The organism is Brevundimonas sp. Root1423, from assembly GCF_001426805.1.
The window spans coordinates 165,024-222,069 of record NZ_LMFL01000001.1 but is presented as its reverse complement, the minus strand read 5'-3'; the positions used below and the strand labels follow the sequence as shown (position 1 = coordinate 222,069).

General features: G+C 68.2%; 47 protein-coding genes, 1 tRNA gene and 6 pseudogenes (2 of these 54 only partly in view). 21 read left to right on the top strand and 33 right to left on the bottom strand.

Annotation, left to right across the window (positions count from 1 at the left end):
- The 7 genes and pseudogenes from ASD25_RS01115 to ASD25_RS01085 form a co-directional block, all read right to left on the bottom strand.
- On the bottom strand, nt 1-126 hold the 5' end (the start) of the coding sequence (locus ASD25_RS01115) for an SUF system Fe-S cluster assembly protein (RefSeq protein WP_056614193.1). It extends 270 nt beyond the left edge of the window; only the first 126 of its 396 coding nucleotides appear in the window; it begins with the start codon at nt 124-126; its stop codon lies beyond the left edge, outside the window.
- Nucleotides 123-1,314: pseudogene (locus ASD25_RS01110) on the bottom strand (aminotransferase class V-fold PLP-dependent enzyme). The gene ASD25_RS01115 and the pseudogene ASD25_RS01110 overlap by 4 nt, the downstream one beginning before the upstream one ends.
- On the bottom strand, nt 1,293-2,321 hold the full coding sequence (sufD, locus tag ASD25_RS01105; RefSeq protein WP_056614190.1) for a Fe-S cluster assembly protein SufD: 1,029 nt from the start codon (nt 2,319-2,321) through the stop codon (nt 1,293-1,295). Before sufD ends, ASD25_RS01110 begins: the two are co-directional and overlap by 22 nt.
- Nucleotides 2,318-3,067 (bottom strand): Fe-S cluster assembly ATPase SufC, encoded by a 750-nt coding sequence (gene sufC, locus ASD25_RS01100; RefSeq protein WP_056614188.1) that lies wholly within the window; start codon nt 3,065-3,067, stop codon nt 2,318-2,320. The genes sufD and sufC overlap by 4 nt, the downstream gene beginning before the upstream one ends.
- 13 nt (nt 3,068-3,080) lie before the next feature.
- Nucleotides 3,081-4,435 (bottom strand): annotated as a pseudogene (gene sufB, locus ASD25_RS01095) (Fe-S cluster assembly protein SufB).
- Nucleotides 4,435-5,574 carry a cysteine desulfurase family protein gene (locus tag ASD25_RS01090; protein WP_056614186.1) on the bottom strand — a complete coding sequence of 380 codons (1,140 nt, stop codon included), beginning with the start codon at nt 5,572-5,574 and terminating at the stop codon, nt 4,435-4,437. The pseudogene sufB and the gene ASD25_RS01090 overlap by 1 nt, the downstream one beginning before the upstream one ends.
- Nucleotides 5,571-6,044, bottom strand: a complete 474-nt coding sequence (locus ASD25_RS01085) for an Rrf2 family transcriptional regulator (protein ID WP_056614183.1) — start codon at nt 6,042-6,044, stop codon at nt 5,571-5,573. Before ASD25_RS01085 ends, ASD25_RS01090 begins: the two co-directional genes overlap by 4 nt.
- A gap of 158 nt (nt 6,045-6,202) precedes the next feature.
- Between ASD25_RS01085 and ASD25_RS01080 the strand changes: the two genes are divergently transcribed.
- Nucleotides 6,203-6,835: an alpha/beta hydrolase gene (locus ASD25_RS01080; RefSeq protein ID WP_056614181.1), complete on the top strand. Its 633-nt coding sequence runs from the start codon at nt 6,203-6,205 to the stop codon at nt 6,833-6,835.
- A gap of 34 nt (nt 6,836-6,869) precedes the next feature.
- Here ASD25_RS01080 and ASD25_RS01075 read toward each other — a convergent pair whose 3' ends face one another.
- Nucleotides 6,870-8,072 carry an exo-beta-N-acetylmuramidase NamZ domain-containing protein gene (locus tag ASD25_RS01075; RefSeq protein ID WP_056614178.1) on the bottom strand — a complete coding sequence of 401 codons (1,203 nt, stop codon included), beginning with the start codon at nt 8,070-8,072 and terminating at the stop codon, nt 6,870-6,872.
- Complete coding sequence (locus ASD25_RS01070) at nt 8,069-8,614, bottom strand: DOMON-like domain-containing protein (protein ID WP_056614175.1); 546 nt, start codon at nt 8,612-8,614, stop codon at nt 8,069-8,071. The genes ASD25_RS01075 and ASD25_RS01070 overlap by 4 nt, the downstream gene beginning before the upstream one ends.
- Before the next feature lie 158 nt (nt 8,615-8,772).
- Between ASD25_RS01070 and tyrS the strand changes: the two are divergent.
- From tyrS to ASD25_RS01050, 4 genes and pseudogenes are all read left to right on the top strand, one after another.
- Nucleotides 8,773-9,950 (top strand): annotated as a pseudogene (tyrS, locus tag ASD25_RS01065) (tyrosine--tRNA ligase).
- A gap of 9 nt (nt 9,951-9,959) precedes the next feature.
- A complete protein-coding gene (locus ASD25_RS01060) occupies nt 9,960-10,427 on the top strand; it encodes a peroxiredoxin (RefSeq protein WP_056614171.1) in 468 nt (155 codons plus the stop codon).
- A 199-nt stretch (nt 10,428-10,626) separates the two neighbouring features.
- A complete protein-coding gene (locus tag ASD25_RS01055) occupies nt 10,627-11,778 on the top strand; it encodes a M23 family metallopeptidase (protein WP_056614168.1) in 1,152 nt (383 codons plus the stop codon).
- Nucleotides 11,762-12,298 (top strand): polymer-forming cytoskeletal protein, encoded by a 537-nt coding sequence (locus ASD25_RS01050; protein ID WP_056614165.1) that lies wholly within the window; start codon nt 11,762-11,764, stop codon nt 12,296-12,298. The genes ASD25_RS01055 and ASD25_RS01050 overlap by 17 nt, the downstream gene beginning before the upstream one ends.
- A gap of 77 nt (nt 12,299-12,375) precedes the next feature.
- Here the strand turns inward: ASD25_RS01050 and ASD25_RS31155 are convergent, their stop codons facing one another.
- The 7 genes from ASD25_RS31155 to ASD25_RS01015 form a co-directional block, all read right to left on the bottom strand.
- The gene (locus ASD25_RS31155; RefSeq protein ID WP_200943493.1) at nt 12,376-13,092 is read right to left on the bottom strand and encodes an alpha/beta hydrolase; all 717 of its coding nucleotides are present in this window, start codon (nt 13,090-13,092) and stop codon (nt 12,376-12,378) included.
- Between the two features lie 438 nt (nt 13,093-13,530).
- Nucleotides 13,531-14,653 (bottom strand): peptide chain release factor 2 gene (gene prfB / locus ASD25_RS01040; protein ID WP_156389152.1). Its coding sequence is split into 2 segments (ribosomal slippage): nt 13,531-14,583 and nt 14,585-14,653, totalling 1,122 coding nucleotides; the frame shifts between segments, so codons are not numbered across the junction.
- A gap of 77 nt (nt 14,654-14,730) precedes the next feature.
- Nucleotides 14,731-17,121: a penicillin-binding protein 1A gene (locus tag ASD25_RS01035; RefSeq protein WP_056614162.1), complete on the bottom strand. Its 2,391-nt coding sequence runs from the start codon at nt 17,119-17,121 to the stop codon at nt 14,731-14,733.
- A 167-nt stretch (nt 17,122-17,288) separates the two neighbouring features.
- Entirely contained in the window at nt 17,289-18,239 is a 951-nt protein-coding gene (locus tag ASD25_RS01030; protein ID WP_056614161.1) for a DUF5996 family protein, read from the bottom strand.
- Nucleotides 18,236-18,952: an exonuclease domain-containing protein gene (locus tag ASD25_RS01025; protein WP_056614158.1), complete on the bottom strand. Its 717-nt coding sequence runs from the start codon at nt 18,950-18,952 to the stop codon at nt 18,236-18,238. Before ASD25_RS01025 ends, ASD25_RS01030 begins: the two co-directional genes overlap by 4 nt.
- A gap of 57 nt (nt 18,953-19,009) precedes the next feature.
- Nucleotides 19,010-21,253 (bottom strand): TonB-dependent receptor domain-containing protein, encoded by a 2,244-nt coding sequence (locus tag ASD25_RS01020; protein WP_056614155.1) that lies wholly within the window; start codon nt 21,251-21,253, stop codon nt 19,010-19,012.
- A 960-nt stretch (nt 21,254-22,213) separates the two neighbouring features.
- On the bottom strand, nt 22,214-23,437 hold the full coding sequence (locus ASD25_RS01015; protein WP_082572112.1) for an N-acetylmuramoyl-L-alanine amidase: 1,224 nt from the start codon (nt 23,435-23,437) through the stop codon (nt 22,214-22,216).
- A 435-nt stretch (nt 23,438-23,872) separates the two neighbouring features.
- On the opposite strand from ASD25_RS01015, the gene ASD25_RS31515 reads away from it, so the two are divergent.
- Nucleotides 23,873-25,459, top strand: a complete 1,587-nt coding sequence (locus tag ASD25_RS31515; protein WP_235562535.1) for a ribonuclease E/G — start codon at nt 23,873-23,875, stop codon at nt 25,457-25,459.
- Here the strand turns inward: ASD25_RS31515 and ASD25_RS31510 are convergent.
- The gene (locus ASD25_RS31510) at nt 25,371-25,994 is read right to left on the bottom strand and encodes a hypothetical protein (protein ID WP_235562533.1); all 624 of its coding nucleotides are present in this window, start codon (nt 25,992-25,994) and stop codon (nt 25,371-25,373) included. The genes ASD25_RS31515 and ASD25_RS31510 overlap by 89 nt on opposite strands.
- A gap of 66 nt (nt 25,995-26,060) precedes the next feature.
- Here ASD25_RS31510 and ASD25_RS31505 point away from each other — a divergent pair, with 66 nt between their 5' ends.
- The 3 genes from ASD25_RS31505 to ASD25_RS01000 all read left to right on the top strand — a co-directional run bounded on the left by ASD25_RS31505 (nt 26,061) and on the right by ASD25_RS01000 (nt 28,707).
- Nucleotides 26,061-26,429, top strand: coding sequence for a hypothetical protein (locus tag ASD25_RS31505; protein ID WP_235562532.1), 369 nt, complete (start codon nt 26,061-26,063; stop codon nt 26,427-26,429).
- Between the two features lie 66 nt (nt 26,430-26,495).
- Entirely contained in the window at nt 26,496-27,908 is a 1,413-nt protein-coding gene (locus ASD25_RS01005; RefSeq protein WP_082572109.1) for a M48 family metalloprotease, read from the top strand.
- Nucleotides 27,909-27,927: 19 nt separating this feature from the next.
- The gene (locus ASD25_RS01000) at nt 27,928-28,707 is read left to right on the top strand and encodes a thioredoxin domain-containing protein (RefSeq protein ID WP_082572163.1); all 780 of its coding nucleotides are present in this window, start codon (nt 27,928-27,930) and stop codon (nt 28,705-28,707) included.
- On the opposite strand, the gene ASD25_RS00995 is transcribed toward ASD25_RS01000, so the two are convergent.
- The 5 genes from ASD25_RS00995 to gor all read right to left on the bottom strand — a co-directional run bounded on the left by ASD25_RS00995 (nt 28,704) and on the right by gor (nt 33,856).
- Entirely contained in the window at nt 28,704-29,489 is a 786-nt protein-coding gene (locus ASD25_RS00995; protein WP_056614150.1) for a chorismate mutase, read from the bottom strand. The genes ASD25_RS01000 and ASD25_RS00995 overlap by 4 nt on opposite strands.
- A gap of 230 nt (nt 29,490-29,719) precedes the next feature.
- A complete protein-coding gene (locus tag ASD25_RS00990) occupies nt 29,720-30,301 on the bottom strand; it encodes a prephenate dehydratase domain-containing protein (protein WP_056614147.1) in 582 nt (193 codons plus the stop codon).
- Between the two features lies 1 nt (nt 30,302).
- Entirely contained in the window at nt 30,303-31,676 is a 1,374-nt protein-coding gene (locus ASD25_RS00985; RefSeq protein ID WP_056614144.1) for a class II 3-deoxy-7-phosphoheptulonate synthase, read from the bottom strand.
- Between the two features lie 23 nt (nt 31,677-31,699).
- Nucleotides 31,700-32,022, bottom strand: a 323-nt coding sequence (locus ASD25_RS32995; protein ID WP_162252052.1) for a 3-deoxy-7-phosphoheptulonate synthase, incomplete at its 3' end; no start/stop codon positions are given.
- Nucleotides 32,023-32,473: 451 nt separating this feature from the next.
- Nucleotides 32,474-33,856 carry a glutathione-disulfide reductase gene (gene gor / locus ASD25_RS00975; RefSeq protein WP_056614140.1) on the bottom strand — a complete coding sequence of 461 codons (1,383 nt, stop codon included), beginning with the start codon at nt 33,854-33,856 and terminating at the stop codon, nt 32,474-32,476.
- 175 nt (nt 33,857-34,031) lie between these two features.
- Here gor and ASD25_RS00970 point away from each other — a divergent pair, with 175 nt between their 5' ends.
- Nucleotides 34,032-35,018 (top strand): hypothetical protein, encoded by a 987-nt coding sequence (locus tag ASD25_RS00970; RefSeq protein ID WP_056614138.1) that lies wholly within the window; start codon nt 34,032-34,034, stop codon nt 35,016-35,018.
- 18 nt (nt 35,019-35,036) lie between these two features.
- On the opposite strand, the gene rpiA is transcribed toward ASD25_RS00970, so the two are convergent.
- The gene (gene rpiA, locus ASD25_RS00965; RefSeq protein WP_056614136.1) at nt 35,037-35,723 is read right to left on the bottom strand and encodes a ribose-5-phosphate isomerase RpiA; all 687 of its coding nucleotides are present in this window, start codon (nt 35,721-35,723) and stop codon (nt 35,037-35,039) included.
- Nucleotides 35,720-37,072 (bottom strand): bifunctional UDP-N-acetylglucosamine diphosphorylase/glucosamine-1-phosphate N-acetyltransferase GlmU, encoded by a 1,353-nt coding sequence (gene glmU, locus ASD25_RS00960; RefSeq protein ID WP_056614134.1) that lies wholly within the window; start codon nt 37,070-37,072, stop codon nt 35,720-35,722. Before glmU ends, rpiA begins: the two co-directional genes overlap by 4 nt.
- A 66-nt stretch (nt 37,073-37,138) precedes the next feature.
- On the opposite strand from glmU, the gene ASD25_RS00955 reads away from it, so the two are divergent.
- The 3 genes from ASD25_RS00955 (at nt 37,139) to ASD25_RS00945 (ending at nt 39,309) form a co-directional block, all read left to right on the top strand.
- Complete coding sequence (locus ASD25_RS00955) at nt 37,139-37,822, top strand: HAD-IA family hydrolase (RefSeq protein WP_056614132.1); 684 nt, start codon at nt 37,139-37,141, stop codon at nt 37,820-37,822.
- 71 nt (nt 37,823-37,893) lie between these two features.
- Nucleotides 37,894-39,183: a dicarboxylate/amino acid:cation symporter gene (locus tag ASD25_RS00950; protein WP_056614129.1), complete on the top strand. Its 1,290-nt coding sequence runs from the start codon at nt 37,894-37,896 to the stop codon at nt 39,181-39,183.
- A gap of 51 nt (nt 39,184-39,234) precedes the next feature.
- Nucleotides 39,235-39,309, top strand: a tRNA-Val gene (locus ASD25_RS00945).
- A gap of 13 nt (nt 39,310-39,322) precedes the next feature.
- Here the strand turns inward: ASD25_RS00945 and ASD25_RS00940 are convergent.
- Nucleotides 39,323-41,347, bottom strand: a complete 2,025-nt coding sequence (locus ASD25_RS00940; protein ID WP_056614127.1) for a caspase family protein — start codon at nt 41,345-41,347, stop codon at nt 39,323-39,325.
- A 185-nt stretch (nt 41,348-41,532) separates the two neighbouring features.
- Here ASD25_RS00940 and ASD25_RS00935 point away from each other — a divergent pair, with 185 nt between their 5' ends.
- Nucleotides 41,533-43,734 carry a DEAD/DEAH box helicase gene (locus ASD25_RS00935; RefSeq protein WP_056614124.1) on the top strand — a complete coding sequence of 734 codons (2,202 nt, stop codon included), beginning with the start codon at nt 41,533-41,535 and terminating at the stop codon, nt 43,732-43,734.
- 1 nt (nt 43,735) lies between these two features.
- On the opposite strand, the gene ASD25_RS00930 is transcribed toward ASD25_RS00935, so the two are convergent.
- Both ASD25_RS00930 and ASD25_RS00925 read right to left on the bottom strand, forming a co-directional pair.
- Nucleotides 43,736-45,880, bottom strand: coding sequence for a histidine kinase dimerization/phosphoacceptor domain -containing protein (locus ASD25_RS00930; RefSeq protein ID WP_056614121.1), 2,145 nt, complete (start codon nt 45,878-45,880; stop codon nt 43,736-43,738).
- The gene (locus tag ASD25_RS00925) at nt 45,877-46,449 is read right to left on the bottom strand and encodes a biliverdin-producing heme oxygenase (protein WP_156389151.1); all 573 of its coding nucleotides are present in this window, start codon (nt 46,447-46,449) and stop codon (nt 45,877-45,879) included. Before ASD25_RS00925 ends, ASD25_RS00930 begins: the two co-directional genes overlap by 4 nt.
- 129 nt (nt 46,450-46,578) lie before the next feature.
- Here ASD25_RS00925 and ASD25_RS00920 point away from each other — a divergent pair, with 129 nt between their 5' ends.
- Nucleotides 46,579-47,592, top strand: a complete 1,014-nt coding sequence (locus ASD25_RS00920; protein WP_056614115.1) for an ABC transporter ATP-binding protein — start codon at nt 46,579-46,581, stop codon at nt 47,590-47,592.
- Nucleotides 47,593-47,679: 87 nt separating this feature from the next.
- Nucleotides 47,680-48,714, top strand: coding sequence for an alanine racemase (gene alr / locus ASD25_RS00915; protein WP_056614112.1), 1,035 nt, complete (start codon nt 47,680-47,682; stop codon nt 48,712-48,714).
- A gap of 3 nt (nt 48,715-48,717) precedes the next feature.
- Here alr and ASD25_RS00910 read toward each other — a convergent pair whose 3' ends face one another.
- Together ASD25_RS00910 and ASD25_RS00905 are read right to left on the bottom strand one after the other, a co-directional pair.
- Nucleotides 48,718-49,959, bottom strand: coding sequence for an amidohydrolase family protein (locus ASD25_RS00910; protein WP_056614109.1), 1,242 nt, complete (start codon nt 49,957-49,959; stop codon nt 48,718-48,720).
- 86 nt (nt 49,960-50,045) lie between these two features.
- Complete coding sequence (locus tag ASD25_RS00905; protein WP_056614106.1) at nt 50,046-50,681, bottom strand: Yip1 family protein; 636 nt, start codon at nt 50,679-50,681, stop codon at nt 50,046-50,048.
- A 177-nt stretch (nt 50,682-50,858) separates the two neighbouring features.
- On the opposite strand from ASD25_RS00905, the gene radA reads away from it, so the two are divergent.
- The 5 genes from radA to ASD25_RS00880 are packed head-to-tail and all read left to right on the top strand — an operon-like array spanning nt 50,859 to nt 55,560.
- Nucleotides 50,859-52,229, top strand: a complete 1,371-nt coding sequence (radA, locus tag ASD25_RS00900; protein ID WP_056614104.1) for a DNA repair protein RadA — start codon at nt 50,859-50,861, stop codon at nt 52,227-52,229.
- Nucleotides 52,230-52,257: 28 nt separating this feature from the next.
- On the top strand, nt 52,258-52,854 hold the full coding sequence (locus ASD25_RS00895) for a CvpA family protein (RefSeq protein WP_056614102.1): 597 nt from the start codon (nt 52,258-52,260) through the stop codon (nt 52,852-52,854).
- A gap of 27 nt (nt 52,855-52,881) precedes the next feature.
- On the top strand, nt 52,882-54,396 hold the full coding sequence (gene purF / locus ASD25_RS00890) for an amidophosphoribosyltransferase (RefSeq protein WP_056614099.1): 1,515 nt from the start codon (nt 52,882-52,884) through the stop codon (nt 54,394-54,396).
- Between the two features lie 30 nt (nt 54,397-54,426).
- Nucleotides 54,427-54,771 carry a VOC family protein gene (locus ASD25_RS00885; RefSeq protein WP_056614097.1) on the top strand — a complete coding sequence of 115 codons (345 nt, stop codon included), beginning with the start codon at nt 54,427-54,429 and terminating at the stop codon, nt 54,769-54,771.
- A gap of 36 nt (nt 54,772-54,807) precedes the next feature.
- A complete protein-coding gene (locus ASD25_RS00880) occupies nt 54,808-55,560 on the top strand; it encodes an SDR family NAD(P)-dependent oxidoreductase (RefSeq protein WP_056614094.1) in 753 nt (250 codons plus the stop codon).
- Here ASD25_RS00880 and ASD25_RS00875 read toward each other — a convergent pair.
- The 4 genes and pseudogenes from ASD25_RS00875 to ASD25_RS31500 all read right to left on the bottom strand — a co-directional run.
- Nucleotides 55,557-55,973, bottom strand: a complete 417-nt coding sequence (locus tag ASD25_RS00875; RefSeq protein WP_056614092.1) for a hypothetical protein — start codon at nt 55,971-55,973, stop codon at nt 55,557-55,559. The genes ASD25_RS00880 and ASD25_RS00875 overlap by 4 nt on opposite strands.
- Before the next feature lie 65 nt (nt 55,974-56,038).
- A pseudogene (locus tag ASD25_RS00870) lies at nt 56,039-56,719 on the bottom strand (ribosome biogenesis GTPase Der); the annotation flags it as partial.
- A 143-nt stretch (nt 56,720-56,862) separates the two neighbouring features.
- Nucleotides 56,863-56,967 (bottom strand): annotated as a pseudogene (locus tag ASD25_RS31150) (hypothetical protein); the annotation flags it as partial.
- 1 nt (nt 56,968) lies between these two features.
- Nucleotides 56,969-57,046, bottom strand: a pseudogene (locus ASD25_RS31500) (GTPase); its annotated part runs 325 nt beyond the window's last position; the annotation flags it as partial.

Here is a 57,046-nt window from a genome sequence, read left to right as displayed (position 1 = left end):
CAGCGCCTCGATGATGTCGTCCGTCATCCGGTCGATCTCGCCCTGGGCCAGGGCGCTTCGCTGCGGTGCGTCCCAGGCCTCGGCGAAGGCCGCGCTGTCGGAAATCGGGGTCGTCGGGTCGCTCATGCGAAGAACTCACGGGCCTTGATCAGGGCGTCGGCGAAGGCGTCGACGTCCTCTGTCGTATTATATAGGGCGCTCGGCGCAATGCAGGCCGGCGCGCACGGCGACGCCATAGCGGTCCATCACCTGGGCGATGTCATGGGCGTGGGCGCCCTCGACGGTGAAGGTCAGGATGGCCCCCTTCCCCTCAGCCTCGCCGACGACTCGCAGCCAGTTCACTCCCTTCAGCCGATCGCGCGCATGCTCGTAAAGGGCGCGCTCATGCGCTGCCACCGCGCCGTGGTCGAAGCGCGACAGCCAGTCGATGGCCGCGCCCATGCCGATGGCCTCGAGGATCGGCGGCGTCCCCGCCTCGAACCGGTGCGGTGGCTTCGCATAGGTGATCCGGTCCATCGTGACCGACTCGATCATCTCGCCCCCGCCCTGATACGGCGGCAGGGCCTCCAGCGCTTCTGCCGTCCCGTACAGGCAGCCAATGCCTGTCGGGCCGAACAGCTTGTGGCCGGTGAAGGCGTAGAAGTCGCAACGGATGGCCTGCACGTCCGGCGCCGCATGCACCGCGCCCTGACATCCGTCGATCAGCACTTTCGCTCCGACCGCGTGGGCCATCTCCGTGATGACCTGCACCGGATTGATGGTGCCCAGCACGTTCGACATGTGGGTCACCGCGACGACCGTGGTCCTCGGCCCCAGCAGTTCGGCGTAGGCCGCCATGTCCAGCGACCCGTCGTCCAGCACCGGGATCCACTTCAGCACCGCCCCGCGCCGCTCGCGCAACAGATGCCAGGGCACGATGTTGGAGTGGTGCTCCATCTGGCTGACGATGATCTCGTCGCCCGGCTGGATCGACTGGCCAATGCCGGCCGCCACCAGATTGATGGCTTCAGTCCCGCCCTTGGTCCACACGATGTTGGAGGCCGCCTCGGCGTTGACGAACCGCGCCACGCTCTCGCGCGCCGCCTCGAAGGCCTCGGTCGTCTCATTGGCCAGCGTATGCAGCCCGCGATGGACGTTGGCGTAGCTGCCCTCCATCGCCGCCGTCATGGCGTCGATCACAGCCTGCGGCTTCTGCGCCGAGGCGGCCGAGTCCAGATAGATCAGCGGCTTGCCGTTCACCTGTCGCGACAGGATCGGGAACTGCGCCCGTACGGCGTAGGGGTCAAAGGCGGTCACAGGCGAGCCGTCAGCCATTCCCGCACCACCTCTCTTGCGCCCTCGTGTTCGATCCGATCCACGACCTCGATCAGGAAGGCCTCGGTCAGCAGGGCCCGCGCCTCGTCGGCCGGAATGCCCCGCTGCTGCATGTAGAACAGCGCGCTCTCGTCCAGATTCCCGACCGTATTTCCGTGCGCGCACTGCACGTCGTCGGCGTAGATTTCCAGCTCCGGCTTGGCGTCCACCTCGGCCCGTTCCCCCAGGATCAGGGCGTGGTGGCCCATCCGGGCATCGGTGCCGTCCGCCCCGCGCTCGACGATGATCTTGCCCTGGAACACGCCGCGCGCCGTGTCGCGCACGACGCCCTTGGTCAGCTGGCTGGTCAGGCCGTCGGCGGCCACGTGATCGACCACCGTCGTCATGTCCGCCTGCCGCTCGCCCGACAGCACATAGACCCCGTCCAGCCGCACGTCGGCGCCCTGGGCCCGGTGCGTCAGGTGCGTTTCCTGACGCTGCAGCTTGGCGCCAGTCGTCAGGATGGTCTGGCGATAATGTCCGCCCGCCTCGACCTTAACCTGCGCCTGGGTGATCGAGATCGCATCCGCGGGCTCGTCGGTCAGAACCACGCGCGTCACCTCGGCGCCGCGCGCCACGTCCAACTCCAGCCGGTTGTGTGCGACATAGGCCGCGCCTTCGCCCTCATGCGTCTCCAGCAGCAGCAGCTTCGCCCCGGCCCGCACCGAGATGCGCGCCGTCAGGGCGTGACCGGTTCCCTCGGCCCGCGAGATCAGCCGCAGCCGTACGGTCTTTTCGCCCGAGACCATCAGCTGGGTCTCGTTCACGGCCCGGCCGTTGACGAACACCATGGCCTCGCCGCCCAGCGCCTCGAACGGCCCGCCGCCCACCAGCGGAACCGTCGCCGACGGGGAAGGCGCGGGCGCCTCGCGCAGATGACGGCGCAGGTCCGAATATTTCCACGCCTCCACGCGTTTCGAGGGGAAGCTGGAGGCGTCCTTCAGATCGATGCGCGGAAGGGCGCTCACGCCGCCTGCACCATGTATTTGTCGTAGCCCTCGGCCTCGAGCTCGTGCGCCAGCTCGGGCCCGCCCGAGTCCACGATCCGGCCCGCCGCCAGCACATGCACCCGGTCCGGTTTGATGTAGTCCAGCAGCCGCTGATAGTGGGTGATCACCAGCATGGCGCGGTCGGGCGAACGCAGGGCGTTGACCCCCTCAGCCACGATACGCAGGGCGTCGATGTCGAGGCCCGAATCCGTCTCGTCGAGGATCAGCAGGGACGGCTCCAACAGGGCCATCTGCAGGATCTCCATCCGCTTCTTCTCTCCGCCCGAGAAGCCGACGTTCAGGGGACGCTTCAGCATGTCGAAGTCCATCTTCAGCGCCGCCGACGCTGCCTTGACCATCTTCAGGAAGGCGGGCGCAGACACTTCGTCCCCCCCGCGCGCGCGTTTCTGGGCGTTCAGCGCCGTACGCACGAAGGTCAGGGCCGGTACGCCGGGAATCTCGATCGGATACTGGAACGACAGGAAGACGCCTTTCGCCGCCCGCTCGGCCGGCTCCAGGCCCAGCAGGTCCTCGCCCTTCCACGACACGCCACCCTCGGTCGCCTCATAGCCGGGCCGTCCGGCCACGGCGTAGCCCAGCGTCGACTTGCCGGCCCCGTTCGGACCCATGATGGCGTGCACTTCGCCCGCCGGGACATCAAGCGTCAGCCCCTTGAGGATGGGCTTGTCGCCGACGGAGACGTGGAGGTTTTGAATACTAAGCATTGTTTCTTCTTGATTATCCGACCGAGCCTTCAAGGCTGATCGCCACCAGCTTCTGCGCCTCGACGGCGAACTCCATCGGCAGCTTCTGCATCACGTCGCGGACGAAGCCGTTGACCAGCAGGGCCACCGCCTCCTCCTGCGACCTCGTGCTCCAGCTGGGCCGAGCCGTTGCGGGCCTCGATATACGGGACGGTGTGCGAACCGCAGTCCTTGCCGATCAACAGGCTGTCGCACTGGGTGAAGTTGCGCACCCCGGTCGCCTTCGGGTGCACCGACACCAGACCGCGATAGGTCGAGTCCGACTTCCCGGCCGACACCGCCTTGGCGATGATGCGACTCTTCGAGTTCTTGCCCAGATGGATCATCTTGGTGCCGGTGTCGGCCTGCTGATGTCCGTTGGTGATAGCGATGGAATAGAATTCGCCCGAGCTGTCCTCGCCCTTGAGGATGCAGGACGGATATTTCCACGTCACGGCCGAGCCGGTCTCGACCTGGGTCCACGACACCTTCGACCGGTCGCCGCGGCAGTCCGCGCGCTTGGTGACGAAGTTGTAGATGCCGCCCTTGCCCTCGGCGTCGCCGGGGTACCAGTTCTGCACCGTCGAATATTTGATCTCGGCGTCGTCCAGCGCAGCCCTCCAGATACGAGCAGTAAGAACCCTTGTCGGCGATGATCAGCGTCCGCTCGAACTGGCCGGTGTTCGACGCATTGATGCGGAAATAGGTCGACAGCTCCATCGGGCAGCGCACGCCCGGCGGGATGTAGACGAACGACCCGTCCGAAAAGACCGCGCTGTTCAGGGCCGCGAAATAGTTGTCCGAGACCGGCACTACCGACCCCAGATATTTCCGCACCAACTCGGGATGCTCTCTCAGCGCCTCGCTGATGGGCATGAAGATCACCCCGACCTTGGCCAGCTCGGCCTTGAAGGTGGTGACCACCGACACGCTGTCGAACACCGCATCCACGGCGTATCGCGGCGCGCCCTCGACGCCCGCCAGAACTTCCTGCTCCTTCAACGGGATGCCCAGCTTGGCGTAGATGGCCAGCAGCTCGGGATCGACCTCGTCCAGCGACTTCAGCCCCGCCTTCTCCTTCGGTGCGGCGTAGTAGTGCAGGTCCTGATAGTCCACCGGCGTGTACTTCACCGACGCCCAGGTCGGCTCCTCCATCGCCAGCCAGCGCTCATAGGCGGCCAGACGCCATTCCAGCATCCATTCCGGCTCGCCCTTCTTCTCGGAGATGAAGCGCACGATGTCGGCGTTCAGCCCCTTGGGCGCGAACTCGGTGTCGATCTCGGACGTGAAGCCGTGCTCGTATTTCTCGAGGGCCGCGACCGCGTCGATGGTCTGTTGAACGGCGGCCATCAGGCGTCTTCCTTCGCCCGCGCGGCTGTACGCTGACGATGTTTCGCGTAGGCCTCAACCCATGCCGCGGCGAACCGCGTCCAGTCGTCCTCGACCGTGCCCCAGCCGCCCGAGATGCGGATGCCGCCGGTGGCCTTGTCGATCATCCCCGTGGCCAGGATGGCCCGCGACGGCTTGGTCTTGCCCGACGAGCAGGCCGACCCGGCCGAAACCATCAGCCCCATCAGGTCCAGGGTGATCAGCTGCTGCGGGCTCTCCCAGTCCGACACGGCCATAAACAGGGTGTTGGGCAGCCGCTCTGCGCCCTCGCCGATGATGGTGGCGCCGGCCTTTTTCACCACGGCCTCGGCCGCATCGCGCCAGGCAGCGTGCGACATCGCGGTTTGCAGATCCCGCGCGGCGCAGACCGCGCTCACGCCGAAGCCTGCGATCCCCGGCACGTTCTCGGTCCCGGCGCGAAGGCCGCGCTCCTGTCCCGCCCCGTGCAGGATGCGCACGGCCTCGCGGCCCTCGCCCAGCACCAGCGCCCCGACGCCCTGCGGTCCGCCCAGCTTGTGCGCGGACAGGGTCAGGCTGTCGGCCATCAGTTCGCGGATATCGACCGGGATCTTGCCCGCCGACTGGATCGCGTCGACGTGCAGCCAGCCGCCCGCGGAGCGAACCAGCCGCGCCGCCTCGGCGATCGGCTGGATGACGCCGCTCTCGTTGTTCGCATGGTGGATGGCAACCACCGCCTTGCCGGGCTGCCCCAGCAGCTGGCGCAGCTTGTTCAGGTCCACGACCCCGCGCGAGTCGACCGGCAGCATCTTGACCGGCTTGCCCGAGGCGGTCGCCGCCTCGGCCACGCACGGATGTTCGGTCGCGCCCACGATCAGCCGCTCGCAGCCCGCCGCGATGGCGCTGATGATCGCCTGGGCGTTGGACTCGGTCCCGCCGCTGGAGAAGATCACCGACTGCGCATCGGCTCCGACCAGATCGCCGATATGGGCCCGCGCAGTCTCGATCCGCGCCCGCGCCCGGCGTCCGGCCGCATGAACAGCCGACGGATTGCCGTTGTCCGCGAGGGCTTTAGCCACCACGTCCTGCACCTCGGGGCGCACCAGACCCGAGGCATTGTAATCAAGGTACACGGGACTCACGCGGCTACTCCAACCTCGGTCGTTGCGGCGCGGCGGCGCGCGCCGGTGCGGTTCAGCACCACGTCTTCCAGCGACACGCCGGCCAGATAACGATGGATCTCGTCGCCGAGGTCCTCCCACAGATTGTGGGTGATGCAGCGCTCGCCGGCCATCATACAGCCCTTGGGCGACGAATGGCCGATGCAGCGCGTCGCCCGGATCGGCTCGTCGACCGCCAGCACGATCTCGGCGATCACCGTCTCCTGCGCGCCCTTGGCCAGGCGATAGCCGCCGCCGGGGCCGCGCACGCTCTGCACCAGACCGCTCTTGCGCAGCCGCGCGAACAGCTGCTCCAGATAGCTCAGCGAAATCTCCTGACGCGTCGCAATTTCGGCCAGCGACACGGCCCGGACCACGCCGTCGGCGTGTCCGTTCTTGGCCAGATCGGCCATCGCCATCACGGCGTATCGTCCCTTGGTCGACAGACGCATCGAGCACCTTCAAAAATCGCGCGCTTTTCAGGGCTCTTGTGCTAGAACCCGCGCCTTCGCAAAGGCGTCGGCGCGCAAGCTGGACTTAGAAAGTCCTACCGCTGCGGTCAAGTATTACGCAGTTGCGAAATGACAGTTGAACACGGATTTCGCCGCCTATGCCTGAAGTCATCCTGCCCGGCGCCTCTGGTCGTATCGAAGGCCGCTATTCGCCGGGCAAGCGCCCGAACGCGCCGATTGCCCTGATCCTGCACCCGCACCCCAAGGCGGCGGGTCATATGAACAATCCGGTCACCGTGACCCTGTACCAGCTGTTCCAGAAGCGCGGCTTCGCGACGCTGCGCTACAACAGCCGCGGCGTGGGCAAGTCGCAGGGCGAGTTCGACAGCGGCATCGGCGACGCCCTCGACTGGCTGCAGGCCAACAATCCCGGCGCCTCCCAGACCTGGGTCGCCGGCTATCAGTTCGGCGCCTACATCGGCATGCAGCTGCTGATGCGCCGGCCCGAGACGGACGGCTTCATCTCGGTCTCGCCGCCGTCGAACATGTACGACTTCAGCTTCCTGGCCCCCTGCCCCGCTTCGGGCCTGTTCCTGCACGGCACCAACGACACCGTCGTGCCGCCGGTCGAGGTCGAACGCGTCGTCAACAAGCTGCGCACCCAGAAGGGCATCATCATCGACTACGAACTGGAAGAGGGCGCGACCCACTTCTGGCAGGACCACATTGGCGCGGTCGAAACCCGCGTCGGAGCCTACCTGGACAAGCGGCTGGCTGAAAAGCCCGCCTGATCCGATCAGGGGCCCTTCGGGGCCCCTTTTCAATTCAGTACAGCAGATACGGCCGCCGCAGCTCTACCCACGCCGCCTCGTCCGGCCAGGCCAGCGCCTCCAGATCGGCCGGCGTCGAGGCTGGATCGTCGACCCATTCGCGCAGCCCCGGCCCGCCGTTGATTACGTCGATGGCCAGCTTGTCGAAGACGTATTCGTACGGGAAGTCGCGCCACAGGGCGTAACCCGCATACAGCCGCCGGATCGCCTTGAACCCCAGCGCCTGCAGCCGCCACGGCTTGAAGGCGACATGGTCATAGGCCGGGTCGTCGACGTGGATCTGCACCCCGTTGCACAGCTGGTGCACGTGTTTGTGGAAGGTCGGCTCGAACCAGCAGTCGCGCAGCCGGCATCCTTCCAGCCACTCCGGCGCGAACGCCTGCATTTCGGCGATCACCGCCCGCGCGTCGATGTCGGGCGCCCCGAAAAGCTCCAGCGGCCGCGTCGTGCCCCGGCCCTCGGACAGGGTCGTGCCCTCCAGCATTACCGTGCCCGCATAGGCGCGCGCCATCGACAGATTGGCGGCGTTCGGACTGGGGTTGATCCAGCTGCGCTCGCCGATCGGCCAGCCGAAGCCCGGCCCCTGATCGGGCGTCCAGCCCTGCATCTCGATGACGCGATATTCCACGTCCAGCTTGAAGTGGTCGATGAACCAGCGGCCCATCTCGCCAAGCGTCATCCCGTGCCGCATCGGCATCGGCCCCGCCCCCACGAAACTCTCCCAGCCCGGCAGCAGGGTCGTGCCCTCGACCGGCCGCCCGGCGGGATTGGGCCGGTCCAGCACCCATACCGCCTTGCCGTGCTTCGCCGACTCTTCCAGCACGTACAGCAGGGTCGTGACGAAGGTGTAGATGCGACAGCCGAGGTCCTGCATGTCTACCAGCAGGACGTCGAACGTCCCCATCGCCTGCCCGCTTGGCCGGCGCACCTCGCCATACAGGCTGAACACCGGAATGCCGTGCCGCGGATCGGTGAAGTCCGGGCTCTCCATCATATTATCCTGCAGGTCGCCCCGCATGCCGTGCTGCGGCCCGAACGCCGCCGTGACGTTCAGGTCGTCGCACGCCATCAGCGCATCCAGCGAATGCGTCAGGTCCGCGGTCACCGAGGCCGGATGCCCCAGCAGGGCCACCCTGCGCCCCTTCAGCGCCGCCCTCAGCTCGGGCTCGGACAGCAGGCGGTCGATGCCGAATTTCATGCGGGCTCCGGGGGCGGCAGGGTCAGGGCGAACGAGTCGGGATGGTGAAAGTCCGGCTTACCCGGCGGATGGCCCAGCGCCCAGTAGGAGATGCCGCCGTCGACGTCCTCGATGACGGCCGAAACGCCCATGCGCCACGGCCGGGGCTGCTCGCCGACGACCCGGTCGAGGTCGAACGTCGCCTTCACGTCGAGTGAAGTATCGTCCTGCGTCCGCCCGAAGTCTCGCATCTCGGCGCCGGCATGGGCGTGCATGCCTTCGCGATAGGCGGTGAAGTCATAGACGGCCCATGCCCCGGTCGGGGACAGGTTGATCTCGCAGTAGGCGCCGCCTTCCATCTCGATAAAGGCCTCGAAACAGGTCGTCCGCCACAACTCGTCGGCGCGCGCCCGGCTATGGCCTGCGGGCGTCACGACCCGCGAGACGTCGCCGGAAACAATATAGCGCAGCGCCACGGCCGGCGTTCGCGGACGCAGGATCTCCACCGCGATCTGTATCGCAGGGCCGGGCGTGTCCGGGTGTGACGTCAGGGAAACCAGCATCCTCCTTCGATAGCCGCCGCTTGACGCCGGTCAATGGCCGACGCTACCCAAGGCCCATGATCGCCGCCCACGCCCTTTCCGGCCTGTATTATCGCTCGCTGAAATAGCGAGCGGCCCGCGATCCCCTGCGCCGCACCTTCACCGGCGCGCAAACTCCCATGACGCCCGCCGGCTTCCCTGCTAACGGAGCCGCCATGAGCGACCAAGATTTCAAGTCCGACTTCCTGCGCACCCTGCGGGACCGTGGCTACATTCACCAGATCACCCATCCGGCCGAGCTGGACGCCGCCGCGACCGCCGGTGTGGTCACCGGCTACATCGGTTTCGACGCCACCGCCCCGTCGCTGCACGTCGGCAGCCTGATCCAGATCATGATGCTGCGCCGCCTCCAGCAGGCCGGCGGCAAGCCCATCGTCCTGATGGGCGGCGGCACGACCAAGGTCGGCGACCCCACCGGCAAGGACGCCTCGCGGCCCCAGCTGACCGACGAGACCATCCAGTCGAACATCGCCTCGATCCGCACCGTGTTCGAGTCAATCGCATGCTGGCCTTCGATTCGGTCAAGCTGCGGCTGGAACGCGAACAGCCGATGACCTTCCTCGAGTTCAACTACATGCTGATGCAGTCGGTGGACTTCCTCGAGCTCAACCGCGCCCGCAACTGCACCCTGCAGATGGGCGGGTCGGACCAGTGGGGGAACATCGTCTCGGGCGTCGATCTGGTGCGCCGCGTGGATCAGAAGGCCGCCTTCGGCCTGACCACCCCCCTGCTGACCACTGCTTCGGGCGGCAAGATGGGCAAGACGGCCCAGGGCGCGGTCTGGCTGAACGCCGAACAGCTGAGCCCTTACGACTACTGGCAGTTCTGGCGGAACGTCGATGACGCCGACGTGGGCAAATTCCTGCGCCTGTTCACCGACCTGCCGCTGGACGAGATCGCCCGGCTCGAGGCGCTGGAAGGCGCCGGCATCAACGACGCCAAGAAAACGCTCGCCGACGCCGCCACGACCATGCTGCACGGCCCTGACGCTGCCACCACCGCCCGCGCCGCCGCCGAGGGCGCCTTCGAGCGCGGCACGCTTTCCGCCGACCTGCCGACTGTCGAAATCCCGTCCGCCGAGATCATCGGCGCCATGATCGCCGCCGTCACCACCAAGGCCGGCCTGACCGCCTCCAACGGCGAGGCCCGCCGCCTCGCCCAGGGCGGCGGCCTGCGTCTGAACGACGAGGCCATCGTCGACGGCGCCCGCCTGATCGAGGCCGGCGACATCAACGCCGACGGCGTGCTCAAGCTGGCCGCTGGCAAGAAGAAGATCGTCCTCGTCCGCCCGGTCTGAAAGCGAACCATGTCCGAAATCATCGAAGGCCAGCAGGCCCCTGCATTCGACATGGCCACGGACGGCGGCGGACGCACGTCCCTCGCCGGGCTGAAGGGCCAGAAGATCGTCCTGTTCTTCTACCCCAAGGCCGATACGCCCACCTGCACCAACGAGGCGAAGGACTTCTCGGCCTTGGCTGGCGAGTTCGCCGCCGCCGGCGCCGTGGTTATCGGCGTCTCGCGCGATCCGGTGAAAAAACTCGACCGGTTCAAGACCAAACACGATCTGAAGGTCATCCTTGCCTCGGACGAGCCCGAGGAGGTCACCAACGCCTGGGGTGTGTGGGTTCAGAAGAAGCTCTACGGTCGGGAATACATGGGCATCGAGCGCGCCACCTTCCTGATCGACGGGGCCGGCGTCGTCCGCCGGGTCTGGCGCAAGGTGTCGGTCAAGGGCCACGTCGCCGAAGTTCTCGCAGCCGCGCAATCGCTCTGACCACGGACGTTTCTCGACAACCTCAGATGTAAACCGCGTTACATAGATTCGCGCGCTCGCCTGCGAGGGGAATTTTCCTTCCGATTACGGTCTTCGTTCGCCCGAACACATGTAATCGTGGTTAACAAAGCGTGAAGAGACTTGCCGCTCGCGCAATGCCGGGCGCATAAACCCGCCTCGTACGTGGGGGCGTTGCGTGATGACCGAACACGAGCCGACTGTCAGGCGGTCTCTGATCGGACGGTGGTTTCCGACCCGATACCTGTATCTGCGCGACGGCGACGCCGTTCGCGCCTGGGCCCTGACGCCCGGCAAACAGGTTCTGGGGGCCGTCGCCGCCGTCCTGATCGGCGGCTGGACACTCGCCGCCTCGGGCAGCCTGATCATCGACATGGCGGCCCAGAGCCAGTCCGACCGCACGGTTGCGCGCGCCCGCGCCGCGTCCGAGCGAATGAACGCCGACCTTCAGGCCCGCCTCGACAGCGCCGTCGTCCGCATGAGCGCCACCACCGGCTCGCTCGACGAAATGGCCCAGATGGTAGAGCGCCGCCACGCCGCCCTGACCCAGGTGATGGGCATGTTCAGGGGCGTCGAGGGCGCCCAGACCGCCCTGCGCCCCGCCATCACCCTCGATCCCGCCAAATCCTCGCCCGTCCAGCGCATGATTGCCGTGCGCATGGATCAGGAACGGCTGATCTCGCGCGCGGAGAACGAGGCCCGGACCCGCGCTGAACGCCTGCGCCTCGCCTTCCGGCTGGCCGGCCTGAACCCCGCCGCCTATGCGCCGCACGACACCGCCCTGGGCGGCCCTCTGGTCGAGGCCCGCGACCCCCGCGCCCTCGCCGCCGTGCTGGACGTCGACGAGGCCTTCGCCGTCCGCATCCGCCACGCCGCCGACAACCTGTCCGAAATGCGCACACTGGCCAACGCCGCCGAGGGCATGCCCTTCCGCCGTCCGACCCAGGCCCGTACCACTTCGGGATTCGGCGTCCGCTTCGACCCCTTCAACGGCCGTCCCGCCCTGCATCAGGGTCAGGATTTCGCCGCCCCGTTGAACACCCCGATCTACGCCCCGGCTCCCGGAATCGTGTCTTTCGTCGGCGTGCGTTCAGGCTATGGCAACACCGTCGAGGTTGATCACGGCCGGGGTTTCAAGACGCGCTACGCCCACCTGAACGCTACGTCGGTCGCGGCTGGCCAGAGAATTGCACTGGGCCAGCGTGTCGGCGCCATGGGAACCACAGGACGCTCAACCGGCGTTCACCTGCACTACGAGGTGTGGATGAACGGCCGCCCGCAAAACCCCGCCCGCTTCATGAGAGCTGGAGACCAACTTGTTCAACAAGACTAAATCCCCCGTCCCGTCCCCCGAGCCCCGCGCCAATACCGGTTCGGCCATTCCGCCCCTGCCCGATCTGCCGGTGCCCGGCGGTTCGACCGCCGCCGCCCGGCCGGCTGCGCCGGCCCCGGTCAGCCAGCGCGGTCTGTCGACCCTGTCGTCCGACCTCCAGTTCGACGGCAATATCACTGGCTCGGGCGACCTGCAGATCGACGGCGCCATCAAGGGCGACGTCCGCGTCGGCCGCCTGATCGTCGGCGAGACTGGCGCCATCGAGGGCAATGTGTCGGGCGACTACATCGAGATCCGCGGCCGCGTTGTCGGCGCTATCTCGGGCAAGCAGGTGAAGCTGATCGCCACCGCCTATGTCGACGGCGACATTACCGCCGAACAGATGTCGATCGACATCGGCGCCTACTTCCAGGGCCGCGTCCTGCAAGGCCGCCGGGAGGCTCCGGCCCCGACCGCCGCACCGCGTCCGGCCGCGCCGGAAGCCGCGCCTCAGGTCATCGACATGAAGCCGCCGGCCTGATCGCCACGGTTTGAAAAGACAAAAGGCCCCGGATCGCTCCGGGGCCTTTTTCATGGCCATGCCTTCGGGCTCCGGTGTCACAACATCCCTATGCTGCGCAGCCAGCTCCTGACCTGTACCGGCCAGTCCGTCGTCACGGGGTCGGAAGTCGGCCGCAATCCGAAGGCGTGGCCGCCCCTCGCGTAGATCCGCATGTCGACCGGCACGCCTGCGTCGTTGAGCGCCAGCGCATAGGCCATCGGCTGTCTGATATCGTCGACGGAGTCGTCCATCGCGTGAATGACAAGCGTAGGCGGCGCCGTTTCGCTGATCTTCACCCAAGGCTGCAGCTGAAGGTTATTCCTGCCTTCGCTGTTGTCCAACATGCGAGCCGTATAGGCGACGATCGCGAAATCAGGACGTGAGGATTGTTGGTCGGCCGCGTCGGTCAATGCATAGGTTCGCTCGTCCGTGTTGCTCATGTTGGCGACCAGATAGGCGCCGGCCGAAAATCCGATCACGCCGATCTTCTGCGGATCGATCCCGTAGTCAGGGGCGCGCTGCCGCAGCAAGGCCATCGCGCGCTGGGCGTCTTCCAGACCGAGCAGCACCTCGGGTCGCTGCTGCCGGCCATTCCGCTGCGGCCACACCTGCGGCGTCCGGTACTTCAGCACGGCGCAGGTCATGCCCTGCCGGACTGCCCAATCGCAGACCTCGGTCCCCTCCAGGTCCATGGCCACGGCGTGAAATCCACCGCCTGGCAGGACAAGCATCGTCGCCCCGGTGTTTCGCCCCTTCGGCCGATAGATGGTCATGGTCGGCCGGGTGACGTAAGTCGCCCAATGCCATCGCCGTCCTCCGACAAGAGGTGAACCATTGCCGGTCGTCTCGGGACGATCGCCGCTGTCGGGTTTTGCGAGAGGGACATTTGCGGGCCAGAGCGGAATCTGCGTACCGCCGGGGCCAGGTTGCCAAACGCCCTCCCGTTCTACCTTGGGAACTTCGAGCCTCTCAGTGGGAAGCTCGATCCTTGCAGTCGGAACCTCGACATCAGCCGTCGTATTGTCGGGTGTCGCCGGACCACAAGCGGCCGTGGCGACAACAAGTGCGAGCAGAAGGGAAGCCAGAGCTACCGGAAGCCGGGACAATTGACGCCTCCTGTCGTGCGACGAAGTGGGCCGTTCAACGCGCGGCCCGGTCGAACGCCTGCCCATATGTGTCAGGCAGGATGATCGATCGTCAAACCCTGTTCCCTACTCGACCGTCGACCCCCGCGTCTCGCCCACCCGGGCCGCCAGAGCCGCCCCCATGAAGGCGTCCAGATCGCCGTCCAGAACCCCCTGGGTGTCCGAGGTCTCGACGTTGGTCCGCAGGTCCTTGACCATCTGATACGGCTGCAGGACGTAGGACCGGATCTGGTGGCCCCAGCCGATGTCGGTCTTGGCGTCAGCCAGCGCCTGGGCCGCGGCCTCGCGCTTCTGCAGTTCCAGCTCATACAGGCGCGCCCGCAGCATCTTCCACGCCTGCTCGCGGTTCTGGTGCTGCGACCGGCCGGCCTGACACGCCACTACGGTGTTGGTCGGAATGTGCGTCAGACGCACCGCCGAGTCCGTCTTGTTGATGTGCTGACCGCCCGAGCCCGAGGCGCGGTAGGTGTCGGTGCGCACGTCGGACGGGTTGATGTCGATCTCGATCGTGTCGTCCACCACCGGCGAGACGCCGATCGAGGCGAACGAGGTGTGCCGTTTCGCGGCGGCGTCATAGGGGCTGATGCGCACCAGCCGGTGCACGCCCGATTCCGACTTCAGCCAGCCATAGGCGTTGGGCCCGGTGATCAGGATCGTCGCCGATTTGATGCCGGCCTGTTCACCGGATTCCTCGGCCTCGATCTCGACCTCGTAGCCATGGGCCCGGGCCCAGCGCGAATACATGCGCAGCAGCATGCCGGCCCAGTCGTTGGACTCGGTCCCGCCGGCGCCGGAGTTTACTTCCAGATAGGCGTCGTTGGCGTCGGCCTCACCGGACAGCAGGGCTTCCAGCTCGGCCCGCGCAGCGCGGTCCTTGATGGCCTTCAGCTGGGCGCGCGCCTCTTCAAGGGTCGCCTCGTCGCCTTCCTCGTCGGCCATTTCGGAGAGCATGACGCCCTCCTCCAGCCCGTTTTCCATTTCGCGGACGGTGTTGATCTGCGTCTCGAGACGCGAGCGATCGCGCGACACGGCCTGGGCGGCCTCGGGGTCGTTCCACAACGTCGGGTCCTCGACCCTCGCGTTCAGCTCATCGAGCTTCCTGAGTGCGACATCCCAGTCAAAGACGCCTCCTGAGCAGAGCGATGCTCTGCTCGATGTCGGCCTTCATGGCCTCGACATCCGGTCTCATCGCATTCTCCAGCGATACAAAAGTGAGGCGCGGACATAGAGCGCGCCGGGGCAAAGGGGAAGAGAAACCGGCGGGCCCTAGTAGAGCCCGGTCAGATCCTCGTCCTTCTTCGGCGGTGGCGGCGTCGGGGTCGGCGGCGGGGCCGTCGTCGCCGGCGGCGCTTCAGGCCCTTCGATCTCGCGGCGGATCACCTCATTGTAGTTCTGAGGACCCGTCGGGATCTGCTGGACCGGCGCGCGGCGCTCTTCCTCGCGGCGGCGTTCGGTGCCGGGGCGGAAGGCTTCCTCGATGCCGTTCACGGTGCGGTAGATGGCGTTGCGCGGCTTGACCCAGGGGCGCGCCGGCCGCTCACGCAGGGCTACGCGCATGAAGTCGGCGAACACAGGCACCGGCCCGGTCGCGCCCGTCTCGCCCGAGCCCAGCGGCCGGTTGTCGTCGAAGCCGATGAAGACGCCGACGACGATGTCGGACGAGAAGCCGACGAACCAGGCCGACCGGTATTCGTTGGTCGTCCCCGTCTTGCCGGCGACATAGGGTCCCAGGCTGGCGGCGCTGGCGGCGGTGCCCCGACGGACGACGCCTTCCAGCATCGAGCTCATCTGATAGGCGGTGATCGGGTCGATGACCTGCTCGCCCCGCTGTTCGAGACGCGGCGACTCCTGGCCCGTGAAGGGGCGTCCACAGTCGCGGCAGCGGCGACGGTCGGCGCTGAAGATCGTCTCGCCGTCCCGGTCCTGAACCATTTCGATCAGATAGGGGTCGACCCGCCGCCCGCCGTTGACGAAGGCGGCGTAGGCGGCCGTGAGCCGGTAGGGCGTCGTCTCGCCGGCGCCCAGCGACACCGACAGGTTGGGCTGCAGATTATCCGACACGCCCATCTTCTTCGACAGGTCGACGACGTTGCGCATGCCGATGGCCTGGGCCAGCCGCACGGTCATGACGTTGCGCGACAGCTCCAGACCGCGCCGCAGCGTCTGCGGTCCATAGTATTCGCGGCTGTAGTTCTCGGGGCTCCAGCGCGTGCCGTTCGGCCCGCCGGCGAAGCTGATCGGAGCGTCCAGCACGATCGAGGCGGGCGTATAGTCGCCCTCCAGCGCAGTCGCATAAACGAACGGCTTGAAGGCCGAGCCCGGCTGGCGATTGGCCTGGGTCGCACGGTTGAAGCTGGACAGGGCGTAGGAATAGCCGCCGACCATGGCCAGCACCCGGCCCGACTGGGGCTCGATGGCCACCAGGGCGCCGTTTACGCGGGGCACCTGCTTCAGGGCGTACTGGCCGCCCTGCGCCTCGACGAAGATCAGGTCGCCGCGCTTCAGCGGGCGGTTGGCGTTGGCCCAGGCCGCATCCTCGGTGAGCAGATAGCCCGTCAGGTCGTCCCGGGCGGTGCGGATGCGCACGCTGTTTCCGGACGCGCTCTCGACGGCGGCGGCCTCCCACGCGCGGCGCTCGGGCGGACGCTGGCCGCGCACGGCGGTCTCGCGCCAGCCCTCGGCGAAGTCTGTCGTGCCCCACGCCCCGCGCCAGCCGTGGCGGCGGTCATAGTTTTCCAGCCCCTTCATCAGGGCGTCGCGCGCCGCCGACTGTAGCTCGGGGTCCAGCGTGGTGCGCATATAGTAGCCGCCGCGGTTGACCTCCTCCTTGCCGAAGCGGGCGATGGCCTGACGGCGCGCCTCCTCGACGAAGAAGTCGGCGTCGGCGTACTGGGCCCGCCGCGGCGCGTCCTGGGTCGTCAGCGGACGCGCCCGGGCCTGAACCAGTTGCTCGTCGCTCAGCCAGCCGCTCTGGTTCATCTCGCCCAGCACCCAGTCGCGGCGGCCCTTGGCGGCGCCGGGGTGGCGTTTGGGATGATAGTTGTTCGGTCCCTTGGGCAGGGCGGCGAGGAAAGCCGCCTCATCCGGCGTCAGCTGGCTCAGCGACTTGCCGAAATAGTTGTAGGCGGCAGCGGCCACGCCAAAGGATCGGTAGCCGAGGAAAATCTCGTTCAGATACAGCTCAAGGATCTGCTGCTTCGTCAGCGTCGCCTCAAGCCGGTTGGCGAGGATGGCTTCCTTGACCTTGCGGTTGATGCTGCTCTCGTTTGTCAGCAGGACGTTCTTGGCCACCTGCTGGGTGATGGTCGAGCCGCCTTCCAGCCGCCGCCCTGTGGCCGCGTTGAACACGTTCTTGAACATGGCCCGGCCCAGACCGCCCACGTCGATGCCGCCATGGTTGAAGAAGTTGCGATCCTCGGCCGCGAGGAAGGCCTGCACCACCGGCAGCGGAATCTGCTCATACGGCACATAGATGCGCCGCTCGTCCGAAAACTCGCCGATCAGGGTTCCGTCGCCCGCATAGACCCGCGTCGCCGTCGCCGGCCGATAGTCGGCCAACTCGGATGCATCCGGCAGATCATGGAACAGCCAGGCCGCATAGACAGCGACGATCAGCCCCGCCAGCGCAATCGCGCCCAGCAGGGCGACACCCGCCATTACGAACCAGCGTTCAGCAATCTTCACCGCAGTCTCCGAAAGGCGCGCCCCTTCAGACGGGTTTAGCTTGCGTCGTCGGCGACCGCCATAGGCCCCTTGCGCCCATCCGGTGCGACGGCCCGCCGCCTGTCACGCCGCGGCCACGGCCCCTGCGTCGACGCGCGTCACTAGACCCGTCGCGGCCGCCGCGGCAGGCCCTCCTCGCACTCCAGCGCCGCACGGTCCCATCCAGCCAGATCGGCCGCCGCTTCATATGTGGTTTGCAGGAACGACAGCAGGGCCGCGTCCGGGTCCGGAGCGGTCCGCACCGCCTCATAGGGCAGCAGGAACTCCCCCAACGCAGGATCAAACCGCGCTTGCGCCGGCGCCACGGCGGCGGACGCAAATCCCTCGGGCGTCGGGTAGGCGTAGGCGTAGAAGCAGGGCCCCTCCACGCCGCCTCCGCCCGGCCAGAAGCCCGCGCTGGAAACCTCGTGCGAATAGGCTTCGCGAGTGATGTCGTCGGGCAGATGGGGGATGCCGCCCGGATGCAGGGGGGCCGGACGGCCGGAGAAGCGCGTCACCGCCATGTCGAACCCGCCCCAGAACAGATGCACCGGACTGCATTTGCCAAGGAATCGCGACCGGAAGCGGTTCAGCACCTGGTCCACCTGAACCAGCGCGCGCCAGTAGTCACGAGCGACATCGGCGTCGTAGTCGCGGCGGCGCGTGTCCTGCGGGAACGGCGTCGCCTCGGCCATCTCATTGGGCCTCGCCACGATCGTCGTTGCGACCCCGAGGCCCGCCAGCGCGTCCATCACACCGGTATGGAAGTCCGCCGGACTGCACGATGTCAGTTCGATCCGGCGCTCTCCGCCATCGCTCACCCGGATCACCAGCTCACCGACGACGAGGTCGAACTCCAGATCGAAACTGACCCCGTCATGCGGGATGAGCGAGGTCGCCAGCCCGCGCGCCGACACATGAAGCGTCGTGTGCCATGAGTGATTGAGCCACGGGGTCCGGGCCAGCCGCACCTTGCCGACGATCTGCGTCCACAGTTGCAGCGTTTCCGCCGTCGGCCCCAGCAATGGAGACGAAAGGTCAGGCCAGGCCTGCGTGATCGCGTCGGATGTCATCCCGGGCCTCCCTGTTCAGCTGCACGGCGTTCCAGTTCCAGTCGCGCGGCGGCCAGGACATCGGCGTCCATATCGCCCTGCCCGGCCATCCAGCGCAGATAGTCCCCGGGCGGTTCGGACCAGGGCCTGCCGCGATGCTTGCCGAAAGGAATACGGTCCAGCCGCCGCGGCTCCGCAGTCCAGGCGATCATTTGCTCGACCGTCGCCTCCTTCAGCAGGTCGATCAGCAGATGCGCCGTCACCCAGGCGTCCGGCCCGGCCCGGTGCGCTGGATTGGCCAGCGCCGGATCGAGATCAAGCCCGCGCCAGTAGCGCAGCACCTGATTGGAATGTCCCGGCGCCTGCGGCCACACGGCCTTGGCCGAGCGCACGGTGCAGATCCACGGCAGGCCGCCATGGGCCGTATCGGCGATGAAGCCCCGCTCGAACCGCGCCGCATGCGCCACCATCACATCGGCGCGCTCGGCGCCGAACATCTCGCGCAGCGCATATTCGTCGCAATGCGGATCGGCGTCGCAGAAATGGGCCGGCGTCAGGTGATGAACCGCCATGGCGTGGAACGAGATCTCGCCACGCGGCCGGAACAGCTTCGCCACCGGCGGCAGGGCCTTCCAGCTCTCTCCGTCCCGCACCACGTCGACGATGCCGACCTCGATGATCTCGGCGGTCCGGTCTCCCCCGGTGGTTTCAAGATCGACGACTCTCAGACGCATCGGCCGGAGATAGGCAATCTCCGGCCGAAACGCATCCTGTCGATCAATGGACGCCGATCAGTTGGGCGCCGGCGTCGCCGAGAAATCGAACTGCGGATCCTGCTGGCGGCGCGGCCCCGCGCCGAAGGCGTAGGTCAGGCCGACATACCAGGCCCGCCCGCCAAAGGTGCGCTCGGTCCGGTCGCGGAAAGTCGCCGTCTCATAGGTGGTGACGTCGCCGAAGTTGTCGAACAGGTCCCGCACCGTCGCCTGGAAGGCCAGTTTCTCGGTCAGCTTGCGGCGATAGCCGAGGTTGATCGTCGCCTCGGTCTCGCGCGTGCCCTGGGCCTGCAGGGTATCGCCCTGCCAGACACCGGCGATCTGCAGGAAGTCCTCGGCCGTCGGTTGCCAGTTCAGATTGCCTCGGCCCGACACCACATTGGCCTCGCTGTCCGCGGCGCCGGGAATGCCGGCGGCGTCGATCTCCTGCCGGAACACATTGATGCTGGCGTTGTAGCGCAGGGTCGAGTGCAGGCGGCCGTTGGCGACCAGCTCGACGCCCATGTCCCGCCGCGACCCCAGGTTCTCGGGCCGGGTCAGCAGCACGCCGCCGCCAAGGTCCGTCACCACGTCCGTGAACGCCCCCGAAGTGTCGCGGAAATAGGCTGTCGCCTGATAGAAGGTCTGGCCTGCCCGCAGCTGCCACATGACCTCGAACGAATCTGTCTCCTGCGGCTCCAGATCGGGATTGCCCGACCGCAGGTTCAGCGGGTCCTGATAGCTGACGAACGGATTCAGCAGGAAGGGCGGTGGCCGCTGGATGCGCTTGCTGTAGCTGCCGCGGACCGACTGGGTGTCGGTCAGTTGATAGGTGGCGTGCAGGGTCGGATAGGCGCGGAAGTAATTTTGCTCGCTGGTGATCCCCGTCGTGACCTGGTTGAGCTCGATATCGGCATATTCGAGCCGCAGACCCAGCTGGGCCGAGATCTTGCCGAACGGACGTTCCCAGGTGGCGTAGACGGCGTGAACCGCCTGCTGCGCCTCGAAACGGTTGGTGACGAAGGGATCGGGCACCAGGGCGTCCGGCGCCGGGCCGCGGCTGGCCGCATTGTCGAACGCCGCGTCGCGCGTTTCCAGCTCGTAGCCGGCGCGCAGCTTGCCGTCGTTCGGCATCGGCCGGACATAGGCGCTGGTGAAGCCGACAAGGTTCAGCCGGTTGCGATTGTCCTGCTGCTCATACACCGGCGCGGAGGCCGGCAGGGTGAAGTCGTATTCCGTCGTCAGCGAAAAATGACCACGGTTGCGATCGACCCGCAGTTCGTTCGTCCATTCGTGGCCCTGATCGTCGAACCGGCGCAGCACGCGCCCCGTGACGCCGATATTGTCTCCCTCGAACGCGAACTGACCGTCGCGGGTGTACTGGCTCAGTGGGGTCCCGGCGCCGGTACGCGTGTCATAGGTCTCAAGCCCGCCGCCGCCGTTCTCGATCAGATTGCCGCGCACCTCCGTGGTGAGCTGGATCTGGTCGGTCAGCCGGTATTCGGCGCCCAGCCTCAGAAACTGGACGTCGACTTCCCCGTCGATGTTCTGGGTCTGGGCCGTCGTCTGCGTCACCGCGCCGGCGGGATTAAGGCTTTCGCGCAGCCGATCGAACGTCTGCTGCGCCAGGTCATGACGGCTGCCCAGATCGCCTGACAGCGTCAGCTTGTCCTTCTGCCATGAGCCGCTCAGCCCGGCATTCCAGCGCCCGCCGTCCCCGACGTTGGCACGCACCGAGCCGGTGGTCACCGCGCCCTGCGGCACGGTGCTGGGCTTGGTGATCAGATTGATCACCCCTCCAGAGCCCTCGGGACTGTAGGCCGCCGACGGATTGGTCATCACCTCGATGCGGGCGTACTGGTCGGCCGGCAGCGACAGCAGCGCCTGCGCCCGCCCTTCGCCGGTCAGCACGCCCGAAGGCCGCCCGTCGACCAGAATGGTCACATTGGCGTCGCCGCGCAGGGACACGTTACCCTGTGGGTCGACGTCCACCGACGGGATGTTTCGCAGGGCGTCGGCGAGGCTGCCCGTCTTCGCCTGCAGGTCGTCGGCCAAGCTGTAGCTGGTCGAGTCGATGGAACTGCGGACATCGGTCTGCCGTGCGCTGACGACCACGTCCTCGACGGTCGTCGCCTCCCCCTCGGGCGCGGGCGCCGGCGTCTGGACCGCCGGAGCGGGAGCCGGCGTCTGCGCGGGCGGCGGCGTCGCCGTCTGGGCCAGAACCGGCCCCGCCGAGGTCACGATCGCCGCGCTCGCAAGCAGCAGCAGTTTGAATGAAGTCATGGGACGCTCCCCCGTTGAGCTTTCGGGACGCGGCCCCGTATGAGTTGTAACGGCTATAGAGAGCCGGTTTATGGCGACAGTTACTTCTTCGTCATGCTCAAGGCAGGATCAGGCCTCACCGAACATTGCCGTTCCGTAATCATTACTTTTAGTTCATCTCAAACGCGGACCACACTGATCCGCCTCCTGGACAAGCTGGATTCGCCGCTGAGCGGCATGAGCAGGAGATGAGCAATCGCTGAAAAGCGCCTTGATCGCCCCGTTTGCCGTCACCCCGGGGCGCGTAGCGACCCCGGGACCCAGCGGCGCGCGAAAGCGCGAACCGAAGGTCGGCGCGCAGCAGCCAACCTGTCGGGAGCGACCCGGTTCCCGGCTGTCAAAGCAAGACAACCAACGCCCGGGACCCGATCGGTCGCAGAGCGCCGATCGGGACGTCAGGGACGAGGGGATACTCGTCCGGTCCAGGGACCGTGTCGCAAGCACGGCCCGCACCCCGGAGGCGCTGCGGTAAGGCGATAAGACCGCCACCGGACGCAAGCTTCCGAACAATCTCCACGCCGAGCGTCCGGCCCTTGGCCGAAACGGTTCGTCTCCTCTGATCTCCGGGCCTCGGGTCCGGCGCTCTGCACGCCTTCCCACCCTCGCGCCGGCCGGCGCGGGGCTGTCTCCGCACGCCTGCATTCAGAGAGGAGAGCCCGCCGTGCCCAAACCCCGTCCGCCCCGACCGCCGGCGCCGCCGCGCGCCGATCCCGAACTGGTCCGGCTCGTGCGGAAGAGCTGGCCGCTCATCCAGTGGCGGGAGGCCGTCAGCCGGGGATCGGCGCCATCTGCACGGGCAAGGGCCCTTGGCACATCACCGAGGACTATTACATCCGGGCCGGGCACAACCTGATCGCAAAAGGCTTTTTGCCGCCGCCTGGCTTCCCGGAGGACAAGTACTGAGGGCCGTTATGGCGGACCCTACGGCTGCCCCGACGCCCCGTTCGACGCCATCTGCAGGCTGCCGGCGGGCTCACGGAAATAACGGTCGATGCCCTCGGCCACGGCCCGCATCAGTCGGCGGCGGGCGCGACTGTCGTTCAGGAGCCGCTCGTCCTCGGGATTGGTGATGAAGCCCATCTCCAGCAATACGGCCGGTACGTCGGGGGCCAGCAGGACGGCGAGGCCGGCGTCGCGGTGGCTGCGGCGCAGCATCGGATGGTCGGCGCCCTCCAGCTCGCCCAGCAGAGTCCGGGCCAGCTGGGCCGAGCGGTTCTGGGTCGCGCGCTGGGTCATGTCCAGCAGGATGCGATCCACCGACGCGTCGCGCCCCGGCAGGTTCAGGCTGCGCTGCCAGTTTTCACCGCGCGTGAACTCACGCACCGCCCGGCCCGCGCCCTGTTCGGACAGCGTGTAGACGGAGGCGCCGCGCGTGGCCGGATCGGAACCGGCGTCGGCGTGCAGGCTGATAAACAGGTCGGCGTCGGCCTGTCGGGCGATGGCCACGCGGCGATACAGGTCCACATAGGCGTCGCTCTCGCGCGTCAGCCGCACGCGGTAGCGGCCGGTGCGTTCCAGCTCCTGCTTCAGGGCTTGGGCCGCCGCCAGGGTCACGGCGCTCTCATTGATATGGGCGCCGCGCGCGCCGGGATCGCGGCCGCCGTGGCCGGCGTCGATGTAGATCAGCGGCCGTTCGGCGGATCGGGTCGGCGTTCTCGGCGCGGCGCGCGAAGGGGCGCGGGTCGGGGTCCGGCCGGTGGCCTTCAGATCGATCACATAGCGGTAGTGGGCGATGCCGTCGCCGGGCGGCAGCAGGAAGCGGCGCTCGATTTCGGCGCTGGTGGCGAGGTCCAGCTCGACCCGCGAGGCCACGCCGGCCCCCGCTACGCGCCAACCACGCACCAACCCCGTGCCCGTTCCGGTCAGTCCGCGCTGCGGCGTCACGCCGGCCAGCGACACCACGACCTGGCCCTGATCGCCGGACTGGATCACCTGTCCGCGGGCGGTCCGGTCCAGATCGACCACAACCCGCGTATGCTGGGCGTCGCCGCCGAAGCGGACGCGCAGCACCTCGCCCATGGCGCCCGAGGCCAGACCGCGCCCGGCCGCGAACACGGCGACGCAGAAAACGACCGCGGCCACAGCCGCCATCGCCCACTCGCGAACGCCCCAACGCGTCAGGTTGATACGCAACAGTCCGTGCATTCGACGGGAACCCACCTTCTTGGTTGGCTCCATGATGACTCAACGTCGTCGACAACGGGTTAAAGCGCGCAACGCTTTTAATTTACACGCGCAATGCCTATGCTTGTTGTGTCCGCGAACGATCGCGCCCCCTGATTTCAGGCCGGGCGCGCCCTCCTCGCGGCGTGTTTTCACTGATCCGAGAGCTGGCCGGGGTAGCACCCGCCGGTTTGAAGACGGGACCGGGACGCCCTTTCGACGGCGCGTCCGGCCCCAGGACCGTACCGAACCCCATGGGCCCTACCGCCTGCGCTCCCTTCCGGTTTGAAACAACCGACCTCGCCCGCGGCCATCGCCGCGGCGACGGGACTGCGTCTGCGCCTGCCCGCAATCCCATTCGGCGAGCCGCCTGCCCCCTTCGCTGGGATGGCCGAGCGCGCCAGAAAGACACCTTCCATGTCAAAGACCATGTTGATCGACGCCGCCCACGCGGAGGAGACCCGCGTAGCCATCGTCGAGGGCCGTCAGGTCGAGGAATTCGACTTTGAATCCCGCGCGAAGCGCCAGCTTCGCGGCAATATCTACCTCGCCAAGGTCGTTCGCGTAGAGCCCAGCCTCCAGGCTGCGTTCGTGGAATACGGCGGCAACCGCCACGGCTTCCTCGCCTTCAGCGAAATCCACCCCGACTATTACCAGATCCCCGTCGCCGACCGCGAAGCCATCATGGCCGAGGCGCACTCGGAAGATGACGAGCACGACGAACACGCCCGCGACCACGCCGACGACGAATCCGAAGGCGGCATGGCGGAAGAAGAGCGGCTGAAACGCCGCCTGATGCGCCGCTACAAGATTCAGGACGTCATCAAGCGCCGTCAGGTCATGCTGGTGCAGGTCGTCAAGGACGAGCGCGGCGGCAAGGGCGCGGCCCTGACCACCTGGCTGTCGCTGGCCGGCGGCATCTCGCGCAAGATCACCCAGGCCACCGACCGCAAGCGCCTGAAGGCCGCCGCGGCCGCCCTGCACGTGCCGCAGGGCATGGGCCTGATCATCCGCACCGCCGGCGCCAAACGCACCAAGGCCGAGATCAAGCGCGACTACGAATATCTGCTGCGCCTGTGGGAAACGATCCGCGAAACSACGCTGAAATCGAACGCCCCCTCGATCATCTATGAGGAAGAAAACCTCGTCCGCCGCGCCGTGCGCGACATGTTCGACAAGGATTTCGACGGCATCCAGGTCGAGGGCGTCGAGGGCTTCAAGGARGCGCGCGACTTCATGCGCGTGCTGATGCCCTCGCAGTCGAAGAAGGTGCAYCTGTATCAGGGCGCCCGGCCGCTGTTCGCGACCAACGGCATCGAGGAGATGCTGACCCAGATCCACCAGCCGGTCGTGCCGCTGCCGTCCGGCGGCTATCTGGTCATCAACCAGACCGAGGCGCTGGTCGCCATCGACGTCAACTCGGGCCGTTCCACCAAGGAACGCAACGTCGAGGCCACCGCCACCAAGACCAATATGGAAGCCGCCGTTGAAGCGGCCCGCCAGCTGCGTCTGCGCGACCTCGCCGGCCTGATCGTCATCGACTTCATCGACATGGATGAGTCGAAGAACAACCGCACCGTCGAGAAGGTGCTCAAGGACGCGCTGGCCAAGGACCGCGCCCGCATCCAGATGGGCCGCATCTCGGGCTTCGGCCTGATGGARATCAGCCGYCAGCGCCGCCGTCTCGGCGTTATCGAGGGCGCCACCGAGGTCTGCCCCCACTGCCAAGGCGCCGGACGCGTTCGCTCGGCCGAAAGCGCCGCGCTGATGACCCTGCGCGCCGTSGACATCGAGGCCGGCAAGAACGGCGCGGGCTCGGTGAACCTGCGCCTGTGCACGGCCGTGGCCCTCTACATCCTGAACCACAAGCGCGACTATCTGCAGCGCCTGCTGGCCCAGCGCGGCCTGAACGTCGTCATCCAACGAGGACTTCGTCCCGCAGGAACGCCCCGAGGCCTTCATCGACCTCGACGACGACTTCGACGACAGCGCGTTCGAGGATGAAGACGACGGCGACGACGAGGAATTCATTGCCGACGACGACGCCCTCGACCGCGAGGACACGGACGACGACGAACCCCGCGAACGCGCCGAGCGCGCCGAAGGCGAAAACGGTCGCGGCCGTGGCCGTCGTCGTCGCGGCGGACGTCGCGACAGCGCCGAAGCCTCGACTGACGACACCGCAGCTACTGCCCCCGCCGCTGGCGAGGATGACGACGACAGCGAAAGCGGTCGTCGTCGCCGTCGCGGACGCCGCGGCGGACGCCGGGTGCGTGAAGAAGGCGGCGAGCGCGACGGGTTCAACTGGGTGCGCGGCCGGACGCCGTCGCTCGAGGATCCCTACGTCTGGTTCGATCCCATCAACCCCGAGCGCACCGAGCCGCGCGCGGAGGCCGACGCCACGCCTGCCGGCGATGTCGATGAAGTCGTCGGCGAACGGCCCGAGGGCGAGATCGGCGGCGAACGCGGACCCCGCTCGCGCCGTCGTCGTGGACGCGGCCGCGGTCGGGATCGCGGCAACGAGGCCGGCCTGACCCACGAGACCAAGGTCGAAACGCGCGCCACCAACGAAGGCATGCCGCCCGACGGCTCTGTGGACACGCCGATGGCCGTCGTCATCGACGACGCCGCCGATGTCGCGCCTGTCGCCATCCCGGAAGAGCCCAAGCGCCGGCGCGTTCGCCGCAAGGTCTCGGCCAGCGCCACCCCCGAGTCGGAAGCCGAGGCCGTCACCGCCCCGATCGAGCCCAACGAGGCGGAACCGGAAGCCGCGCCTGCCGTGCTGGACGTCACCCCCGCCCAGGCGGTCGAGGCCGCCGAAGCGCCGGTCAAGCCGGAGCCCGCGCCTGCTCCGGTCGTCGAGCACGTGCCGGCTCCGCAGCCGGAAGTCGACGTCGCCGCCCTGATCGCTGATGATCCGAACCAGATCGTCGCCCCTCCCGAAAAGCCGAAGCGCGGATGGTGGCGCCGCTGAAACGCCGTGATTAGGTTGTGACCATCGGCCGGGCGGGGGCGTATAGTTGGGTTTGAGGAGTTCGCAGTGAACTGGCTGTCCCGAAACGCCGCCCGTCTGTCAGGCGCTGTCGCCGTCGCCGGCCTTGTGCTGGCGGCGGCCTCGCCGGCTGCGGCCCAGAGCGCGATTCGCGACACCGAGATCGAGGGCATCATTCATGAGTGGACGGACCCTGTGCTCGTCGCCATGGGGCTGGAGCCGTCCGAGGTCGAGATCCTTCTGATCAATGAGAACGACCTCAACGCATTCGCGACGCGTGGCCGGATCATGGGCGTCAACACCGGCCTGATCCTCAAGACCCGCAACGCCAACGAACTGCTTGGCGTCCTCGCCCACGAGGCCGGGCACATCAAGAACCGCCACACCCTGCGTGACGGAGCCCAGGGCGCCGGCATGCAGCCGATGCTGATGACTATGGCGCTGGGCGCACTGGCCATCGCCGCGGGCGCCCCGGACGCCGGGGCGGTCCTGCTGGGCAACAGCCAGTATTTCGGCACTCTCAGCGCCCTGCGCTACATGACCCACCAGGAGGGCGAGGCCGACAACACCGGCGCGCGCGCGCTCCAGAACGCCGGCGAATCCGGTCGCGGGCTGGTCTCCTTCTTCGAGAATTTCCGTTCGCAGGAAGTGTTCTCGGACGCTCGCCGCTACCCCTATTTTCGCAGCCACCCCCTGTCGTCCGACCGGATCGAGAACCTGCGTCGCTTCGTGGCCGAGCAGTCGAACTACAATCATCAGGACAGCCCGGAACGCATCGCCGAACACGCGCTGATCCTGGCCAAGATTCATGCCTTTATGGACGCGCCGAACCAGACACTGCGGGACTACCCCGAGACTGACACGTCCTTCCCCGCACGGTATGCGCGCGCCATCGCCTGGTATCGTGACGGTCAGACCGACAGGGCGCTGGCGGCCGTCGACGCCTTCCTGACCGAGCAGCCCGAGAACCCCTATTTCTGGGAACTGAAGGGCCAGATCCTGTTCGAGGAAGGCCGGCCGGCCGAGGCCATCGGCGCGCACCAGCGCTCGGTCGAGATCAAGCCCGACGCCCCCCTGTTGCGCATCAATCTGGCCCACGCGCTGATCGAAACGCATGACCCTTCGAAGCTGGACGAGGCCGTGAACCAGCTGAAGCGGGCCACGGCTCTGGAACACGACAACACCATGGGCTGGCGTCTGCTGAGCCAGGCCTACGCCAGCCAGAACAAGGAAGGCGAAGCCCGCCTCGCCTCCGCCGAGATGTATTTCGCCATGGGCGCCGAACAGCAGGCGACCCAATTCGCCTTGCGAGCCCGCGACATGCTGACCCCGGGCACGGCCGAATGGACCCGCGCCATGGACATCGTCTTCGCGTCCGGCGCGACCCAGGACGACATTGACGACGTCGACCGCCGCAACAGCCGCCGTGACCGCGGCGGCGTCATTCCCGCCGCCGGCTGACCCCTTTTCCGAGACCGATATGACCGACGCGCCTGACCAGACGCCCGCGCGAGACCGCGGCTTTTTCGATCGTCCCCGCGCGGCGATGGCCTCCATGGCCGTGTCCGTCGTCGCGCTCGGGCTGGCGGCGGCGCCCTATGCTACGGGCGGCGACTTTGACGGTCGGGTGCGCACCTATCTGCTGAAGAACCCTGAAATCCTGCAGGAAGTCAGCGCCGCGCTGCAGGCGAAGGAAGACGGCGCCCGCACGGACGCGATCAACCAGCGCGCGGCCGCCAACCCCTCCCTGCTGGCCGTCAGCGCGCAGGACCCTGCTTTCGGGCCTGCCGACGCGAAGGTCACGGTCATCGAGTTCTTCGACTTCCGCTGCCCCGGCTGCAAGGCGACGGCGCCGGACGTGCTGCGCCTGATGCAGGCCCATCCCGACGTGCGCTTCGTCTTCAAGGACTGGCCGATCCTCGATCGCGGCAACGACGACGTCTCGCACTACGCCGCCCGCGCCGCACAGGCCGCGCATCGGGAGGGCAAGTATCTGGCCGTGTTCCGCGCCCTGATGGCCGAACCTGCGCTGAGCAAGGCCGCCATTGACCGCATCCTCGCGGCCAACGGCATAGCTGCCCCTGCGGCGCAGGCGGCGATGTCGAGCCCGCAGACGGCGCGCCATCTGGCGGATGTCCAGACCTCGGCTTCGGGCCTCGGCCTGCTCGGCACGCCGACCTTCTTCGTCGACGGCCGCGCCAACGCCAGCATCCAGCCCGCGGACATCGATCGCGCCATCCGGGCCGCCAAGGCGCGCTAGCCGATCGCGCCCACGCAGCCCTCGTCGCCGCCGACCGGGAGGACGGCGTCGGTGAGGGACAGGGTCCAGCCGTGGTGGGTCGCCAGACCGAGCCGACGAATGCCGCCGCCGTCTCCGGCGTCGCCGCCGGCGTCCACGATCACGCGCCGCCCGGTCGGCAGCGCCGCCGGGTCGATCTTCCCGACCGCCAGAGCTGTCGGCGTCGCGCCGCCGAAGCCATCGAATACGCTCAGCATCGACCAGTCGCGGCGCAGGCCGATCCACCAGGCGCTGTCGGCGTTGACCGCCAGCACGGCGACGCCATGGCCTTCGGCGGCCCAGGCGAGGGCGGCCTCGGGATCGCGGACCGCGCGCATGTCGGCCGCGGCGCCGAAGCGCAGACGGGCCCCGTCGAAGGCGCGGGTCGGCTCGATCGGCGACCAGACCTGAACCTTGATCCGGCCCTGACGCGCCAGACCCCAGCCGACGATCTGCCGCCACAGGGATTCCACGGCCTCGCGGTTGTCGGGCCGGGCCTTGTCGAGCATGCGCGCCAGCACCGCCTGCTCGCGGTCAGGGCGCAGCTTCACATGGGGGCCGGCGGGCGCGTCCTTGGCCTGACCGACGCGGGCGGCGATGGCGAGGCGGCGCTCGAACAGGGCCAACAGCTCGTCGTCGAGGCGGTCGATTTCGTGACGCAGGGCCGCCAGGGCCATGTGTTCGGGCGAGATGTCGGTGACGGGCGCGCCGGAAGGCGTCGGCCAGACTTGCTGGAGGGCGGGCTTGGTACTGGAATGGGGCACGGGAGAGGGCTTTCGATTTCGATTTCGGCGCTGAAGAGTTTTGCGAGCCGCCGCCCCGTCACGGGGCGGTCGCCGGCGAGGCCGTCAGGACGATGTCCCCGACGCCTCAGCCGGCGTATCGAAAGCCGTAGAAATACAGGTCCGCGGCCGCGAAAACGCGGGCGAATGCAGTCGCAGCAATGGCTTGCGAACGGACCATGGCCCTCAAAGGCCGCATGGATCGTGCGGCGTCAAGCCGGATTGGCGCTGAGCAGGACAAATCGCGTCCGGTTATCTTCGGAATCCTGCAGATCGTTGCGCAGGATCGACAGTTCGTAGACCTCGGCCGCGCGGGTGGGGGCGACGGCGGCGCGGGTCAGGTCGCCGGCCTCGGATACGGCGCGAGCAGCACCGGCGGTGTCGAAGGCCTCGACCGGGGTCAGGCCCATGGCGGCGAGGGTTTCCGGGCACTGGCGCAGGGCGGCGGGGTGGCTTTCGGCCGTTTTCACACTGCGGAGGGAGGCTCCCGGCGGGGCCATCAGGGCCAGCCGGATCGGGCGCCAGACTTCGGACACGACGGTCAGGCCGGCGGCTTCGACGAGCGATGCGGCCGGCTCGACGCGGCCGATTGTGGTGTTCTCGACCGGGATCAGGGCGCAGCCGACCTCGCCGGTCTTCAGGGCGTCGAGCGCGCCCTCGAACGAGTCATAGGGCACCGCCTCGTCCCACGGACGCAGGTCGAGGCAGGCTTCGTGGCTGAAGGCGCCGGGCGCGCCCTGGTAGGCGCAGCGGCCGCCGGCTTCGTCGCCCGAAGGTTTGCCGACGCCGTCCATCCTACGCCGCCTCCGACTGCGACCGCCGTCCGGCCTTCAGCCGTTCGGCGACAAGGAAGGCCAGTTCCAGCGACTGGTCGGCGTTCAGGCGCGGGTCGCAATGGGTGTGATAGCGGCTGGACAGGTCGTCCTCGGTCAGGGCCTGGGCGCCGCCGAGGCATTCGGTGACGTTCTGGCCGGTCATTTCGAGGTGCACGCCGCCCGGGTGGACGCCCTCGGCCTCGGCCACGTCGATGAAGCCGCGGACCTCGGCCAGGATGCGTTCGAACGGCCGCGTCTTGTAGCCATTGCCGGCCTTCAGCGTGTTGCCGTGCATGGGATCGATCGACCAGACCACGCGCCGGCCCTCGGCCTTCACCGCCTTCATCAGGCGCGGCAGGCGGTCGCCGACCTTGTCCGCGCCGAAGCGGCCGATCAGGGTCAGGCGTCCGGGCGTGTTGTCCGGGTTCAGGGCGTCGATGAGCGGCAGCAGGTCTTCCGGCTCCATCGTCGGGCCGCACTTCAGGCCGACGGGGTTCTTGATCCCAAGGACGAACTCGACGTGGGCGCCGTCCAGCTGACGGGTGCGCTCGCCGATCCAGACCATGTGGGCCGAGGTGTCGAACCATTCGCCGGTCGCCCCGTCGAGGCGCGTCAGGGCGCTTTCGAGATTCAGCAGCAGGGCCTCATGGCTGGTGAAGACCTCGACGCGGCTCAGGTCCGGATGGCTTTCGGGCGTGACGCCGACGGCCTCCATGAACGTCAGGGCCTCGGTGATCTTGTCGGCCAGCTCTCGGTATTTGTGGCCGTAGGCGCTGTCAGCCGCGAAGCCCATGGTCCAGCGGTGGATGTTGTACAGGTCGGCGTAGCCGCCGCCGGCGAAGGCGCGCAGCAGGTTCAGGGTCGAGGCCGACTGGTTGTAGGCGCGTAGCAGCCGCTGCGGATCCGGCAGGCGCTCTTCGGGCGTGAAGGCCATGCCGTTGATGATGTCGCCGCGATAGCTGGGCAGGGTCTGGTCGCCGATGGTCTCCAGCGAGGACGAGCGCGGCTTGGCGAACTGGCCGGCGATGCGGCCGACCTTCACCACCGGCTTGCCGCCGGCGAAGGTCAGGACCACCGCCATCTGCAGGATCAAGCGGAAGGTGTCGCGGATGTTGTCGGTCGAGAACTCCTTGAAGCTCTCGGCGCAGTCGCCGCCCTGCAGCAGGAAGGCGTTTCCGGCCTCGACCTGGGCCAGTTTGGCGGTCAGATGCCGCGCCTCGCCCGCAAAAACCAGCGGCGGCAGGGCCCGAAGCTCGTCCTCGACGCGGCCGAGGGCGCCCATGTCCGGATAGTCCGTCGGCATCTGCACGACGGGTTTTTGTCTCCAGCTATCGGGGGTCCAGCGCGTACTCATGCCCTAAGGATAGGCGCTCGCANCCGACCTTCACCACCGGCTTGCCGCCGGCGAAGGTCAGGACCACCGCCATCTGCAGGATCARGCGGAAGGTGTCGCGGATGTTGTCGGTCGAGAACTCCTTGAAGCTCTCGGCGCAGTCGCCGCCCTGSAGCAGGAAGGCCTCGCCCGCCTCCACCTGCGCGAGCTTGGCGGTCAGGTGGCGGGCCTCGCCGGCGAAGACCAGCGGCGGCAGGGCGCGAAGCTCGTCCTCCACGCGGCCAAGCGCGGCCATGTCCGGATAGTCCGTCGGCATCTGCACGACGGGTTTTTGTCTCCAGCTATCGGGGGTCCAGCGCGTACTCATGCCCTAAGGATAGGCGCTCGCACCGCCCGGGACAACGAAGGCCGTGTCGCAGGCATAGGTCCGGTGCGCGCGAGAGCCCGAATGGGCGAAAAAAACAGTCTCATGAGTCTAATGAGTCTCATCCGGTACCCGCCGCCTCGCCCGTTCCTCGAGCCATCGCAGCAGACTGGCAGACCGGCATCCGAGCAAGCTGACGAAAGGNTGCACGACGGGTTTTTGTCTCCAGCTATCGGGGGTCCAGCGCGTACTCATGCCCTAAGGATAGGCGCTCGCACCGCCCGGGACAACGAAGGCCGTGTCGCAGGCATAGGTCCGGTGCGCGCGAGAGCCCGAATGGGCGAAAAAAAACAGTCTCATGAGTCTAATGAGTCTCATCCGGTACCCGCCGCCTCGCCCGTTCCTCGAGCCATCGCAGCAGACTGGCAGACCGGTGCGTCAGTATTGGACGTCCCTACCCCGCCGAGGTGTTGTTCGACTGCTTTTCCTTCAGCGTGACCAGTTCCTCGGCCATGGTCGGGTGGACGGCGCAGGTGGCGTCCCACTGGGCCTTGGTCAGGCCCGCCTTCACCGCGATGGCGGCCAACTGGATCATTTCGGGCGCTTCGGGGCCGACGATGTGAACGCCGACCACCTTCTGGCTCTCGGCGTCGACGACCAGTTTCATCAGCACCCGCTCGTCCGAGCCGGTGAAGGCGTATTTCATCGGCCGGAAGCGGGTGACATAGACATCGACGGCGCCGGGGCAGGAATGGCGCGCCTCCGACTCCGACAGGCCGACCGCGCCGACCGGCGGCTGGCTGAAGACGGCGGTGGCGACGGCCTCATAGTCGAAATGCTGCGGGTTGTTCCGGAAGACCGTCTCATGGAAGGCCACTGCCTCGCGGATGGCGACGGGCGTCAGGTTCATCCGGTCAGTGACGTCGCCGATGGCCCAGATGTTGTCTGCGCTGGTCTTCGACAGCGTATCCACCTGGATCGCGCCCTTGTCGTTCAGGGCCACCCCGGCGGCTTCGAGGCCGAGGTCCTTCACATGCGGAACGCGGCCGGTGGCGAACATGACCACGTCGGTCTCGATCTCCATGCCGTTTCCGAGCTTGTTCACCAGCCCCGTCGCGGTCTTCTCGATGGCCGTGTGCTGGCAGCCGAGGATGACCTTGATCCCGCGCTTCTCGATCTCGCCGGCCAGATGGGCGCGTACGTCGTCGTCAAAGCCGCGCAGGATGTTGGGGCCGCGGTAGATCAGGGTGGTCTCGACGCCGAGGCCGGCGAAGATGCCGGCGAACTCCACGGCGATGTAGCCGCCGCCCGCGATCAGAATGCGTTTCGGCAACTCCGGCAGGTGGAAGGCCTCTTCCGAGGTGATAGCGTGCTCTATGCCGGGCATGTCTTCGGGCATCCACGGACGGCCGCCGGTGGCGATGAGTATCTTCTCCGCCGTGACTGTCTGGTCCTTGCCTATGATCTCGACAGTGTGGGCGTCCTTCAGCACGGCGCGGCCATGGATCAGGTCGACGCCGGCCTTGCCCAGATTGGCGGCGTAAATGCCGGACAGGCGGGCGATCTCGACGTCCTTGGCCTGAATGAATTTCGGCCAGTCGAAGCTGGCGTCGACCGTCCAGCCGTAGCCCTCGGCCGTGTGGAACTGGTGGGCGAAGTCCGAGGCCATGACCATGAATTTCTTGGGCACGCAGCCGCGGATCACGCAGGTGCCGCCGACCCGGAACTCCTCGGCGATGGCGACCCGCTTGCCGCCCAGCGCGGTCAGCCGCGCGGCGCGCACGCCGCCCGAGCCGGCGCCGATGACGAAGAGGTCGTAGTCCCAGGATTCCGGCATTTCTGACTCCACGCCCCCGCCGAGGAAAACGGCGGCCACTCGTCAAGGCGACGCCGCCCAGTTAGGCGCCCGTCCTCCTTAAGGCAAATAGGGACGATCGCGGCGGAGCCTCCCGATTGACCTTGCACAGGCGCAAGCATACCGTTGCGCGATACGACACCCTGGAGCGTAACCGATGATTGTCCTCGCTGTCGCCGCGGCGCTGATTGCGACTTCGCCTGCCGATCCCACGCCCCCCTCGATGCAGCAGGCCGCCCCGGCTCAGCAGGCCAGTCCCGTTCAGCAACAACCCGCCGAGGACGAAACGCCCGTCGAGCTCGACGATGTCGAGGTGACCGGAACGCCCCTGAACTCGCTGATCCGGAATTTCGTCAACGAGGTCGCCGCTCCCAACAGGGGACGGGGTCTGGCGCGCTGGGACGACAGGATTTGCATCGGCGTCGCCAACCTCAAGACCGAGCCGGCGCAATACATCGTCGATCGCGTCTCGACGGTGGCGGAGGATATCGGCCTGACCCCGGGACAGCCGGGGTGCACGCCCAATGTCATCATCATCGCCTCCGACGACCCTTCCGCCCTGGCGCAGGCCCTGACCGAAGAACGGAAGCGCGCCTTCCGCATGGGCGGCACGGGCATGGATCGCGGCGGCGCCGCGCTGCGCGCCTTCGAAACATCGCAGGCGCCTGTCCGCTGGTGGCAGGTCAGCATGCCGACCAACGCCGAAACGGGCGAACGCGCCGTCCGTATTCCCGGAGACTGTCAGAACGCATGCACGTCCCCGATGGACGCGGCGCCGATCATCGACGTCTTTTCGGCTTCCCGGCTGTCCAGCCAGATCATCGACACCATCTTCCGGACGGTTGTCATTCTGGACGTGAATCAGGTCGACAAGGTCTCCGTGGTGCAGCTGGCGGACTATGTGGCCATGGTCACCCTCGCCCAGATCGACCCTCAAGCGGAAACCCGTCAGTACGCCTCGATCCTGAACGTGTTCGAATCGCCGGACGTCGCGGCGGGGCTGACCGACTGGGACAAGGCCTATCTGCAGGGTCTGTACGACGCGGAACGGTCGCGGGCCAACGAACGGGCCGGGCGCACGGAGATCGTCTCATCGATCCGCGCGGCGCATTCGGAGCTTCAGGCGCAGGAAGCGGACGACTGACGCCTCAGCCGCGGGGCGTCAGGGGACGAGAACCTCGACCCCGTCATCCCGGCCGATGATCGCCTCGTCCGCCAGGTCAAGGAACAGGCCGTGCTCGACCACGCCGGTGATCAGCTTGAGATCATCGGCCAGCCGCACCGGATCATGGATGGCGTCGCATTTCGCGTCATAGATCAGGTTGCCGCCGTCGGTGCGAACCAGACCCCGCTCCGCGCTGCGGACACGGGCCGGCATGGCGATCTCATGGTCGGACAGGACATCGGCGATGCGGTTGGCGGTCGTCTTGTGGCCGAACGCCACCACCTCGATCGGCAGGGCGAAGGCGCCGAGGGTCTTCACCACCTTGGCGGCGTCGGCGATGACGATGCAGCGGGAGGACGCCTCCCACACCAGCTTCTCACGCAGGAGGGCCGCGCCGCCGCCCTTGATCAGGGCCAGGCCGGGTCCGATCTCGTCAGCGCCGTCGACGGTCAGATCGATGCGCGGCGTGTCTTCGAGCGTCGACAGCGTCAAGCCGAGTTCACGCGCGAGTTCTGCGGTGGCTTCCGACGTCGGCACGCAGCGCAGGCCGGTCAGGTTGCGCGCGGCCAGCGCCTTGACGAACCAGGCCGCGGTCGAGCCGGTGCCGAGGCCGACGACCATGCCGGCTTCGACCCGTTCGGCGGCGGCTTCGCCCGCCCGGCGTTTCTGATCGTCCGCGCTCATTTCGCTTTCAACGCCTTCTTCGCCCGCATCTTGTCCATGAAGCGCGTCGCCCAGCCGGCCTTGGCCTGCTGATCGCCACGGGCCAGCGCCAGATCGCCGGGCGCGACGTCGCGGGTGATCACCGAGCCGGAGCCGACCATGGCCCCCGCGCCGATGGTGATGGGTGCGACCAATGAACTGTTGGAGCCGACGAAGGCCCCCTCGCCCACCGTCGTGCGGTGTTTGAAGAAGCCGTCGTAGTTACAGAATATCGTGCCGGCCCCGATGTTGGCCTTCGCCCCCACCTCGCCGTCGCCGAGATAGGCAAGGTGGTTGGCCTTGGCGCCCTTGCCCATGCGGACGTTCTTCACCTCGACGAAGTTTCCGACCTTGGCGCCTTCGCCCAGATCGGCGCCGGGGCGCAGGCGCGCGTAGGGACCGACCTCGGCCCCCGAAGATACGGATGCGCCCTCGATATGGCTGAAGCTGCGGATGCGGGCGCCGGAGGCGATCTTCGCGCCCGGTCCGAACACGACATAGGGCTCGATCGTCGTGCCGCCGCCGACCTCGGTGTCGAACGAGAAATGCACCGTATCCGGCGCCGGCATGGTGACCCCGGCGGCGAGGAAGGTCTCGCGCTGGACCTTCTGGAACAGGGCTTCGGCCACCGCCAGTTCGGACTGGGCGTTGACGCCCATGACGGCGTCCTCGTCGGCGAAGACGGCGCGGGTCGGGGCGCCGCGCTTGCGGGCCAGTTCGACCACATCGGTCAGATAGTATTCGCCCTTGGCGTTGTCGTTGCGGACCTCGGCCAGCAGTTCGAACAGCAGGCCGACCGGCGCGGCCATGACGCCGGAGTTGCAGGCGGTCAGGGCCAGGACCTCGGGCGACGCCTCCTTGGCCTCGGTGATGGCGGCCAGCGCGTCGCCCTCCATGACCAGACGGCCGTAGGCGCCGGGGTCGCGGGCTTCGAAACCGATGACCGTGACGCCCTCATGCGCGGCGAAGACGGGCTCGATGTCGGCGGCGCGCAGCAGGGGCACGTCGCCATAGGTGATGACCACCTGCCCGACGAAATCGCCCAGCACGGCCTCGGCGGCGCGGACGGCGTGACCGGTGCCCAGCGGCGGGTCCTGAACGGCGATGGCGTCCTCGCCGAGGCGTTTGACGACATGGTCGCGGACCTCGGGCGAATGGGCGCCGACGACCACCACGATCCGCTCGCAGCCGAGCGCCTCGGCCGCGTCGATGGCGTGATCCAGCATGGCGCGGCCGCCGACCGGGTGCAGCACCTTCGGGAGGGGCGACTTCATCCGCGTGCCTTGGCCGGCGGCGAGGATGATGGCGGCTCTGGGGTGGGTGCTGGTCATGAATCGGTCCGGCGGCTAGTCGTCGCCAGCGGTCTAGCCCATCCCGGCGGCCGACGGGAGACGCCAATGACGACGCGCGACCTCGAAGGCTGGACGATCGCCTTCGATCTGGACGGCACGCTGGTGGAGACCGCGCCGGATCTGGTGGGAACCCTGAACCGGCTGCTGGTGCAGCAGAACCTGCCGCCGGTGCCGCTGGAGTCGGCCCGCAACCTGATCGGCCACGGCGCGGTCGCCCTGCTGAAACGCGGGTTCGAGGCGGCGGGCGCGCCCTGGGACGAGGCCGCCTCCCCGGCCCTGCTGAAGACGTTTCTGGCGGACTATCTCGAGCATATCGCCGACCACAGCACAGCCTATCCGGGATCGGTCGAGGCGCTGGATCAACTGGCGGCGCGGGGCGCGATCCTGTGTGTCGCCACGAACAAGCCGACCGATCTGGCTGTGGCGCTGTTCGACGCCATCGGCCTGTCGGACAGGTTCGCGGTCATCTGCGGGCCCCAGTCGGTGTCGGCGAGGAAGCCGGACGCGGCGCACATCCACGAGACCGTGCTTCTGGCCGGCGGCGATCCGGCGCGCGCGATCATGGTCGGGGACAGCATCACCGATCTGGACGCGGCCCGCGCGACAGGCGTGCCCTGCATCCTCACGAGCTTCGGCTATACCGATACGCCCGCCGCCGATCTGGGAGCCGACGCGGTGATCCAGCATTTCAGCGAGCTTTCGGCCGTCATCGATCGCCTGATCGGCTAAATCCGCAGCCCTGACGGTTGCGGATCGGAGGGACAGCCAACATCTGCACACCTCGTCATCCGAGGCCGTCCATGTTCCGCCGTTTCTTCGCGATCCCCCTGTGGCAGCGCACCGCCGCCGGTTTCGCCCTCGGCATCCTCGCCGGCCTGATCCTGCGCGAACAGGCCGAGGTCTGGCTGCAGCCGATCGGCGACGTCTATCTGAACCTGATCCGCATGGTGGTGGCGCCGCTGGTGCTGTTCACTATCGCCAGTTCGATCGCGAAACTCGGCGAAGGCGCGGGGGCGGTGCGGCTGGGGCTTAGGACGCTGGTCTGGTTCGCGATCACCTCCCTGTTGGCCGTGCTTGTCGGGTTCGCCTTCGGCCACCTGATCAACCCCGGGCTCGGGCTGGAGAACCTGCCGTTGGGCGAGGTGAAGGACCGGGTCATTCCGACGCCGCTGGAGGTCCTGATCGGCATCGTTCCGACCAACCCATTCGCGGCGCTCAGCGAAGGCAAGGTGCTGCAGATCATCTTCTTCTCGGCCCTGGTCGGAGGGGCGCTGGTGGCCCTGGGCGACAGGGCGGCGACGGCGCGGCGTTTCGTCGACGAAGGCGCGGCCATCACCTTCCGCATCACCCGCTGGGTCATCCAGCTGACCCCGTTTGGCGTGTTCGGCCTGATCGGCGCGGTCGTCGGCGGTTATGGCTGGGAGGCGCTGCTGCCATTGGGCAAATTCATCCTCGCCATCTACGCCGCCTGCCTGTTCCACATTCTGGTGGTCTATTCCGGCCTGCTGAAGTTGCACGGGCTGAAGGTCCGCAGCTTCTTCCGCGGCGCCTTCGCGGCCCAGCAGACGGCCTTCGCGACCTCGTCGTCGCTGGGCACCCTGCCGATCACCCTGCGCCAGACGGTCGAGCGGCTGGGTGTGCCGCAGGCCTACGCCGCCTTCGCCGTGCCGCTGGGCGCCAGCGTCAAGATGGACGGCTGCGGCGCGATCTATCCGGCCATCGCCGCAATCTTCATCGCCCAGTATTTCCAGATCGACCTGTCGCTGACCCAGTACGTCCTCATCGGCCTGACGGCGGTGCTGGGCTCGCTGGGCACCGCGGGCGTGCCCGGGACCAGCATCGTCATGCTGACCCTGACCCTGACGACCGCCGGCCTGCCGCTGGAGGGGATCGGCTATATCGTGGCCATCGACCGGATCATCGACATGATGCGCACCGCCACCAACGTCACCGGCCAGATGCTGGTCCCGGTGCTGGTGGCGAAGGAGGAAGGCATCCTCGACGAGGGCATCTACAATGGCCATGTCGCATGGCTGCCGGGCGATCCGGATGCGGAGACGCCCGAGGCGGTGCAAGGCGCCGGCATCTGACGTCTTGCGCGCCCGGGACGACCGGGCTATGTCGCCGCCTCCGCGATAGATGGATGCGTAGCTCAGCGGGAGAGCACCTCGTTCACACCGAGGGGGTCACAGGTTCAATCCCTGTCGCATCCACCATCACCCTTTCAGATCAGCTTCCGCCCGCCGCCGTCGCCGGCAGACGTACGATCACGTCGTCCACCTGCACCCCGCCGCGATCCACGACCAGGTTCTGGTAGTTGCGCTGGCCGTCCTGGGTTTCGGACTCGACGCTCTCGACCTGCTCGCGGAACTGACGGCGCAGATAGGTGGCCAGTTCGCCCGCGGTGACCAGCCGGTCGCCGTCGCCGTCGGCCTCGCCGCCCATGCCCGTGCGCAGGAAGTGGGACAGATAGCCGCCGGCCTGGAATTTGTCGGCCACGGCGCTGGTCAGATCCTCTTCCGAGCTGAACAGGCCCATGACGCCCGGCCGGTCCACGACGTTGCGCGCGAAGCCGCCCGAGAAGCAGGAGTCGATCACCAGCAGCGACAACCGGGTGCGCAGCGAGCCGAAGAGCGTGGCCATTTCGGTATCGCTGATTTCGCCGTCGCGCAGCACGATGGCCTCGGACTTGCCGTCGGGCTCCAGCCCGCTGACCGCGACCTCGGACTGGTCGCCGTGACCTGAGAAGAAGAACAGGAAGGTGTCCTGCGGCCCCGCCTCGGCCGCGACCCGGGCGAAGGCGCGGCGGACGCCGGCGACCGTGGCCTCGGCGTTGGTCAGCACGATACTGGCGTCGTTCAGCGAGCCGTCGGCGCGCAGGGTCTCTGCCAGTTTGCGGGCGTCCTCATCGGTGAAGTCCAGCGGGGTCTGGGCGCCGCCGTAGTCGGACACGCCGACCATGACCGCGAAGACCCGCGCCCCGCCCTGCACCGAGGCCTGCCGCGGCGAGCCTTGGCTGGGGCTGACGCTGAAGCGGTATGAGCCGGTTTCTCCGGGGGCGTAGGAGGTGACCATGACCTCATACTCCCCGTCCTCGGCCAACACAGTGTCGAGGCGGCTGTCGTGCGTACCGTCGCGGGCGTCGTCATTGTCCTGCTGGTCGCCCGAGGGCGTGGTCAGAATGGTGTAGGCGTCGAAGGCCGAGGACGTCAGCTCCACCGCCACCCGCTGGCCGCGGCGGCCGGTGAAGCGGAAGTGGTCGACATATTCGCCCGACTCCAGAGTGTCGTCCCCCGCATCGAGCGAGCCGCTGACGGTCTGGCCAATCGTGATCCCGCCGTTGGCGGAGGCGCGCTCTGAAGGGCGCACGGCCGGCGGAGCGGGGGTAGCGGCGCCGGCGCCGTCCAGCACGGCCAGGCGGTAGCCGCCCTGCTCGCCCGAGGCGTAGCTGGTGGCGGTGATGCGGTAGTCGCCATCGGCCGGAAGCGTGACGACCAGCCGGCTGTTGCGTCCGTCTGTCACCGCCGGGTCATCGTCGTTGAAGGCCGAGAAGTCGCCGGGTCCGCTGATCGCGACATAGGGGTCGAACGCCGTCGAGGTCAGCCTCAGGTCCAGCGTCTGTCCGCGCCGTCCGCGCAGCACATAGCTGTTGATGTACTCGCCGCTGTCCAGCTGACGGTCGCCGGCGCCCAGCCGACCGTCCAGCGTCTGACCCACGCGGATGGCGCCGTCCGAGGCCGCCACGGCGGCAGGCGATTCGGCGGGTCTGGCCGCGCGGCCGCCCAGCGTCAGGGTGTAGGCGCCCGTCTCGCCGGGTTCATAGCTGGTGGCCGACACCTCGACCACGCCGTCCGCGGGGGCGGTGAAGCGCAGCCGGCTGTCGTGTGAGCCGCGCGCGGCGGGATCGTCGTCATTGTCCTCGCTCAGCCCGCCGGGACCGCGCACGAGCAGATAGGGGTCGAAGGCCGAGGATGAGAGGGTCAGCTCGTAGGTCTGACCGCGCCGGACCGTGAGAGTGAACTCGTCGGCGTACTCGCCGCTCTGCAGGGTCCCGTCGCCCCGCGCCAGCTGGCCGCGAACGGGCCGCTCGGGGGTCAGCACGCCCACGCCTTGGGCGTTCGGGGCCTGCGCCTGCTGTGCGGAGGGTCGGGGCGCGACAGGCCTCTGCGGGGGCGTCAGCTCCTGTGCACAGACGACCCCGACCATGGAGGCGAGCGTCAGCGCGGTGGTGGCGGCGAGTATGGATTTCAGCATCGTGGTCCCCCGAAACCGCAGTCTGCCCGGGAAACAACGGTCTGTCAGCGCTCATTCCGGGGCTTTCAGGCAGGCAGGGCCACCCTTCGGCCTTGTTCCGGGCGCACATGCCCCGCCCTTCGCCGGTCGCCCCCTCCCCGGGGCGAGGCTGGCGCGCGCCGCGTTGGCGCCTTACGGACTGCCCCATGCCTTTCCCCGCCAGTCATCCCGCGCTCGACCGCGCCCTCGCCGCTCGCGGCTACGCCGAGCCCACGCCGGTCCAGTCCGCTGTCCTTGAAGCCTCCCTGAACGAGGACGGTTCCGGCCGCGACCTGCTGGTCAGCGCCCAGACCGGTTCGGGCAAGACGGTCGCCTTCGGCCTGGCCCTGGCTCCCACCCTGCTGGGCGAGGCCGAGAAATTCGCCGAGTACGGCGCGCCGGTGGCTCTGGTCATCGCCCCGACCCGCGAACTGGCCCTGCAGGTCTCTAACGAACTGCAATGGCTGTACGCCCAGACCGGCGCGCGCATCGTCTCCTGCGTCGGCGGCATGGACCCCAAGGTCGAGCGTCAGGCCCTGAACCGCGGCTGCCACATCGTCGTCGGTACCCCCGGCCGCCTGCGCGACCACGTCGAGCGCGGCTCGCTGGACCTGTCGACCCTGAAGGCCGTGGTGCTGGATGAAGCCGACGAGATGCTGGACATGGGCTTCCAGGAAGACCTGACCTTCATCCTCGACGCCGCTCCGGCCGAGCGCCGGACCCTGCTGTTCTCGGCCACCCTGGCGCGCGACATCGTGCAGCTGGCCAAGACCTATCAGAAGGACGCGCTGCGGATCGACACGGTCGCCGGCGCGGGCTCGCACGCCGACATCGAATACAAGGCCATCCGCGTCGCCCCGAACGAGGTCGAACTGGCCGTCGTCAACGTACTTCGCTATTTCGAGGCCCCCGGCGCCCTCGTCTTCGCCAACACGCGCGAGCGGGTGAAGCACCTGACCTCGTCGCTGCGTGAGCGCGGCTTCTCGGTCGTCGGCCTGTCCGGCGAACTGACCCAGAGCCAGCGTTCGGAAGCGCTTCAGGCCCTGCGCGACGGGCACGCCCGAGTCTGCGTCGCCACCGACGTCGCTGCGCGCGGCCTCGACCTGCCCGATCTGGGTCTGGTCATCCATGCCGAGATTCCGGTCAACAAGGCCGGCCTGCTGCACCGTTCGGGCCGCACGGGCCGCGCCGGCAAGAAGGGCGTCTCGGTCCTGCTGGTCAGCTATACACGCCGCCGCAAGGTCGAGCTGATGCTGGGCTCTGCCGGCATCAAGGCCGAATGGTCGGGCCCGCCCTCGGCCGAGATGATCCTCGAGAACGACCGCAAGCGGATGCTGGCTGATCCCGTCCTGACCGCCCCGGTCGAGGACGAGGACACGCTGGCGCTGGGCAAGCAGTTGCTTGAGAAGAGCACGCCCGAGCAAATCGCGGCGGCCCTGATCCGCCTGTACCAGACGAAGTTGCCGGCGCCGGAAGACGTCTATGACGACGACCGCATGAAGCGTCAGCAGGAGACCGGCAAGAACGACAAGGGTCAGGCCGATGTTCCGTACACGGACTTCGCCCGCGGCGGCGAAATGGCCTGGTACCGGATCAATATCGGCCGCGACAAGAACGCCGATCCGAAATGGCTGATGCCGACGATCTGCCGTCTGGGTCACGTGACCAAGCGCGACATCGGCTCGATCAAGATCTTCGAGCGCGAGACCAAGTTCGAGATCACCCTGGAGATGAAGGCGAAGTTCGAGGCCGCCATCGCCCTGGGCCTCGAGGAAGGCGTGAAGATCGATCCGGCCGTGAAGCCGGGCCCGCAGGAGAAGCCCGTCAGCCGCTGGGACAAGAAGCCCGCCGGCGGCGACCGTCCCGACAAGAAGCCGTGGGCCAAGCGCGAGGAAGGCGGCGACAAGCCGGCCTGGAAGGCTCGCGAGGATCGTCCGCAGGGCGAGAAGAAGCCGTGGGCCAAGCGCGACGACGCGGCGCCTGCCGCTGAAGGCAAGAAGCCGTGGGTCAAGCGCGAAGAGACCGGCGACAAGCCCGCATGGAAGGCCCGCGAGGATCGTCCGGCAGCCGACAAGAAGCCGTGGGTGAAGCGCGACGACGCCGCCGCGCCCGCCGCCGAGGGCAAGAAGCCCTGGGTCAAGCGCACGCCGAACGATCCGACGCCTCCCGGCAAGAAGCCCTGGGTCAAGAAACCGGCGGCCGAGGGCAAGACGCCCTGGACACCGCGCTCGGACGCTGAAGCCCCGGCTGCGGCGGCCGGCGACAAGCCGTGGAAGGGAAAGCCCAAGGGCGGCGACCGTCCGTGGGCCGCCAAGGACGCGCGCGGCAAGCCCGCGGGCAATACTTTCAAGGGCAAGCCGCGCAGCTAGATCAGGCTGCGCCGGTTCCCAGAGGCGCACGCAACAGGACGCTGAGGCCCGGCCGCGCGTCACGATAGTCGATCTGACCGCCCAACTGACCGACGAGGCTGCCGATCATCATCGAGCCGAAGCCGTCGCCGACGGCGTGGCCGCCCTTGCCCGCGTCCTCGACGATCAGGCGAAGGGAGTCCTTGTCCTCGGTCAGAACCACGCGGATCGGGCCTGCGGCGCCATCGTAGGCGTATTTCTGGGCGTTGATGATCAACTCGGTCAGGACAAGGCCGATTGTGACCGCCCTGCCCGCCTCGATCGAGACCGGGGCGAGATCGGATGTCAGCTGGGCGCTCCAGTCCGCGCCCATCGATGCGCCGAGGTCCTCGACCAGTTCGGCGAAATAGCGCGACAGGTCCACCGTAGAGCCGGTCTCCGCGCGATACAGGCGACTATGCACCATGGAAACGGCCCGGACGCGGCGGCGGGCCTCCATCAGGGCCGCCTGGGTGGCCGGGTCCGATTGCCGCGCCTGCAAGCCGAGGAAGGAGGACACCAGCGTCAGACTGTTCTGGACGCGATGGTTCACCTCGCGGATCAGAAAGGCCTGCTGCTCCAGCCGCACGTCACGTTCGCTGACGCTGGCCTGAAGCGACCGGTTCAGGTGCCGCAACTTGCTGACGGCGGCGAAGTCGATCAGGGCGTCGCGCAACCGCTGGGCCGACTCCACCGCCGCGGGCGACCAGCGGCGGGACCGGCCCTGAACCGTCTCGGACCAGGCCTCGAACGACGCGCGCGGCGTCAAGACGCCGGCGGGCCCCGACTTGGTCGCCGTCGTCGGATTGCCGGCCCAGCGAACGGTCTCGATGATCTCGGCGCGGAACCACAGGAGGGTGAGAGGCTGGTCGCCGTGCAGGTGCACGCCCAGCAGGCCGCTGGCCTCTGTGCGCCATGCGGCCGCCTCCGCATGACGCTGCGACAGGGCGTGGGTCGCCAGCGGACGAAGGCTGGGCTGGTCCGCGACCCAACCGGCCAGCGTCAGGATCGCTTCGTCCGGCGGGGTGACGCCGAAGCGGACGATGTCGCCGTCCGAAACCACCGCGAAGCCGTCGGCGTCGACGAGGTCCGCGAGATCGCGGGTGCGGCCCGTCAGGGCTTCCATCAGCGACCGGTCCGTCGGCATGCGTCCGATCAGCTCGTCTTCCAGATGTCGCAGGCGCATGCGCTCGCGGTAGAGCTCGGCCTCGCCCTTGGCCTTGATCTGACGGGCCATGGACCGCGCCAGATTGACCGCGGCCATTCTCAGCTCGAACGGCAGCAGCTGCGGGCGGCTGCTGTGACAGGCGATCAGGCCCCAAAGGTCGCCGTCGATGACGATCGACACCGAGGCGGAGGCGCGTACGCCCATGTTGTCGAGATATTTGAGGTGGACCGGCGAGACGCTGCGCAGGCCGCAGTCGCTCATGTCCAACGGCTTGCCCGGTAACTGCGGGAGCAAGGGCTGCGGCGTGTAGCGGGCGTCCGGGATCACCCGCACGTGGTTTCGCACATAGAGGGCGCGCGCCTGCCGCGGGATGTCCGTCGCCGGGAAGTGGTGGTTCTGGAACGACTGCAGGTCGGGATCTTTGGATTCGGCCACGACCTGACCCGCGTCATCCTCGAGGAAGCGATAGATCATCACCCGGTCGAAGCCCGTCAGCGTGCGGAAGGCCTCGGCGGCCTTCTCGCAGACCGCCCGCACGGTGGCCGCGCGTTCGAGCGACACGCCGGCGGCGTCAAGGCGGGTGATGAGTTCGACGCCCAACTGCGCGCCTTGCGAACTCTGCTCGACCTCGACGATCAGATCGCCGGAGCTCTCGCGCACGATGATGTCGTATTCCAGCCGGTTGGCCGCACGCCAACGACCGGCGAAACCGTCCCCTTCGGCCCCCGACACGGTTCGCATGCGCCGCGCGACGGCTTCGCCCAGAACGGTCGAGATCGGCTGGCCGATCCAGCTGTCCCGCCCGGTGATCGCCGACATCAGGCCCGCCTCGCGCAGCACCGTCTGATCGCCGCGATCCACCACGAACAGCAGGCCGTGGGGCTGGATGGCCTCCGGGATATGGATGGGCTCCCGGTCGCAGTCGGTCGTCGAGATGGCTTCGGCGATGGCGTCGTTCATGCGGTCGTCCGGACGGGGGTCAGAAGTTTGTGGGCCAGGCTGAAGGCGTCCACGCCCCCCTTGACGATGTCCGCGCCTGCCGCGCGCCCTGACGCACAGGCGGACTCCATCGCCGAGATCAACGCGCGCCATCGTGATCCGGTTTCATCGCCCCAAGGGTCGAGGAAGCCGAGGCCCTGCTGGTCGATTCCGTCGCGGATCATGGCCTTCTGCATGACGCGCCCGCCCAGCATCGAGCCCTCCACCACGTACAGCCAGCCGAGCGCTTCCCCCAGCGTAGGGGCGGGCGCCCGTGTCACGGGATCGGGCGCGTCGGCGCGCATGTCGGACAAGGCGGCCTGCAACGCGCGCGTCTGGGGAGCCGGCGTCAGCCCTTCCGCGGCGACAGCGTCGGCCCAGGGCGAAACCGCCGCTTCGGCTGCGCGATGAAAGGCCAGCAGATCGGCCACCACGACGGGCCGGAGCAAGGGGTCGCGCAGGCGCGCCTCGAGGCCCGCTTCGGCCTCCACCGCATCGTGCAGTGGCGCTGTCGCGGCTCGGACGGCCGCCAGAATGGGGGGGACTGACACGGCGCAAGCCTAGCATCGGTTCCGCGCTTGTCACCTCGGCCGGCCTGTTGATCTGGACCTGTAACCGTTTACGGTAACCGCAAAACCGGCCTCCACGGGCCGAACAAGAAGTTGCGGGCAGGGAAACATATGGCGGACGTCCGGCTGACCGGCGTGACCAAGAGCTTCGGGACCACCGAGGTCCTCAAAGGTATCGATCTGGAGATCGCAGACGGCGAGTTCGTGGTCTTCGTCGGGCCGTCGGGCTGCGGCAAGTCCACCCTGCTGCGCACCATCGCGGGTCTGGAAGAACAGACCGGCGGCGACATCGCCATCGGCGGGCGGTCGGTCAACGACCTGAGCCCGTCCGACCGGGGCATCGCCATGGTGTTCCAGTCCTACGCCCTGTACCCGCACATGAGCGTCTACGAGAACATGGCGTTCGGGCTGAAGCTGGCGAAGGCCGACAAGGCCGAGATCGACCGGCGCGTGCGCGGCGCGGCCGAGACGCTGAACATCACCGACTATCTGGACCGCAAGCCCAAGGCCCTGTCCGAGCCCCTGTCCAACCTCGACGCCGCCCTGCGGGTGCGGATGCGCTACGAGTTCGCCAGCCTGCACGAGCGTCTGAAGACGACCATGGTCTATGTCACCCACGACCAGGTCGAGGCCATGACCCTGGCCGACCGGATCGTGGTGCTGAACGCCGGGCGGATCGAACAGGTAGGCAAGCCGATGGAGCTGTACGAACGGCCCCGCAACCTGTTCGTGGCCGAGTTCATCGGCAGTCCGAAGATGAACCTGCTGGCCGCCGAGATCGTATCCGCCACAGCCAAGGGCGCGACGGTGCGGACCGCGGCGGGCGAGACGTTGAAGGTGGCGGTCGACGCCGCGCGGGCGAAGTCGGGCGACACAGTCACCCTCGGCATCCGGCCCGAGCATCTGACGACCGGCGGCAAGGGTGATGCGATCAGCGCAGACGTTGTGTTCGTCGAGACCCTGGGCCACGCCACCTACGCCTATCTGACCGCTGGAGAGACGCCGGTGACGGTGCTGTTGCCGGGCGACGCGCGGCCATCAGCGGGCGAGGCGCTGACGTTGCGGGTCCCGGCCGATCAGGCCCACCTGTTCGACGCCGACGGGCTCGCCTTCGATCGCCTCTGAACGTCCGCTACTTCCATCTGCACCTGACGATCCTGCTGTAGCGTCTCGCGTGTTGCGTCGCACAACAGGGTCGCCCTAGATGGAGGGATGCCTGCGCCCGCCACGCTGACGATCGATCTGAACGCGCTCGCCGCGAACTTCCACACGCTGCAGGCGGCCGGCGGCGCCCCGGTGCATCCGGTGGTCAAAGCCGACAGCTACGGGCTGGGCGCCTCCGCCTGCGCCGAACGACTCATGACCGAGGGCGCGCGGACCTTCTTCGTGGCGCGCACCAGCGAAGGGGAGAGGCTGCGGGCCGCGCTCGGGGCCGATGTGGCCATCTATGTGCTGGACGGATGTCTGACGGGTCGGGCGGCGCGGCTGCGGGCGGCGGGGCTGAAGCCTGTGCTGAACACCGGAGCGCAACTCGCCGACTGGCGGGCGGCGGGCGGCGGCGCCTGCGGCCTGCAGATCGACACGGGCATGAACCGGCTGGGCTTCCGGGTCGAGGACGCGCCGGACGCCGTCGAGGGGCTGGATCTGGTGCTGAGCCACCTGGCCTGTGCAGACGACCCGGCCGAGCCGATGAACGCCCGGCAGCGGGACGCCTTCGCGACGGCCGCGGCGCGGTATCCGGGGACGGTGCGGTCGTTCGCCAACTCCGGCGGCGCCTTCCTTGGGCGGGATTACGCCTTTGACGCCCTGAGACCCGGCATCTGCCTGTACGGCGGCGGCCCCGAGGGCCGGCCCGACGACCGCATCCGCCCGGTGGCGACGCTGGCGGCCGAGGTGCTGCAGGTGCGCGAGGTGCCGGCCGGGGACAGCGTCGGCTATTCGCGCGGCTTCATAGCGGAGACCCCGAGACGGATCGCGACCTGCGCCACGGGCTACGCCGACGGCGTGTTGAGGGCGTACAGCCCGAAAGGACTGGTTTCGGTCGCGGGCCAGCTGCGGCCGATCGTGGGACGGGTGTCGATGGACGTTTGCGCCGTCGACGTGACCGGGCTGGAAGTCGCCGTGGGCGACCGGGTCGAGCTGTTCGGCCCGAACCGGATGCTGGACGATGCGGCGAGCGCCGCCGGGACCATCGCCTATGAGCTGCTGACCTCGGTCACGGCGCGCGTGCCGCGGGTCTACGTCTGAGGCTCAGCGCGCGTCGCGGACGACCGCTCCGCCCTTGATCACCACGGGCACGGTCTCCAGCATCCGAACGTCGGCCAGCGGATCGCCCGAGACGGCGATCAGGTCGCCGTAACGGCCGGCCACGATCGCCCCGACATCCCCTTCCCGGCCCAGCGCCTGGGCGGCGTTCCAGGTGGCGGCGCGGATCGCCTCGGCGGGGGTCATGCCGTACTCGACCATGACCGCGAACTGTTTCGCGTTCTGGCCGTGCGGGTAGATGGCGGCGTCGGTGCCGAACACCATCCGGGCCCCGGCGCGGTGGGCGGCCCGGAAATTGTCGCGCTGCAGCTGGCCGATCTCGCGGTCCTTGCGCAGATTGTCCTCGGTGACGCCGAACTCAGTGCCCGTCGCCTGGGTGAAGTCGGTGTTGTAGATGTCCATCGACAGCCAGGTCCCGTGCTGGACCGCCAGACGGATGCCCTCGGCGTCGATCAGCGAGGCGTGTTCGATGGTGTCGATGCCCGCCCGGATGGCGTCGCGGATGCCCGAGGCGCCGTGGGCGTGGGCCGCGACCCGGATGCCCCACATATGCGCTTCATCGGCGACGGCGGTCAGTTCGGCCAGGGTCATCTGCTGCTGGCCGGGCTCGGTGTTGCGCGAGAAGACGCCGCCGGTGGCGCAGACCTTGATCACCTGGGCCCCGTATTTGCGGATTTCGCGCACGCTGTGGCGGGCGGCGTCGACGCTGTCGGAGTTGTAGTCATTGGCCTGGGCCATGGAGCGCGGCAGGCCGGTGGCGTCGCAATGGCCGCCTGTGGCGCCGAACGAGACCCCCGCCGGAATGACCCGCGGGCCCTCGATGAAGCCCGCGTCGATGGCCTGACGCAGGGCGACGTCGGCGAAGTCGGGGCCGCCGAGATTCCGCACCGTGGTGAAGCCGGCCATCAGATTGGCGCGGGCGTTGGGCACCGTGAAGCCGGAGACATAGGGCGTGCCGGCCAGATGGACGTGCATGTCGATCAGGCCGGGCAGCAAGGTCAGGCCCGGCAGGTCGAGGCGGCGGGCGTCCGCGGGAAGGTTCGTCGGGACGGCGGTCCCGACGGCGGTGATCCGGCCGTCCGTGACCACGACAACAGGGTTGTCGACATAACGGCCGCGCTCGACGTCCACCATGCGGGCGGCGGTGACCACCAGGGTGTCGGCGTGAGCGGGGGCGGCCAGCCCCAGCGTGAGGGCGATGGCGGCGGCGGCCAGACGATGCAGCATGATTGAAACTCCCCTGTACGGGGAAGCTGACATGCCGCGGGCGTCGGGAGCAACAGGCGGGCGCCGCCGCCGTTGGAAAGAGCCGGCTAGACGCCGTAGCCGGCCGCGCCGATCGCGCCCGCCGTGAGGGTCGCGCCGACCGCGCCGACCACCATGGCGATCAGGAAGAAGATCACGATGGCCGCGACCACGACGGTGACCGCATAGGCCGTCGCCTTGTCGGCCGGGGCCTTCATGACGATGGGCAGGCCGCGATACAGCAGGAACAGGCTGTAGAGACCCAGCAGGCCCAGAACCGCCATCAGCGGGAAGATCGAGAAGACGCCCGAGAGCCAGGACGCCGTCGAGGAATAGACCGCGACCTTCATCGCCGCGGTGCGATCCTTTTCGGCGCCGAAGCTGGGAGCCAGCGCCTCGATGATGCGGCCCAGAACGTAGACGCCGACCAGCGCCATAGCGAACGACAGCACCGCCGAGGTGACCGCGCCGACGAGGGGCGTGCGAAGCGGCGTGCCGAACAGGTTCAGCGGGAAGAGCTGGCTGCCGATCAGGCCGCAGATCGGTCCGATCGCAGCCAGAGGCGCGGCATAGCCCGCCATGAGGCCCTGCGTCGTCGCCGGTTCGCCCGCGATCCGCTGCCAGGCCTGGGTCGGCTTGAGAAGGATTTCCTGGACGCGACCGAAAATCGAGGGAGCGGGAGCGGCGGCGGCGTCCAGGGTCATGACGGTCGGGGTCTCGGAATTGAAAGGACGGTAGAGGTCCGATCCCGCGTCCGTCGCCGCAACGGGTTTGCGACCGCGGGGTGGCGAGATGCGACGAAGGAGGCACACGTCATAAATGGACGTACCCGTTCCGGCGCCCCCTGCACGGCCGTCCGCGACTCCTGTAAGCCGGTCGTCATGGCGAGAGACGGCGCGATCTATGTTTGTCAGTCCTGCGGGGCGGTCCACGGCAAGTGGTCCGGCCAGTGCGGAGCCTGCGGCCAGTGGAACTCCATCGTCGAGGAGAGCCGCGCGGCGCCTCCCGGCGCGATGAAACCGGCGACCAGCGCGGCTGGGCGCGGGCGGGGCGTCACCTTCGAGGGGCTGCAGTCCGAGACGCCCGAACCGCCGCGCATCATCACCGGCGTGGCCGAGTTCGACCGCGTCTGCGGCGGCGGAGTGGTGCCGGGGTCGGCGATCCTGCTGAGCGGCGATCCCGGCGTCGGCAAGTCGACCCTGCTGCTGGACGTGGCCGGTCGCGCGGCCCTGTCGGGACGGCGTGTGGCCTATATCTCCGGCGAGGAGGCGGTCGAGCAGATCCGGGCGCGGGCCAAACGGATGGGGCTGGAGAAGGCGCCGGTGGAACTGGCTTCGGCCACGGCGCTGCGCGACATCCTCGGCACGCTGAAGCGTGAGAAGTTCGACATCGTCATCGTCGATTCGATCCAGACCCTGTGGTCCGACGCCCATGAGGCCGGCCCCGGCTCGGTGACGCAGGTTCGGGCCTGCGCGGGCGAGATGGTGCGGCTGGCCAAGTCGCAGGGCGTGGCGGTCGTGCTGGTCGGCCACGTCACCAAGGACGGCTCGGTCGCCGGACCGCGCGTGGTCGAACATATGGTCGACGCCGTCCTGAGCTTCGAGGGCGAGCGGGGCTATCCGTTCCGCATCCTGCGCGCCGGCAAGAATCGTTTCGGGGCCACTGACGAGATCGGCGTGTTCGAAATGGGCGACGCCGGTCTGCGCGAGGTGGCCAACCCGTCGGCCCTGTTCCTCGGCGAAGGCCGGGACCGGGCGCCCGGAGCGGCCGTATTCGCCGGCATCGAGGGCTCACGGCCGGTGCTGGTCGAGATGCAGGCGCTGGTGTCCAAGTCCGCGTACGGCACGCCGCGCCGGGCCGTGGTCGGCTGGGATACCGGCAGGCTGGCCATGGTGCTGGCGGTGCTTGAGGCGCGGTGCGGTTTCGGCTTCGGGGATCAGGACGTCTATCTCAACGTCGCAGGCGGTCTGCGCATCAACGAGCCGGCGGCGGATCTGGCGGCGGCCGCGGCCCTGATCAGTTCGGCGACCGACACCCCCCTGCCCCAGGGCTGCGTCGTGTTCGGCGAGATCAGCCTGTCGGGCGAGGTCCGCGCCGTGGGCCGGGCCGAGGCGCGGCTGCGGGAGGCGCAGAAGCTCGGCTTCGATCAGGCCCTGACTCCGCCGCTGACGGTCAAGGACAAGGGGGTCAAGGTGACCTCTGTCACGCGATTGACCGAAGCGGTCGAACGAATCTCGCAAAACCGCTATTGAGACCGGACTGACTTCAGTTCGGGCGCGCATGACCGGTTTCGACGTTATCGCCATTCTGGTCATCCTCGCCTCCGCCGCGGCCGGCTGGGTGCGCGGCGGCACGCGCGAGATCATCACCCTGCTGAGCTTCGTGCTGGCGGCGTTCATCGCCCTGGTCGCCCTGCCGCTGACGGCGCCGCTGGGACGGATGCTGGTCAATCCGGACTGGATGGGGACGATCGCAGCGGCCATCGTCTCGTTCCTGATCATCTATTTCGGCATCCGCCTGTTCGGTTCGATCCTGTCGAAGCGGGCCCAGGCGCATCCGCAACTCGGAAGCATCGACCGGATCGTGGGCATATTCGTCGGCGCGGCGCGGTCGCTGGTGCTGCTGGGCGCCGTCCATCTGGTCATCGTCGCCGCCATGCCCGGCGACAAGACACCCCGCTGGCTCAGCGAGGCGGCCCTCAGACCCGTGACCGCCGGAGCCGCCCGTATGATCCAGATCGTCCTGCCCGGCATCGGCCGCGGCGCGGATGCGCTGGCTCCGGTCGTCAGTTCATCCGTGAGCAAAGGGTTTTCCGAAGAGAAAGCCTTGCCCTCGCCCCAAACAAGCAATACCTCGCCGGCGTCCGCCGCACGCTAGCGTTCCCCGCTTCATCGGAGCCCCACGATGAGCCGCCTCGAGCATTCCATCGCCGCCCCGGTCGTTCACCGGGAGCACTATCGCGACGCCGACGACGATCGTCCGCGTCTGGAATGCGGCGTGTGCGGCGTCTGGGGCGCCGAGAAGGACGCCGCCTCTTCCGTCGTCGCCCTGGGCCTGCACGCCCTGCAGCATCGCGGTCAGGAAGCCTGCGGCATGGCCAGCATCCATGAGACCCGCTTCCACACCGAACGCCACATGGGACTGGTGGGCGAGGCCTTCGGCGGCGCGGACCTATCCACCCGCCTGCCCGGTTCGGCCGCCGTGGGCCACACGCGCTATTCCACCGCCGGCGGGTCCTTCCTGCGCAACATCCAGCCGATGTTCGCCGATCTGGATCAGGGCGGCATCGCCATCGCCCACAATGGCAACCTGACCAACTTTCTCTACCTGCGAAACCAGCTGGTCGGCGAAGGCGCCATCTTCCAGTCGACCTCGGACTCGGAGGTCATCCTCCACCTGATCGCGCGCAGCCGTAAGGCCAAGATCGTCGACCGCTTCATCGACGCCATCGGCCGGATCGAGGGCGGCTACGCCCTGGTCTGCCAGACGCGCTCCAAGATGATCGGCGCCCGCGATCCGCTGGGCATCCGCCCGCTGGTGCTGGGCCGTCTGGGCGAGGCCTGGGTGCTGGCGTCCGAGACCTGCGCGCTGGACACCATCGGCGCGACTTTCGAACGCGACGTGGAGCATGGCGAGGTGGTCGTGATCGACCACGAGGGCCTGAAGTCGCTGAAGCCCTTCCCGACCCGCGGGGCCCGGCCCTGCCTGTTCGAGTACGTCTATTTCTCGCGTCCCGACAGCGTCGTGAACGGCCGCTCGGTCTATGGCGTGCGCAAGCGGATGGGCATGCGTCTGGCTCGCGAACACGCGGTCGAGGCGGATGTCGTAGTGCCGGTGCCGGACTCCGGCGTCCCGGCGGCGCTGGGCTATGCGCAGGAAAGCGGCATTCCCTACGAGATGGGGATCATCCGCAGCCACTATCTGGGCCGCACCTTCATCCAGCCCAGCCAGGGCGCCCGCCAGAAGGGCGTGCGCATGAAGCACAGCCCCAATGGTTCGGTGCTGAAGGGCAAGCGGGTCGTGCTGATCGACGATTCCATCGTGCGCGGCACGACTTCGGTGAAACTGGTCCGCGCCGTACGCGCGGCGGGCGCGACCGAGGTGCACCTGCGCTCGGCCTCGCCGCCGATCCTGTGGCCGGACTTCTACGGCATCGACATGCCCGAGCGGGACCAGCTGATCGCCGCCAACAAGACGCTCGAAGAGATGCGCGCCCATCTGGAGGTCGACTCGCTTGGCTTCCTGTCGGTCGACGGCCTGTACGACGCCATGGAGGCGGGCCCGCGCGATCCGCGCAATCCGCAGTTCACCGACCACTATTTCACCGGCGAATACCCGACCCGCCTGCTGGATCGCGAGATCGAGGAAGGCGGACGCGAGGTGGCGGCGCGGCAACTTTCCCTGCTGGTCAGCGCTTAAGGCTCATACGATCCCCTTCAGAGGCGGCGGATGATCCAGCTCGGCTATTTCACCATCGACACCCAGGACGTCGACAAGGCCAAGGCCTTCTACTCGGCCCTGTTCGGCTGGACGTTCGACGAGGACGCCTCAAAGCCGACCTACGCCCATGTTTCGGGCAGCGATCCGGCTTTCGGCTTCACCAAGGTCGAGCGGGCCGGTCAGTTTCCGCATCTGTATTTCCGCGTCGATGACGTGGACGCCGTCTGCAGGCGGGTGACCGAGCTGGGCGGCAAGGCGGCCGCGCCGGCCGACAGCGCCAGCGGGCGCTCGGCCGTGGTCAGCGACGATCAGGGCGTCAGTTTCAGCGTGTGGCAACCCGCCCCCGGCTTCTGACTTTCGCCGGGCCGGCGGTCGGGCTATCAGCCCCGCATGACCGACCTTCCCCTCAAAGACCGCATCGCCCTCGTCGTGGGGGCCTCGCGCGGCATCGGCTATGAGACCGCGCTGGCGCTGGCCAAGGCGGGCGCGCACGTCATCGCCACGGCGCGGACCCAGGGCGGCCTGGAGGAGCTGGATGACGCCATCTATGCGGCGACGGGCAAGCACGCGACCCTGATCCCGTTCGATCTGGTCGACGGCGGGGCCATCGACCGGCTGGGCGGGGCGATCTTTGAGCGGTTCGGGCGGCTGGATATCTGGGTGCAGGCGGCGGCGACCATGGGCGCCTCGGGTCTGACGCCGGTCAGCCACGCCGATCCGCGCGTCTGGGCCAAGGTCGAGAAGACCAATTTCACCGCCGTCTACCGTCTGATCCGCTCGCTGGAGCCGCTGCTGAAGGCGTCGGACGCCGGACGCGCCGTCTATCTGACCACCAGCGTCGCCGCCGCGCCCAGGGCCTTCTGGGGCGCCTACGCTGCGTCCAAGGCCGGCGCCGAGGCGCTGGTCAAATGCTGGGCCGACGAGATCGAGTCGACGCCCGTGCGCGTCTCCATCGTCGATCCGGGCCGGATGCGCACGGCGATGCGGGCGCAGGCCTATCCGGGCGAGGATCCGCAGGACGTCGTCCATCCCTCGGTCATCGGCCCGCTAATGGTCGAACTGGCGCGCGGCGATCTGGAGCCGGCGCTGGAGGTGAAGTTCAAGGACTGGAGCGGCGGTCCGAACGTGGCGGCGCTGATCTAGGAAACGCGCAGAAAGCCTGTCGATCCAGCTTTTGCGCCGAACCATCCGGCGGCGACAACCAGCAAGACACCTGCGACCGCCATCCATGTCGGATGAGGGATCATGATCAGGTTGGCGGCGGTGGCGCACAGGAACAGGCCTGCCGCGACCCAACCCGGCCACGACCCGCGGCGGCCGAAACGCGCCGCAAAGGCGGCGGCGGCGAAGGCCGCGACCGTCCACGTCGCCAGCATGGTGACGAAGACCGTCACCGGCAGACCGGCCACATAGGCCTGCATCGCGGCGCGGTCGCTCATGTCGGCCGGCGCCGGGCCGGCGGCTGCGGCCAGCGATTGGGACAGCATGTCGCCGGCCATGACGATGGCGAAGGCGATGACAACGCCAACGATGATGGAAAGTATGAGTCTGAGCATCTGGAACCCTCCCGAGGTTCCGTCAGCCTAGGCCCGCGGTCATCGTGGCGTCAAAGACGCGCGTCCTACTTCTTCGGCAGGTGCTTCTGACCCGTCCGCACCCGGCCCGAGCGCGACACCTGACGGGCCCCGCCGCGGGCGCCCTTCTGGACCGCCACCGATGAGCCGGCCTTCTTGTTGGCGCTGGCCTTCAACCCCGCCAGCGGCTTCAGCTTGGTCTTGCCGGCCTTCTTCTGCTCCAGCGCCTTGCCGGGCAGGTTGGACAGCATTTCCTCGCGTTCGGCCTTCTTGATCACCCGGCGCGGCGCGGTCTTGGCGTCGCCCTTGTAGCGTTCGGGGCCCGACTTGGAGCCGCCCGGCGCATAGGGGTTCTCGCTGCCCGACTTGACGATCAGGCGGATCGGCGTGCCCGGCAGGTCGAAGGATTCGCGCAGGTTATTGACCAGATAGCGTTTGTACTGCTCGGGCATGGCCTCGGCGCGACTGGCCATCAGCACGAAGGTCGGCGGACGGGCCTTGGTCTGGGCCATGTATTTGGGCTTGATCCGCTTGCCGTCGACGGCGGGGGGCGGATGCCTCTGGGTGGCCATGGACAGCCAGGTGTTCAGGTCCTTGGTCTTGACCTTGACCGACCAGGTCGCGTGGGCCTGAAGCACGGCGGGCATCAGGCGCTCGACACCTCGGCCGCTGTGCGACGACAGGGCCACGAACGGCGAGCCCTTCAGCTGGGGCAGCTTGTCCTCGGCCATCTGGGTCAGCTTGGCCAGTTTCGACTGGGGCTCGGTCTCGAGGTCCCATTTGGCGGCGACATAGACCAGCGCCCGGCCCTCGCGCTCGACCAGATCGGCCAGCTGCAGGTCCTGGGTGTCGAAGGCGTCGTCCTTGTCCATCACAGGAACAGGGCCAGGGCGGCGACATCCGACGGCTCGATCCGGCCCTTCAGGCACTGGGCGTCGACGATCTCGGCCTCCCCCTCTTGAACACGTTGATGGCGNTAAGGAACCTGTAGAAGGCTGTCGTTTCCAGGACCGAATACTCGGCCATCTGGGTCAGCTTGGCCAGTTTCGACTGGG

Coding starts and splice junctions, on each gene's coding strand:
- ASD25_RS00880 (WP_056614094.1), top strand. CDS start 54,808: ATGACCGACCTTCCCCTCAAAGACCGCATCGCCCTCGTCGTGGGGGCC.
- ASD25_RS00985 (WP_056614144.1), bottom strand. CDS start 31,676: ATGAGTACGCGCTGGACCCCCGATAGCTGGAGACAAAAACCCGTCGTG.
- ASD25_RS00935 (WP_056614124.1), top strand. CDS start 41,533: ATGCCTTTCCCCGCCAGTCATCCCGCGCTCGACCGCGCCCTCGCCGCT.
- ASD25_RS00875 (WP_056614092.1), bottom strand. CDS start 55,973: ATGCTCAGACTCATACTTTCCATCATCGTTGGCGTTGTCATCGCCTTC.
- ASD25_RS00910 (WP_056614109.1), bottom strand. CDS start 49,959: ATGCTGCATCGTCTGGCCGCCGCCGCCATCGCCCTCACGCTGGGGCTG.
- ASD25_RS00955 (WP_056614132.1), top strand. CDS start 37,139: ATGACGACGCGCGACCTCGAAGGCTGGACGATCGCCTTCGATCTGGAC.
- ASD25_RS00990 (WP_056614147.1), bottom strand. CDS start 30,301: ATGGACGGCGTCGGCAAACCTTCGGGCGACGAAGCCGGCGGCCGCTGC.
- ASD25_RS00920 (WP_056614115.1), top strand. CDS start 46,579: ATGGCGGACGTCCGGCTGACCGGCGTGACCAAGAGCTTCGGGACCACC.
- ASD25_RS01025 (WP_056614158.1), bottom strand. CDS start 18,952: ATGCGTCTGAGAGTCGTCGATCTTGAAACCACCGGGGGAGACCGGACC.
- ASD25_RS01020 (WP_056614155.1), bottom strand. CDS start 21,253: ATGACTTCATTCAAACTGCTGCTGCTTGCGAGCGCGGCGATCGTGACC.
- ASD25_RS00970 (WP_056614138.1), top strand. CDS start 34,032: ATGATTGTCCTCGCTGTCGCCGCGGCGCTGATTGCGACTTCGCCTGCC.
- ASD25_RS01085 (WP_056614183.1), bottom strand. CDS start 6,044: ATGCGTCTGTCGACCAAGGGACGATACGCCGTGATGGCGATGGCCGAT.
- gor (WP_056614140.1), bottom strand. CDS start 33,856: ATGCCGGAATCCTGGGACTACGACCTCTTCGTCATCGGCGCCGGCTCG.
- ASD25_RS00905 (WP_056614106.1), bottom strand. CDS start 50,681: ATGACCCTGGACGCCGCCGCCGCTCCCGCTCCCTCGATTTTCGGTCGC.
- glmU (WP_056614134.1), bottom strand. CDS start 37,072: ATGACCAGCACCCACCCCAGAGCCGCCATCATCCTCGCCGCCGGCCAA.
- rpiA (WP_056614136.1), bottom strand. CDS start 35,723: ATGAGCGCGGACGATCAGAAACGCCGGGCGGGCGAAGCCGCCGCCGAA.
- ASD25_RS01030 (WP_056614161.1), bottom strand. CDS start 18,239: ATGACATCCGACGCGATCACGCAGGCCTGGCCTGACCTTTCGTCTCCA.
- ASD25_RS01070 (WP_056614175.1), bottom strand. CDS start 8,614: ATGCTGGTTTCCCTGACGTCACACCCGGACACGCCCGGCCCTGCGATA.
- ASD25_RS31155 (WP_200943493.1), bottom strand. CDS start 13,092: ATGACCATCTATCGGCCGAAGGGGCGAAACACCGGGGCGACGATGCTT.
- ASD25_RS01060 (WP_056614171.1), top strand. CDS start 9,960: ATGTCCGAAATCATCGAAGGCCAGCAGGCCCCTGCATTCGACATGGCC.
- radA (WP_056614104.1), top strand. CDS start 50,859: ATGGCGAGAGACGGCGCGATCTATGTTTGTCAGTCCTGCGGGGCGGTC.
- purF (WP_056614099.1), top strand. CDS start 52,882: ATGAGCCGCCTCGAGCATTCCATCGCCGCCCCGGTCGTTCACCGGGAG.
- ASD25_RS01015 (WP_082572112.1), bottom strand. CDS start 23,437: ATGCACGGACTGTTGCGTATCAACCTGACGCGTTGGGGCGTTCGCGAG.
- ASD25_RS00895 (WP_056614102.1), top strand. CDS start 52,258: ATGACCGGTTTCGACGTTATCGCCATTCTGGTCATCCTCGCCTCCGCC.
- ASD25_RS00930 (WP_056614121.1), bottom strand. CDS start 45,880: ATGAACGACGCCATCGCCGAAGCCATCTCGACGACCGACTGCGACCGG.
- ASD25_RS01055 (WP_056614168.1), top strand. CDS start 10,627: ATGACCGAACACGAGCCGACTGTCAGGCGGTCTCTGATCGGACGGTGG.
- sufC (WP_056614188.1), bottom strand. CDS start 3,067: ATGCTTAGTATTCAAAACCTCCACGTCTCCGTCGGCGACAAGCCCATC.
- ASD25_RS01075 (WP_056614178.1), bottom strand. CDS start 8,072: ATGAAATTCGGCATCGACCGCCTGCTGTCCGAGCCCGAGCTGAGGGCG.
- ASD25_RS31505 (WP_235562532.1), top strand. CDS start 26,061: ATGGCCGTCGTCATCGACGACGCCGCCGATGTCGCGCCTGTCGCCATC.
- ASD25_RS01000 (WP_082572163.1), top strand. CDS start 27,928: ATGACCGACGCGCCTGACCAGACGCCCGCGCGAGACCGCGGCTTTTTC.
- ASD25_RS01080 (WP_056614181.1), top strand. CDS start 6,203: ATGCCTGAAGTCATCCTGCCCGGCGCCTCTGGTCGTATCGAAGGCCGC.
- ASD25_RS01035 (WP_056614162.1), bottom strand. CDS start 17,121: ATGGCGGGTGTCGCCCTGCTGGGCGCGATTGCGCTGGCGGGGCTGATC.
- ASD25_RS00950 (WP_056614129.1), top strand. CDS start 37,894: ATGTTCCGCCGTTTCTTCGCGATCCCCCTGTGGCAGCGCACCGCCGCC.
- alr (WP_056614112.1), top strand. CDS start 47,680: ATGCCTGCGCCCGCCACGCTGACGATCGATCTGAACGCGCTCGCCGCG.
- ASD25_RS00940 (WP_056614127.1), bottom strand. CDS start 41,347: ATGCTGAAATCCATACTCGCCGCCACCACCGCGCTGACGCTCGCCTCC.
- ASD25_RS00885 (WP_056614097.1), top strand. CDS start 54,427: ATGATCCAGCTCGGCTATTTCACCATCGACACCCAGGACGTCGACAAG.